Source organism: Salibacterium lacus (assembly GCF_042684865.1).
GTDB lineage: Bacteria > Bacillota > Bacilli > Bacillales > Marinococcaceae > Salibacterium > Salibacterium lacus.
Genome location: NZ_JBHUML010000001.1, coordinates 1 through 50336, shown reverse-complemented (window position 1 = coordinate 50336; position 50336 = coordinate 1). Strand labels below are relative to the sequence as shown.

Annotated in this window: 58 protein-coding genes and 1 pseudogene; 41 read left to right on the top strand and 18 right to left on the bottom strand. The window is 48.0% G+C overall.

What is annotated here, in order from left to right; genetic code table 11:
* Positions 1-718 precede the first annotated feature (718 nt).
* Both mreBH and ACFSUB_RS00290 read right to left on the bottom strand, forming a co-directional pair.
* Positions 719-1726 (bottom strand): rod-share determining protein MreBH, encoded by a 1008-nt coding sequence (mreBH, locus tag ACFSUB_RS00295; protein WP_380711208.1) that lies wholly within the window; start codon positions 1724-1726, stop codon positions 719-721.
* Positions 1727-1885: 159 nt separating this feature from the next.
* The gene (locus ACFSUB_RS00290; RefSeq protein WP_380711207.1) at positions 1886-2881 is read right to left on the bottom strand and encodes a lipoate--protein ligase; all 996 of its coding nucleotides are present in this window, start codon (positions 2879-2881) and stop codon (positions 1886-1888) included.
* A 266-nt stretch (positions 2882-3147) separates the two neighbouring features.
* Here ACFSUB_RS00290 and ACFSUB_RS00285 point away from each other — a divergent pair, with 266 nt between their 5' ends.
* From ACFSUB_RS00285 to ACFSUB_RS00220, 14 genes and pseudogenes are all read left to right on the top strand, one after another.
* A complete protein-coding gene (locus tag ACFSUB_RS00285) occupies positions 3148-3852 on the top strand; it encodes a phosphoadenylyl-sulfate reductase (protein WP_380711206.1) in 705 nt (234 codons plus the stop codon).
* A 41-nt stretch (positions 3853-3893) separates the two neighbouring features.
* Positions 3894-5024, top strand: coding sequence for a sulfate adenylyltransferase (sat, locus tag ACFSUB_RS00280; RefSeq protein ID WP_380711211.1), 1131 nt, complete (start codon positions 3894-3896; stop codon positions 5022-5024).
* A 27-nt stretch (positions 5025-5051) separates the two neighbouring features.
* Positions 5052-5657 (top strand): adenylyl-sulfate kinase, encoded by a 606-nt coding sequence (gene cysC / locus ACFSUB_RS00275; protein WP_380711205.1) that lies wholly within the window; start codon positions 5052-5054, stop codon positions 5655-5657.
* 36 nt (positions 5658-5693) lie between these two features.
* Positions 5694-7142: a uroporphyrinogen-III C-methyltransferase gene (cobA, locus tag ACFSUB_RS00270; RefSeq protein WP_380711204.1), complete on the top strand. Its 1449-nt coding sequence runs from the start codon at positions 5694-5696 to the stop codon at positions 7140-7142.
* Between the two features lie 17 nt (positions 7143-7159).
* The gene (locus ACFSUB_RS00265) at positions 7160-7930 is read left to right on the top strand and encodes a sirohydrochlorin chelatase (RefSeq protein WP_380711203.1); all 771 of its coding nucleotides are present in this window, start codon (positions 7160-7162) and stop codon (positions 7928-7930) included.
* The gene (locus ACFSUB_RS00260) at positions 7923-8384 is read left to right on the top strand and encodes a precorrin-2 dehydrogenase/sirohydrochlorin ferrochelatase family protein (RefSeq protein ID WP_380711202.1); all 462 of its coding nucleotides are present in this window, start codon (positions 7923-7925) and stop codon (positions 8382-8384) included. Before ACFSUB_RS00265 ends, ACFSUB_RS00260 begins: the two co-directional genes overlap by 8 nt.
* 75 nt (positions 8385-8459) lie before the next feature.
* A complete protein-coding gene (locus tag ACFSUB_RS00255; protein WP_380711201.1) occupies positions 8460-9770 on the top strand; it encodes a Na+/H+ antiporter family protein in 1311 nt (436 codons plus the stop codon).
* 218 nt (positions 9771-9988) lie between these two features.
* On the top strand, positions 9989-11287 hold the full coding sequence (locus ACFSUB_RS00250) for a lysine N(6)-hydroxylase/L-ornithine N(5)-oxygenase family protein (RefSeq protein WP_380711200.1): 1299 nt from the start codon (positions 9989-9991) through the stop codon (positions 11285-11287).
* 33 nt (positions 11288-11320) lie between these two features.
* Positions 11321-11926 carry a ribonuclease H gene (gene rnhA / locus ACFSUB_RS00245; RefSeq protein ID WP_380711199.1) on the top strand — a complete coding sequence of 202 codons (606 nt, stop codon included), beginning with the start codon at positions 11321-11323 and terminating at the stop codon, positions 11924-11926.
* An 82-nt stretch (positions 11927-12008) separates the two neighbouring features.
* Positions 12009-12521, top strand: a complete 513-nt coding sequence (locus ACFSUB_RS00240; RefSeq protein WP_380711198.1) for a type 1 glutamine amidotransferase domain-containing protein — start codon at positions 12009-12011, stop codon at positions 12519-12521.
* A 3-nt stretch (positions 12522-12524) separates the two neighbouring features.
* Entirely contained in the window at positions 12525-12875 is a 351-nt protein-coding gene (locus tag ACFSUB_RS00235; protein ID WP_380711197.1) for a hypothetical protein, read from the top strand.
* Positions 12876-12960: 85 nt separating this feature from the next.
* A pseudogene (msrB, locus tag ACFSUB_RS00230) lies at positions 12961-13877 on the top strand (peptide-methionine (R)-S-oxide reductase MsrB).
* A gap of 121 nt (positions 13878-13998) precedes the next feature.
* On the top strand, positions 13999-14433 hold the full coding sequence (locus tag ACFSUB_RS00225; protein ID WP_380711196.1) for a ferritin-like domain-containing protein: 435 nt from the start codon (positions 13999-14001) through the stop codon (positions 14431-14433).
* A 286-nt stretch (positions 14434-14719) separates the two neighbouring features.
* The gene (locus ACFSUB_RS00220; RefSeq protein WP_380711195.1) at positions 14720-15598 is read left to right on the top strand and encodes an alpha/beta hydrolase; all 879 of its coding nucleotides are present in this window, start codon (positions 14720-14722) and stop codon (positions 15596-15598) included.
* A 388-nt stretch (positions 15599-15986) separates the two neighbouring features.
* Here ACFSUB_RS00220 and ACFSUB_RS00215 read toward each other — a convergent pair whose 3' ends face one another.
* Entirely contained in the window at positions 15987-16151 is a 165-nt protein-coding gene (locus tag ACFSUB_RS00215) for an FbpB family small basic protein (protein WP_380711194.1), read from the bottom strand.
* Between the two features lie 271 nt (positions 16152-16422).
* Here ACFSUB_RS00215 and ACFSUB_RS00210 point away from each other — a divergent pair, with 271 nt between their 5' ends.
* The 6 genes from ACFSUB_RS00210 to ACFSUB_RS00185 all read left to right on the top strand — a co-directional run bounded on the left by ACFSUB_RS00210 (position 16423) and on the right by ACFSUB_RS00185 (position 20613).
* Positions 16423-16854 carry a hypothetical protein gene (locus ACFSUB_RS00210; RefSeq protein ID WP_380711193.1) on the top strand — a complete coding sequence of 144 codons (432 nt, stop codon included), beginning with the start codon at positions 16423-16425 and terminating at the stop codon, positions 16852-16854.
* A 182-nt stretch (positions 16855-17036) separates the two neighbouring features.
* Positions 17037-17837, top strand: coding sequence for a VLRF1 family aeRF1-type release factor (locus ACFSUB_RS00205; RefSeq protein ID WP_380711192.1), 801 nt, complete (start codon positions 17037-17039; stop codon positions 17835-17837).
* 170 nt (positions 17838-18007) lie between these two features.
* Positions 18008-18394, top strand: a complete 387-nt coding sequence (locus tag ACFSUB_RS00200) for an OsmC family protein (RefSeq protein WP_380711191.1) — start codon at positions 18008-18010, stop codon at positions 18392-18394.
* Positions 18395-18444: 50 nt separating this feature from the next.
* Entirely contained in the window at positions 18445-19803 is a 1359-nt protein-coding gene (locus ACFSUB_RS00195) for an MATE family efflux transporter (protein ID WP_380711190.1), read from the top strand.
* 4 nt (positions 19804-19807) lie between these two features.
* Positions 19808-20011 carry a hypothetical protein gene (locus tag ACFSUB_RS00190; protein ID WP_380711189.1) on the top strand — a complete coding sequence of 68 codons (204 nt, stop codon included), beginning with the start codon at positions 19808-19810 and terminating at the stop codon, positions 20009-20011.
* A gap of 2 nt (positions 20012-20013) precedes the next feature.
* Positions 20014-20613, top strand: a complete 600-nt coding sequence (locus tag ACFSUB_RS00185) for a histidine phosphatase family protein (protein ID WP_380711188.1) — start codon at positions 20014-20016, stop codon at positions 20611-20613.
* Between the two features lie 49 nt (positions 20614-20662).
* Here ACFSUB_RS00185 and ACFSUB_RS00180 read toward each other — a convergent pair whose 3' ends face one another.
* Entirely contained in the window at positions 20663-22192 is a 1530-nt protein-coding gene (locus ACFSUB_RS00180; protein WP_380711187.1) for an AbgT family transporter, read from the bottom strand.
* Between the two features lie 142 nt (positions 22193-22334).
* Between ACFSUB_RS00180 and pdaA the strand changes: the two genes are divergently transcribed.
* Positions 22335-23120, top strand: a complete 786-nt coding sequence (gene pdaA / locus ACFSUB_RS00175; protein WP_380711186.1) for a delta-lactam-biosynthetic de-N-acetylase — start codon at positions 22335-22337, stop codon at positions 23118-23120.
* Positions 23121-23251: 131 nt separating this feature from the next.
* Here the strand turns inward: pdaA and ACFSUB_RS00170 are convergent, their stop codons facing one another.
* Positions 23252-23602, bottom strand: coding sequence for a GAF domain-containing protein (locus ACFSUB_RS00170; RefSeq protein ID WP_380711185.1), 351 nt, complete (start codon positions 23600-23602; stop codon positions 23252-23254).
* Between the two features lie 127 nt (positions 23603-23729).
* Between ACFSUB_RS00170 and ACFSUB_RS00165 the strand changes: the two genes are divergently transcribed.
* From ACFSUB_RS00165 to ACFSUB_RS00140, 6 genes are all read left to right on the top strand, one after another.
* Positions 23730-24602, top strand: a complete 873-nt coding sequence (locus ACFSUB_RS00165) for a DNA-3-methyladenine glycosylase family protein (RefSeq protein WP_380711184.1) — start codon at positions 23730-23732, stop codon at positions 24600-24602.
* Between the two features lie 60 nt (positions 24603-24662).
* Entirely contained in the window at positions 24663-24869 is a 207-nt protein-coding gene (locus ACFSUB_RS00160) for a zinc ribbon domain-containing protein (RefSeq protein ID WP_380711183.1), read from the top strand.
* A 27-nt stretch (positions 24870-24896) separates the two neighbouring features.
* On the top strand, positions 24897-26120 hold the full coding sequence (locus ACFSUB_RS00155; RefSeq protein ID WP_380711182.1) for a PucR family transcriptional regulator: 1224 nt from the start codon (positions 24897-24899) through the stop codon (positions 26118-26120).
* Positions 26121-26243: 123 nt separating this feature from the next.
* Positions 26244-27362 carry an alanine dehydrogenase gene (gene ald / locus ACFSUB_RS00150; RefSeq protein ID WP_380711181.1) on the top strand — a complete coding sequence of 373 codons (1119 nt, stop codon included), beginning with the start codon at positions 26244-26246 and terminating at the stop codon, positions 27360-27362.
* A 117-nt stretch (positions 27363-27479) separates the two neighbouring features.
* The gene (locus ACFSUB_RS00145) at positions 27480-28244 is read left to right on the top strand and encodes a DeoR/GlpR family DNA-binding transcription regulator (protein ID WP_380711180.1); all 765 of its coding nucleotides are present in this window, start codon (positions 27480-27482) and stop codon (positions 28242-28244) included.
* Positions 28245-28481: 237 nt separating this feature from the next.
* Complete coding sequence (locus ACFSUB_RS00140; RefSeq protein WP_380711179.1) at positions 28482-28721, top strand: hypothetical protein; 240 nt, start codon at positions 28482-28484, stop codon at positions 28719-28721.
* Here the strand turns inward: ACFSUB_RS00140 and ACFSUB_RS00135 are convergent.
* The 4 genes from ACFSUB_RS00135 to ectA all read right to left on the bottom strand — a co-directional run bounded on the left by ACFSUB_RS00135 (position 28718) and on the right by ectA (position 31563).
* Positions 28718-28924: a hypothetical protein gene (locus ACFSUB_RS00135; protein WP_380711178.1), complete on the bottom strand. Its 207-nt coding sequence runs from the start codon at positions 28922-28924 to the stop codon at positions 28718-28720. The genes ACFSUB_RS00140 and ACFSUB_RS00135 overlap by 4 nt on opposite strands.
* A 283-nt stretch (positions 28925-29207) precedes the next feature.
* Positions 29208-29594, bottom strand: coding sequence for an ectoine synthase (locus tag ACFSUB_RS00130; protein WP_380711177.1), 387 nt, complete (start codon positions 29592-29594; stop codon positions 29208-29210).
* Positions 29595-29705: 111 nt separating this feature from the next.
* On the bottom strand, positions 29706-30989 hold the full coding sequence (gene ectB / locus ACFSUB_RS00125) for a diaminobutyrate--2-oxoglutarate transaminase (protein WP_380711176.1): 1284 nt from the start codon (positions 30987-30989) through the stop codon (positions 29706-29708).
* A gap of 55 nt (positions 30990-31044) precedes the next feature.
* The gene (gene ectA, locus ACFSUB_RS00120; protein WP_380711175.1) at positions 31045-31563 is read right to left on the bottom strand and encodes a diaminobutyrate acetyltransferase; all 519 of its coding nucleotides are present in this window, start codon (positions 31561-31563) and stop codon (positions 31045-31047) included.
* Positions 31564-32009: 446 nt separating this feature from the next.
* Between ectA and ACFSUB_RS00115 the strand changes: the two genes are divergently transcribed.
* Complete coding sequence (locus tag ACFSUB_RS00115; protein ID WP_380711174.1) at positions 32010-33416, top strand: Glu/Leu/Phe/Val family dehydrogenase; 1407 nt, start codon at positions 32010-32012, stop codon at positions 33414-33416.
* A 209-nt stretch (positions 33417-33625) separates the two neighbouring features.
* Here ACFSUB_RS00115 and ACFSUB_RS00110 read toward each other — a convergent pair whose 3' ends face one another.
* Positions 33626-34528, bottom strand: a complete 903-nt coding sequence (locus tag ACFSUB_RS00110; RefSeq protein WP_380711173.1) for a TIGR01777 family oxidoreductase — start codon at positions 34526-34528, stop codon at positions 33626-33628.
* A gap of 123 nt (positions 34529-34651) precedes the next feature.
* Between ACFSUB_RS00110 and recX the strand changes: the two genes are divergently transcribed.
* The 3 genes from recX to ACFSUB_RS00095 are packed head-to-tail and all read left to right on the top strand — an operon-like array spanning position 34652 to position 36049.
* Positions 34652-35524, top strand: a complete 873-nt coding sequence (gene recX / locus ACFSUB_RS00105; protein WP_380711172.1) for a recombination regulator RecX — start codon at positions 34652-34654, stop codon at positions 35522-35524.
* Entirely contained in the window at positions 35466-35792 is a 327-nt protein-coding gene (locus ACFSUB_RS00100) for a YfhH family protein (protein WP_380711171.1), read from the top strand. Before recX ends, ACFSUB_RS00100 begins: the two co-directional genes overlap by 59 nt.
* An 11-nt stretch (positions 35793-35803) precedes the next feature.
* Positions 35804-36049, top strand: a complete 246-nt coding sequence (locus tag ACFSUB_RS00095; protein ID WP_380711170.1) for a YfhJ family protein — start codon at positions 35804-35806, stop codon at positions 36047-36049.
* Between the two features lie 21 nt (positions 36050-36070).
* Here ACFSUB_RS00095 and ACFSUB_RS00090 read toward each other — a convergent pair whose 3' ends face one another.
* On the bottom strand, positions 36071-37054 hold the full coding sequence (locus tag ACFSUB_RS00090; RefSeq protein WP_380711169.1) for a metal-dependent hydrolase: 984 nt from the start codon (positions 37052-37054) through the stop codon (positions 36071-36073).
* Between the two features lie 100 nt (positions 37055-37154).
* On the opposite strand from ACFSUB_RS00090, the gene ACFSUB_RS00085 reads away from it, so the two are divergent.
* From ACFSUB_RS00085 to ACFSUB_RS00075, 3 genes are read left to right on the top strand one after another with little or no spacing between them, the layout of a single operon-like run.
* On the top strand, positions 37155-37493 hold the full coding sequence (locus ACFSUB_RS00085) for a hypothetical protein (protein WP_380711168.1): 339 nt from the start codon (positions 37155-37157) through the stop codon (positions 37491-37493).
* 1 nt (position 37494) lies between these two features.
* Entirely contained in the window at positions 37495-38592 is a 1098-nt protein-coding gene (mutY, locus tag ACFSUB_RS00080; protein ID WP_380711167.1) for an A/G-specific adenine glycosylase, read from the top strand.
* On the top strand, positions 38583-39341 hold the full coding sequence (locus ACFSUB_RS00075) for an SDR family NAD(P)-dependent oxidoreductase (RefSeq protein WP_380711166.1): 759 nt from the start codon (positions 38583-38585) through the stop codon (positions 39339-39341). The genes mutY and ACFSUB_RS00075 overlap by 10 nt, the downstream gene beginning before the upstream one ends.
* 7 nt (positions 39342-39348) lie before the next feature.
* Here ACFSUB_RS00075 and ACFSUB_RS00070 read toward each other — a convergent pair whose 3' ends face one another.
* Positions 39349-39711, bottom strand: a complete 363-nt coding sequence (locus ACFSUB_RS00070) for a hypothetical protein (RefSeq protein ID WP_380711165.1) — start codon at positions 39709-39711, stop codon at positions 39349-39351.
* Between the two features lie 62 nt (positions 39712-39773).
* Positions 39774-40088 (bottom strand): hypothetical protein, encoded by a 315-nt coding sequence (locus ACFSUB_RS00065; protein WP_380711164.1) that lies wholly within the window; start codon positions 40086-40088, stop codon positions 39774-39776.
* Positions 40089-40251: 163 nt separating this feature from the next.
* On the opposite strand from ACFSUB_RS00065, the gene fabL reads away from it, so the two are divergent.
* Together fabL and ACFSUB_RS00055 are read left to right on the top strand one after the other, a co-directional pair.
* The gene (fabL, locus tag ACFSUB_RS00060; RefSeq protein ID WP_380711163.1) at positions 40252-41001 is read left to right on the top strand and encodes an enoyl-[acyl-carrier-protein] reductase FabL; all 750 of its coding nucleotides are present in this window, start codon (positions 40252-40254) and stop codon (positions 40999-41001) included.
* Positions 41002-41077: 76 nt separating this feature from the next.
* A complete protein-coding gene (locus ACFSUB_RS00055; RefSeq protein WP_380711210.1) occupies positions 41078-41263 on the top strand; it encodes a gamma-type small acid-soluble spore protein in 186 nt (61 codons plus the stop codon).
* A gap of 84 nt (positions 41264-41347) precedes the next feature.
* On the opposite strand, the gene ACFSUB_RS00050 is transcribed toward ACFSUB_RS00055, so the two are convergent.
* The gene (locus ACFSUB_RS00050; RefSeq protein ID WP_380711161.1) at positions 41348-41515 is read right to left on the bottom strand and encodes a hypothetical protein; all 168 of its coding nucleotides are present in this window, start codon (positions 41513-41515) and stop codon (positions 41348-41350) included.
* Positions 41516-41704: 189 nt separating this feature from the next.
* Between ACFSUB_RS00050 and ntdP the strand changes: the two genes are divergently transcribed.
* Together ntdP and ACFSUB_RS00040 are read left to right on the top strand one after the other, a co-directional pair.
* A complete protein-coding gene (ntdP, locus tag ACFSUB_RS00045; protein ID WP_380711160.1) occupies positions 41705-42232 on the top strand; it encodes a nucleoside tri-diphosphate phosphatase in 528 nt (175 codons plus the stop codon).
* A 13-nt stretch (positions 42233-42245) separates the two neighbouring features.
* Positions 42246-43988 (top strand): ABC transporter ATP-binding protein, encoded by a 1743-nt coding sequence (locus ACFSUB_RS00040; RefSeq protein WP_380711159.1) that lies wholly within the window; start codon positions 42246-42248, stop codon positions 43986-43988.
* Between the two features lie 299 nt (positions 43989-44287).
* Here ACFSUB_RS00040 and ACFSUB_RS00035 read toward each other — a convergent pair whose 3' ends face one another.
* Genes ACFSUB_RS00035 through ACFSUB_RS00025 form a run of 3 tightly spaced genes read right to left on the bottom strand, consistent with a single transcriptional unit; the run spans position 44288 to position 48010 of the window.
* On the bottom strand, positions 44288-45364 hold the full coding sequence (locus ACFSUB_RS00035) for an FUSC family protein (RefSeq protein ID WP_380711158.1): 1077 nt from the start codon (positions 45362-45364) through the stop codon (positions 44288-44290).
* A gap of 41 nt (positions 45365-45405) precedes the next feature.
* A complete protein-coding gene (locus ACFSUB_RS00030; RefSeq protein WP_380711157.1) occupies positions 45406-46650 on the bottom strand; it encodes a GTPase family protein in 1245 nt (414 codons plus the stop codon).
* A gap of 58 nt (positions 46651-46708) precedes the next feature.
* A complete protein-coding gene (locus ACFSUB_RS00025; protein ID WP_380711156.1) occupies positions 46709-48010 on the bottom strand; it encodes a glutamate-1-semialdehyde 2,1-aminomutase in 1302 nt (433 codons plus the stop codon).
* Positions 48011-48103: 93 nt separating this feature from the next.
* Between ACFSUB_RS00025 and bcp the strand changes: the two genes are divergently transcribed.
* The 3 genes from bcp (at position 48104) to perR (ending at position 49519) form a co-directional block, all read left to right on the top strand.
* Positions 48104-48586, top strand: a complete 483-nt coding sequence (bcp, locus tag ACFSUB_RS00020) for a thioredoxin-dependent thiol peroxidase (RefSeq protein ID WP_380711209.1) — start codon at positions 48104-48106, stop codon at positions 48584-48586.
* Between the two features lie 93 nt (positions 48587-48679).
* A complete protein-coding gene (locus ACFSUB_RS00015) occupies positions 48680-48985 on the top strand; it encodes a cyclic-di-AMP receptor (RefSeq protein ID WP_380711155.1) in 306 nt (101 codons plus the stop codon).
* 99 nt (positions 48986-49084) lie between these two features.
* Positions 49085-49519, top strand: coding sequence for a peroxide-responsive transcriptional repressor PerR (gene perR, locus ACFSUB_RS00010; RefSeq protein ID WP_380711154.1), 435 nt, complete (start codon positions 49085-49087; stop codon positions 49517-49519).
* Between the two features lie 57 nt (positions 49520-49576).
* Here perR and ACFSUB_RS00005 read toward each other — a convergent pair whose 3' ends face one another.
* A complete protein-coding gene (locus ACFSUB_RS00005) occupies positions 49577-49939 on the bottom strand; it encodes a YgzB family protein (RefSeq protein WP_380711153.1) in 363 nt (120 codons plus the stop codon).
* Positions 49940-50336 lie beyond the last annotated feature (397 nt).

The following is a 50336-nucleotide window of genomic DNA, read 5'->3' as shown; positions in this document are numbered from 1 at the left end:
TACCGGGGTATCAAACCCTCTAAAGTGCCTTCGGAATCATTTATACTGACGTTTATGGACGCGCCGGATACCATAAAGTGCCTTCGGCGATGTGCCGAACGACGTTTCAGGGGGGCCTTTCCCCCCTGAAGTGCCTTCGGGACTATTTCTCTCCCTTTTCCTGCAATAACACGGGCTCTTTGCTGCGTCGACCCGTTCATTTTTCCGCTGCACGCAGTCTCGATTCGTTCATAATGACGTTTACCGGGGTATCAAACCCTCTAAAGTGCCTTCGGAATCATTTATACTGACGTTTATGGACGCGCCGGATACTATAAAGTGCCTCAGGCGTTATGCCGAACGACGTTTTAGGGGGTCCCTTCCTCCCTAAAGTGCCTTAGAACCCATTTGCAACGAATGTCCGTCCCCCCAACCTGAACACAGCTAACAAACGCCCGCATTTTCTGCGTCCGTACGGCCGGATCCGTTCAGGTGCGGTTTCGATGCCGACCAACGGGTCCTGAAACGGCCGGGTGCAAAGAAGACACGATGAGCCCCTGCGAACCGATGCCGCCCTTGTGCTCTGGAGTAAAAGCGGAGCATGTTGGCGCAGCGGTTTGTCTCAGCAATAAAGAATGCCGAACGATTAAAAAAATCGTTCGGCATTCTTTTTTTATCTGATATAGATTTTGTCCCAGACTCTTTTATTTTGTAAGCCGAGCCGGTGCTTCAGAAAAATTTATACGGAAGCCTCCTGCAGCTTATCGATAATTTTCAGAGATTTTCCGGTTCCTGCGGCGACAGCCTCGAGTGGATTCGGTGCGACGTGGACGGGAACGATGATGCGCTCACTGAGCCACTCCTGCAAGCCGGTTAACAAAGCTCCGCCGCCGGTAAGAATGATGCCTTGATCCACGATGTCCCCGCTAAGCTCAGGGGGACAGGTTTCCAGCGTTTCGCGGATGGTTTCGAGAATATGATCAAGTGATTCAGCGATGGCGTGATGAATCTCTCCGGAATACAGAACAACCGGTTTCGGCAGACCCGAAACAAGGTCACGGCCTCTGATTTCGATGGACTGTTCTTCGTGATCGGGACTTGCATTGCCGATATTTATTTTAATCTCTTCGGCTGTCCGCTCGCCGATCAGCAGATTGTAGGTTTTTCGGACGTACTGAATGATGTCTTCATCCAGGTTGTCTCCGCCGCGCCGTATCGACTGGGAGGAAACAATCCCGCCGTAGGAAATAATACCGACTTCCGAGGTGCCGCCGCCGATATCGACAATAACGTTGGCTACCGGCTCGTCCACCGGCAGATCGGCTCCGATCGCAGCGGCAACGGGTTCTTCAATGAGGTGGACCGACTTGGCGCCGCAGCTCATGATTGCGTCACGGATGGCGCGGCGCTCCACCGAGGTCGACCCGCACGGTGTGCAGACGATGACTTTCGGTTTCCGTACCGTAAATCCGCCTTCTTTACTGATCTGCTTCATAATATGTTTGAGCATGGTCGATGTCACGTCATAATCGGCGATGACCCCGAGTTTCAACGGCCGCATCGCAACAATCTGCCCCGGTGTTTTTCCAACCATGTTCTTGGCATCACTTCCAACAGCAAGCACTTCATTCGTATTGGAGTTCAGCGCCACCACAGATGGTTCGTTCAAAACAATTCCTTTTTCTTTTGTATAGACTAAAATATTGGCGGTGCCCAAATCAATTCCAATTTCTGCATTTGTCAGCATGTCTTTCACCCTTCTTGCACTTATTTGACTCTTTTCCCCATTGTAGAAGTCCTAAAAGCAGTCGGTAAGGGGCGAATAGCTTAGAATCAGCAGCAGAAATCGACAGAATTCAGCACCTGGGTCGGATGAAAGACATACATTTGCCCTAAAGAACCTCCATTAGTACAGGAGGGAGAAGAAATCTTCGTCCTCAATCGGACCGAAATATTCCTGCAGGTTAAACGGGGCAAGTGCTTCTCTTAAGGCAGCCATCTCATACTTTGTTCCCGCGAGTGTACGCTCGATATCAGCCACTTCCGCTGTCCCGAAGAAGTCCCCGTATATTTTGCAGGACTGGATAACTCCTTTTTTTACATTAAACCGGATGTCGATTAAGCCGGCATCGAATTTATGCGAACGATGAATATCAAAGGCCGGGGATTTGCCGTAATTCCAGTCCCAGTTACTGTACCGCTTATTGGAAATCCGGTGGACTTCTTCCCAATCCTCGCTGCTTAGCGTGTAGAATGGTATCTCTGTGCTGTCTTGGAAAATATAGCGGAGAAGCAGGTTTTTAAATTCTTCTACGGACAGCGGTTCTTCAAGGTAGTCATTGATATTGCCGACTCTGCTTTTTATGGATTTGATTCCTTTGGATTTGATTTTTTCGTCTTTTACATTCAACGCGGAGACGATATTTTCGGTTCTTGAGTCGAGCATCAATGTCCCGTGGCTGTACATCCGTCCTTTGGAAGAGAACTGGGCGTTGCCGGAGATTTTTCTGCCGTCGGCCTGCAGGTCATTGCGCCCGGACAGTTCCGCCGGAACCCCCATGCTGTTCAGTGCGTCTACAACGGGCTGGGTGAACTTTTTGAAATTGTGAAAGCTGTCTCCGTCGTCTTTGGTCAGGAAACTGAAGTTAAGGTTGCCAAGGTCATGATAGACGGCCCCGCCTCCGGAAAGCCGGCGGACAACGTGGATACCGTGTTCGTTTACATAATCAACATTAATTTCTTCGATGGTGTTCTGATTTTTCCCAATAATAATGGATGGCTCATTCACATAAAACAGAAGATATGTGTCTTCTTTATCAAGGTCCATGTGATACAGCGCGAATTCTTCCAGAGCAAGATTTATACGGGGGTCGGTAATTCCTTCATTATCTATAACGCGCATCGTCTGCACCCTCCAAGGTTCTAAGTATTTGCTCCTATTATGGCACACCGCCAAAGCATCCGCCAACGATTACGCTCCTCCGGCAGGTAAGTATAACGCTGTCTTTCCAATATAAAGATGGGAAAAGATTCAAGCAGATGCATTGACTTTTTTCAGAATACTATCTAAAATAACGATAAACAACTAAACATATAATCTCGATAGGCATACTATGAATTAAAACAATCCCGATGTGTACTTCGCATCCGCGGATAGGAGGGTATCCAATGATCACCTATGAAACACTCGATCCCGCTGATATAGAAGAAGCAAATGAATTTTTGGAAGGAAAAAGCGCGCGTGATGTGATACGCTGGAGTTATGACAATTACGGAGACGACCTTGTGTATGCCTGCAGCTTCGGCGCGGAAGGTATCGTTCTGATTGACTTGATCAGCAAGGTGAAACCGGATGCGACCATCGCATTTCTGGATACCGATTTTCATTTTAAGGAAACCTACGAATTGATCGACCGTGTTAAAGAGCGCTATCCCTCATTAAATATTAAGATGCTGCGGCCGAAATGGACACCGGAAGAGCAGGCCGAACACGAGGGACCACGCCTTTGGGAAACCAACCCTGACCGGTGCTGTTCCATTCGTAAGCTGGAACCGCTTGAAAACGAGCTCAGTAAATACCACGCCTGGATGTCGGGACTCCGGAGAGAACAGTCTCCATCCAGACAAAACACCCAGTTTGTCAATCAGGATAACCGTTTCTCCTCTGTTAAAGTCTGCCCGCTCATTCACTGGACATGGAATGATGTCTGGATGTATATCCAGGCGTTTGACCTTCCTTATAATGAGCTGCATGACCAGAATTATCCGAGTATCGGCTGCATGCAGTGCACCGCGAAAGTACTTGAAGGAGATGACCTTAGGAGCGGACGCTGGAGCGGCCAGGGTAAGACGGAGTGCGGACTCCATAAATAATCACCAGACAGGAAAGGATTGTTGTAACGATGACGGCTAGTATCCCAAACGGAGGTACACTGATTAACAGAAAGGATTTTCAGAGAGAGACCAGCGGCATTGAGGCTGCTGTAGAACTCGACGACATTGCTGTATCAGACCTTGAATTAATCGCAAACGGAGCATTCAGTCCATTGACAGGGTTTTTGAACAAGCGGGAGTACGGCTCTGTTGTGGAGACGATGCGCCTCAGCGATGGAACGGTATGGAGTATTCCCATCACACTGCCGGTGGACAGTCAGAAAGCGGAGGAACTCCAGTCCGTCAAGGAAGCGCGGCTTGTGTACCAGGGAACGACGTACGGTGTGATTGACGTGGAAGAAATCTTCACTCCGGATAAAGAAAATGAGGCGGAGAAAGTGTACCGCACGACCGATTCCGGCCACGCTGGTGTGAACAATCTCTATTCCCGCCCGGATCATTACGTGGCCGGGGACATTACGCTCGTGAAAGATATCGTGCACGAGCAGTTCGACGCCTATTACATCGAACCGGCCCAGACACGGAAAACCTTCGAAGAAAAAGGCTGGGAAACGGTTGTAGGTTTCCAGACACGCAACCCGGTTCACCGCGCCCATGAATATATTCAGAAAACGGCTCTTGAAACCGTTGATGGTCTTTTTCTGAATCCGCTTGTCGGTGCAACGAAACCCGGAGATATTCCGGCGGATGTGCGTATGGAGAGTTACGAAGTACTGCTGAAAGATTATTATCCCGAGCAGCGTACGTTTCTGGCAGTGTTTCCGGCAGCCATGCGTTATGCGGGGCCGAGGGAAGCCATCTTTCATGCAATGGTCCGCAAAAACTACGGCTGCACCCACTTTATCGTCGGACGGGATCACGCCGGAGTTGGTGATTATTACGGGACGTATGATGCCCAGTATATTTTCCGCGAATTTACGGCGGAGGAACTTGGTATCAAACCACTTTTCTTTGAACACAGCTTTTACTGCACGAAATGCGAAAATATGGCCTCCGGCAAAACATGCCCGCACGGCAAAGAACACCACGTCATTCTTTCCGGCACGAAAGTACGGGAAATGCTGAAAAATGGCGAGATGCCGCCGCGTGAATTCAGCCGTCCGGAAGTCGTGGAAGTACTGATTAAAGGGATGCAGGAAACGGTATCTTGATTGAACGAAAGAGGGAGGAACAGAGAAATGGCATCGACGGACACCAACCATATTGTGTGGCATGACGCTTCTGTCAGCCGCACCGAAAGAAACCGCAAAAACGGACATGAAAGCTTTGTGCTCTGGTTCACAGGGCTTTCAGGATCCGGCAAATCCACCCTTGCCAATGCGGTATCCAGAAAACTGTTTGAAGATAATAAACAAACCTACGTGCTCGATGGGGACAACGTCCGGCACGGCTTGAACCAGGACCTCGGCTTTTCACCGGATGCACGTCAGGAAAACATCCGCCGTATCGGAGAGGTATCAAAACTGTTTGTCGACAGCGGCCAGATTGTAAGCACTGCTTTTATTTCCCCTTACAAAGAAGACAGAGAACAGGTCCGCAGCCTTCTGGCTGATGATGAATTTATCGAAATTCATGTAGACTGCAGCCTCTCCATTTGTGAAGACCGGGATCCAAAAGGTCTGTATGCGAAAGCAAGAAGTGGTGAAATTTCTTCTTTCACAGGCATCAGCGCACCATATGAAGAACCGGATGAACCGGAAGTGGTTGTGAACACAGAGGACCAGTCGATAGAAGAAGCAGTGCATCACATCGTCGGCGTTCTTCAGCAGAAAGGCCTTGTCTAACATTAGAGGGAAAGGCGTTTCGGGGAGGATGAAAATATGACATCAGGGAATGTATTCCTCATTGGCGCAGGACCGGGTGATCCCGGTCTTATTACTGTGAAAGGCAGAGAGAGTCTCGAAAAGGCAGACGTTGTTCTCTATGACCGACTCGTTCATCCGCTTCTTCTGCAATACGCGTGGGAAGGTGCGGAGTACATTTACTGCGGAAAACTTCCGCAGCGCCACCACCTCCGTCAGGAAACCATTCAGGATATTATGGTGGAAAAAGCCCGGGCAGGGTGCACGGTAGTGCGTTTGAAAGGCGGAGATCCGGGCATGTTCGGAAGAGTCGGTGAAGAAGCAGAAGCACTTGCAGAAGCCGGCATCACTTACGAAATGGTACCTGGTATTACCGCTGGGATGGCAGGACCGATGTATGCCGGAATTCCGGTGACACACCGGGATTTATCGGGAAGTTTTGCGGCGGTGACCGGTCATACGAAAGCAGAAGACGGCCAGCCCGGCGTTGACTGGAAATCGCTGGCTGCCGGCATTGATACAACAGCGTTTTACATGGGAAGGAAAAACCTCGCTGCGATTGCACGAAGACTGATAGAAAACGGAAAAGACCCGGCCACGCCGGCGGCTGTCATAGAATGGGCAGCCACTTCCAGGCAGCGGGTGGTGGAGGCACCGCTTGAACGTATTCAGGAAGAAGCTGAAAAGCACCAGATAGAAAATCCTGCCATCACCATTGTCGGAGAAACCGCCGCGCTGCACCGGAAATTAAAATGGATGGAAAAGAAACCCCTGTTCGGACGGTTTGTATGGGTCGTGAAAACGTCCCCCCGCGAAAGTACTATGGCTGCGTCCCTTCGTTCTTTCGGCGCGGAAGTGCTGGAAGCGCCGGGTTATACCGTGGACACACGGGAAACGAAACCGCCTGCACCTCTTCGCTCGTTTCATCATCTTCACATTGCGGCCGAGGAAAGTGTCGATGTTTTGCTGGACGAGCTGAAGCAAAGCAGAATCGACATCCGCACCCTTCCCGGCCGGATTACAACAGAATCCCTGCGTACGCTTAGGAAACTGGAATCCTGCGGCTTGTTTGCTGAGTACACGAATGAAAGTCCAAGTCCGGAGGAGAGTCTCTGGATCGGCCCGGAACATGCCTGCAGGGTAGCCGGCCTTTTTTCACAGAAATGGGTGAGCCACCGCCTTATTCATAAAAAAAACACAGCCGAAGCCACCGCTGTCCTTCTTCAAAATGATTGGATAAACACCATCGTTATCCCTTCTTCTCAGGCGGTTCACATCTTATGGAAGGAATTGGACAGACACGGGATATCTCCTGTAAAATGGCTGACTAATAAGACCGTAACCGCTCATGGCCCTGAAACACAAAAAACACTTCAGGATGCGGGTGCAGCTCCTGATATCACCCTGTCGTCTCCGGATACAAAAACCCTGCTGCATGAACTGCGTACCCATTCTCTCCAGGAATGAAAGGATGTGTCAGTCTGATGCGTGCTGTACTTTACGTTGGACACGGTACCAGAGTACCGGAAGGAAGCAGACAAATGAAAGCTTTTGTGGAAGAAACGAAAAAGTCCGTCCCCTGCTCCGTGCAGGAAACCTGTTTTCTGGAATTGTCCGAACCGGATATCCCGGCAGGGGCTGCCCGTTGTGTGGAACAGGGAGCGGATATCATCACGGTTGTTCCGGTTCTTCTGCTCACCGCCGGGCATATTAAGGAAGATATCCCGGCGGAACTGCAGAAAGTGCAGGAGATTTACCCGCATCTGACCATTCAATACGGAGCCCCTTTCGGTCTGCATCCGAAAATGCTCGATGTGTTGATGCTGCGCCTGAAAGCACAGGGGTGGACGAGAGAGGAAGAAGCCGATATTCTCCTGGTCGGTCGTGGATCGAGTGACAATAACGCGCTCCGGGATTTCTACCGTATTGCCGGGAGTCTCGAGGAGCGGACAGAGGGGCAGAATGTGAAAAGCGCCTTTCTTGCGGCAGCTTCCCCTTCTTTTGATGAAGGGCTCGCAGCTGCGGCCCAAAGCCGCGCCGAACGCGTCTATGTCGTGCCCTACCTTATGTTTACCGGGCTGTTAATGCAGGAAATGCAGGAAAAAATAGAACGGATGAACGAAACGGCGGCACCGGATATGAGACTGTGCGATTATCTTGGTTATGATGAAGAACTGCAGGAAGTATTGAAGCAGCGGACACTGGAAACAATGGAACTGCCGGCTTGGGCGGAACGGAGCGGGGAAAATGTTTAATTTCCCGCTTTTTCTGGATCTGACCGGCAAGCCTGTCGTCGTAATCGGTGGTGGCACGATTGCTTCCCGGAAAATCAGCAAACTGACTGCTGCCGGAGCCAACATCGTCGTTGTTGCCCCGGAAGTTAAGGAAGAGGTCCGGGCCCTCTACGAAAAAGATGAGATTCACTGGGTGAAAGATGTGTGCCGGCCGGATTATTTATCTTCGGCGTTTTTAATTGTTTCCGCTTCAGGAGATCCGGAGGCGTGCCGTATCATTAAAGAAACTGTTCATCCGCACCAGCTTCTGAATGCAGCAGACGATCCGGAAAACGGAAATGCCGCGTTCCCGGCCTCTTTCCAGGAAGGTGAATACCATATTGCGGTATCCACCGAAGGCCATTCTCCTTCCGCTGCCAAGGACCTGAAGCAGAGACTGCGGAACTTGGTTCGTGACATAATCGTAAAAAAATAAGGATTGCATCAAAATTTCCATCCCCTTATACTTTAATTTGGCAGAGAGTTGAAGAAGTAAAGGGGTCTTTTTATTATGATGATTGTTTTGGTTTCTGTGGGGATTATGATAGTACTCAGCCTGTTGCGGGTGAATGTAGTGCTGGCTATTTTGACAGCAGGTATTTCGGCTGGACTGTTGGCGGGACTGAACCCGGGGGATGCACTGGAAATGCTGCTTGGCGGCATGGGCGATCAGGCGGAAACGGCAATGAGTTATATCCTGCTTGGTGTGTTTGCTGCGATGATTGGTTATTCCGGCATAACTGGTGTACTCGTGCGTAATCTCCTCCAACTTCTTAAAGGGAAGCGCGGTTTCCTGGTCATGGCAATCGCCGCAGCCGCATGTCTGTCCCAGAACCTGATTCCGGTTCATATCGCATTTATTCCTATCCTGATACCGCCGATGCTGCACGTATTTGATAACATGAAACTGGACCGGCGCGCGGTAGCCTCCGCCCTTACGTTCGGATTAAAAGCGCCATATATGTTGATACCAGTCGGCTACGGCTATATATTTCACGAAACGATATCAGAAGAAATGGCTTCCGGCGGTTTGGATATTGCAATAGGTGAAATATGGAAAGCCATGCTGCTGCCGGTCCTTGGTATGGTAGTAGGTCTTTTCACAGCGGTCTTTATCACATACCGCAGGCCGAGAGAACCAAAAGCCCAATCGGACCTTTCGAATGCTTCTTCCAAAACGGAAGAAACACCGGACACATCGTTTGGCTTGAAGCAGCTTTATACCATTATCGCTGTTCTGGGAGCTTTTATTGTTCAGCTTTTGATGGACGGCTCCCTCATATACGGAGCGCTCACCGGTATTATTCTCTTATTTGTATTTCAGGTGGTTCCTTTCCGTTACGGGGATGAACTGGCTGGAGAAGGTATTAGATTAATGGGTATGATTGCTTTTGTAATGTTGACCGCTTCCGGCTTCGCGACGGTTCTTAAAGAAACCGGAGCGGTTCAGGAACTGGTGAGCAAGGCGGTCGATGCAGGAGGAGGCGCCGGCATTTTAACAGCAGTTGTTATGCTTCTTGTTGGCCTTGTCGTGACAATGGGAATCGGCACCTCATTCGGCACGATTCCAATCCTGGCGGCACTGTTTGTACCGTTTTGTCTCAGTGTCGGTTACTCGCCGCTTGCCACTACTGCTCTGATTGGATCTGCAGCAGCGATGGGAGACGCAGGCTCACCGGCATCCGACAGTACGCTCGGCCCGACATCCGGGCTGAACGTGGATGGCCGTCACCATCATATATGGGATACGTGCGTACCGACGTTTCTTCATTACAACATTCCTATCTTCCTATTTGGTGTTGCTGCCGCTGTGGTGCTTTAACGAAATGGCTGGAGCGGCTGGATATCTAATCCCTTATTTGTCTTTTTACGCGGTATAAATGGGTGGCCGGACATCCGGTACGCTGTTATCTCCTTTTTAAGGGGGTTTCAAAAAAACCGGGATAGCGGAACCAATGTCCGCTCTTTCCTCGATCTCCCCGGCGTGCTCAGGGTCGAGTAAAACGAAAAGATGGACAACGAAGGAAAGGAAGATGACATATGGCCGGTACGAACACGTATGATGTTATCGGGGTCGGCATCGGCCCCTTCAACCTCGGCATGGCAGCACTTCTTGAGCCTCTCGAAGATGTGCAGGCTCTTTTTTTCGAACAGCACCCATCGTTTGAATGGCATCCGGGGATGCTGCTTGAAGGAACAGTGCTGAACTCGCCGTTTCTCGCGGATCTTGTCACGTTTGCCGACCCGACCAGCCCTTACAGCATTCTCAATTATCTACATAAAAAGAACCGTCTGTATCAGTTTTATTTCTATAAAGGCCTTCACATTCCAAGACGGGAGTACAATGCGTACGGCAAATGGGTGGCCGTTCAGCTTCCTTCCTGCAGGTTCGGTTTCAGAGTGGAGAACGTGCAGGACGGCGGCCGGTGTTATCAGGTTACGGTACGGAATGTGGACACCAATCATACGGCCACTTACTATACCCGTCATGTAGTCGTTGGAACAGGAAGTATCCCGAAGCTGCCTCCGGTTGTTTCCGGCAGAGGGGACGACGACATTTACCACAGCAGTGACTATGCCATGCAGAAAAAAGAACTGAAGGACACGGATACTATGACGGTCGTCGGGTCCGGCCAGAGTGCGGCTGAAATTTTTCATGATCTGCTGCAGGATCAAAAACACTACGGGTACCGGCTGACGTGGCTGACCCGGTCTCCGGAGTTCTTTCAGTCCGAAGCGGCGAAGCTTGCCAGGGAAGTCTTTTCCCCGGATTACGTGTCTTACTTCCGGACGCTTGATTATGAAACGAGAGTTGAAGCACTTCCCCAGCTCGATAAAAACAGGAAAGGGATCGAACAGCAGACCCTGATGAACATTTATGACCTTCTTTATCACCGCGCGATTGAACGCGAAGATCCGCAGGTTGTGCTGCAGCCGATGACGGAAGTGACCGGTCTGGAAGAAAAGGATGGTATGTACGAGCTGACCTGCCGCCAGTGGGAGAAAAATCAGACCTTTGTCCACCGCACGGACAAGGCAGTGTTTGCTACAGGTTATACACCGAATGTGCCGGAGTGGATCTACGCGCTCGGCAGTAAAATAGAATGGGAAGATGACAAGCGGTATAAAGTCAGCGACACCTATCGTCTTGTTTTTCGTGACGAGCGCTCCCATCATATTTACGTGCTCACCAATCTGGATCATTCCCATGGCTCGGCGGCAACGAATCTGGCACTCTCGGTGATGAGAAATCAAACCATCATTAATGACATATGCGGGTACGAAGTATACCCGGTGCAACAGGATACGATTTTTCAACGATTTTACATGGATGAATAATAAAAGCAGTACCTAAAGAAAGGGGAGGGGCATATGGCAGCAAAAAAGAAGTATTATGTCGTATGGAAAGGAAGAAAGCCGGGGATTTATGAAAGCTGGCCGGAGTGCGAGAAGCAGGTGAAAGGTTTCGCCGGCGCTTCATTTAAGTCTTTTCCTTCAAAAAGAGAAGCGGAGCAGGCATTTCAAGACGGACGCTCCGCCGCATCCGAACCATCTGCAGCACCCGGTTCTTCCTACATAGAAGAAAGCATATCTGTTGATGTCGGCTCTCACGGCAACCCCGGGTTTGTGGAATACAAAGGCGTTCATACAAAAACCGGGGAGGTTGTCTTTGCTCATCCCGGGATTGAAAAAGGCACCAACAACCTCGGCGAATTTCTGGCTGTCGTTCATGCTCTACGGTACCTGCAGGAAAAAAACAGTGACATGCCGGTATACTCCGATTCGGATACGGCTATTCTATGGGTGAAACGAAACAAGGCGAACTCAAGCCTGGCACGCACCGGGGAAACCGAAGAAATATGGAAGCTCGTAGATGAAGCAGAAGAATGGCTTCGTCGGAATAAACCCTCGAACCGGATTTTGAAATGGAACACGAAAGCCTGGGGGGAAATCAAAGCAGATTACGGCAGGAAATAAGGTGAAGATGTTTAACGGTGAAAGAAGTCGGGTACAGCATTGTCTGCGAAACGATTTAACGTAAACAGGGAGGTTGTTACGTATGAGTAAACACATCGCTGTATTAATGACAGATATGTTTGAGGACTCCGAATTTACGAGCCCGAAAGAAGCGTTTGAAAACGAAGGTCATACTCTCACTGTTATTGAGAAAGAACAAGGAAAAACCATACAAGGCAAGCAGAAAGAAGCAAGTGTCACCGTGGATGCTTCCATCGATGACGTGAAGCCATCTGATTTTGATGCCCTGCTCATTCCCGGAGGTTTCTCCCCGGATATGCTGCGCGGGGATGAGCGCTTTGTAACCTTTGCCAAGTACTTCATGGATGAAGACAAGCCGGTATTTGCGGTCTGCCACGGTCCGCAGCTGCTGATTACGGCAAAAGCACTCGAAGGACGTAATGCAACCGGCTTTGCTTCCATTCAGGTTGACATGGAATATGCGAAGGCAAACGTCTACGACCAGGAAGTCGTCGTCTGCCATAATCTTGTAACAAGCAGAACACCGGACGATCTCCCGGCCTTTAACCGCGAATCTCTCAAACAGCTGCAATAAACCATGAAAAAGGGGACTGTATCAAAAAGGTACAGCCCTTTTTCTGTATCCTGGATGGGAGCAAAAATCATTCCACTGCAGCACATGCCCGTACGGCCGGTCACCGGGGCATGGACACTACCACCGGGAAATAAGCAGGTAGTGTCCACGCATTATGAGTTGAGGGACACTACGCTGCTGAAATCAGAAGTTAGTGGGTTCCGGCAGACATCCATGGACACTATGCATGTTGCCGGCAGGTGTAGTGTCTACTCGGAACCGTACCTCCCCGGGACAACCACAACCGGATCCAAACGAATGACGGACTTTTTCACCAAGCACTTCAGGAGTATTGCAGAAGTATGCGTGGTATAATGAGAAACAGAGAAATGAAAGGAGGGTCGGCCCTTTGAATACAAAAACGAAGCTTGCGACGTTTGCCGGGGGATGTTTCTGGTGCATGGTCGGTCCATTTGAAGAACTGGACGGCGTGTATTCCATTACAGCCGGTTACACAGGCGGACACACCGAAAACCCGACGTACGAAGAAGTCTGCTCTGATACAACCGGCCACGTGGAAGCCGTGCAGATGGAATATGATCCGGAGAAGACCAGCTATGATACATTACTCCGCACGTTCTGGAGACAAATTGATCCAACCGATACCGGAGGACAGTTTAATGACCGCGGAGAATCGTATCAGACTGCGGTTTTCTACCATGATGAAAAGCAGAAGCAAACAGCAGAACAGTCCAGAAAAGAACTGGATGAAAGTGGTCCTTTTCAGTCACCGGTTATAACACCGATCCTGCCTGCCTCCACTTTTTACAAGGCGGAGGAACATCATCAGGACTACCACCACAAAAATAAAATTCATTACCAGCTCTACAAAAAAGGGTCAGGCCGGGCTGGATTTATACAAACGTACTGGGGGGAAGCATAATGGCAGAAGAAAGTCAGGAAGATCTGAAAAAAAGACTGACACCCATTCAGTTTGAGGTGACGCAGAAAAACGGCACGGAACGCCCGTTTCAAAACGAATACTGGGATTTGATGGACGAAGGTCTGTACGTTGATATCATCAACGGAGAACCGCTTTTCTCCTCCAAAGAAAAATTTGCATCAGACTGCGGCTGGCCGAGTTTCACGAAGCCGCTGGAAGAGGAGAAAGTCATCGAACACCTCGATACGACGATGGGGATGAGACGAACGGAAGTGCGGACCCGGAATTCAGATTCCCATCTCGGGCATGTATTCCCGGACGGACCGCCGCCGGAAGGGCTCCGTTACTGCATGAATTCCGCCGCCCTGCGTTTCATACCGAAAGAAAAACTGCAGGAAGAAGGATACGGCCGGTTTCTGGAACTCTTTGAGTAACATCGTAATCAGCTGTATGAAAAACGGAAGTTTAGGGCTTTTACGGACCGGGAACACTTCAAAATGTAGATAGATATTTGATGGATATCCATTTTCATAACGTACTGAAGGAGGCATAGCAATGGACAATCAAACCAAAGAATTAATTGATGGACTAAATGTAGACCTCGCTCATGAATATGCAGCAATCATCATGTACAACAACTACGCAGCCGTCGTCTCCGGCATGTACCGGCAGGTGTTGAAGCCGTTTTTTGAAGGCGAAGTAACCGACGAGCAGGCACATGCGCTCTATCTTGCAGAAAAAATCAAAACGCTCGGCGGCGAACCAACAACAAAACCGGCTGACATCAAACAGACCGATGACGTGAAGGAAATGCTTCAAGCTGCCAAAAAATCGGAAGAAGATACAATCGAACGTTACAAGCAGCGGGCCAAACAGGCAGAAGCAATCGGTCTGATTGAACTGCAGAACAGACTGGAAGATTTCATCACAGACGAAACCGGTCATATGGAAGAACTGGGACGTCTGCTTTCCGATCCGAGAATGCAGTAATGCCATATGGCGCAGGGGCTGTCCGGCAGACGGGCAGCTCTTTTTTTGCGGATGGATTCTCACCTGATAGAGCGCTGCATACTGTTTTACCATCCCTTTTCTGGATCTTGAAGGCACAAAAAGGCCTCTGGACCGTTTACGAATGAGTTTAATCAGAAACAATGGGAAAAGCGTTGGGAAGAGACAGGAATATCGTTACAATATCCACTGGATGATAATATGATGAGGCTGAGATGGGATTTTTAGATCATCCGGCTGAGGAAATAAAAGAAAGGAAAAAAGCAGAATGGATTACACCCCGGATATATCCACCTACAGACAACGGTATAACCTTTCGTTCCAACACGTGGAGCATAAAGCGCAGTATGTCCCGTTTCAAGGTTACTACCTGTTTTATCAGATGTTTCGTCAACCTCATGATGCACCGCTTGTCCTGTTTTTGCATGGTCTGTTTGATCATACCGGTGTTCATGCTGACGGTATCCGCTTTTTAACAGAACACGGCTATCATGTGGCAGCGTTTGATCTGCCCGGTCATGGGTGTTCGGGTGGGCCCAAACGGAAAACAGAGGTCTTTGCTGAATACCGCGAATCCCTTTCTGCTGTATTATCCAAGCTTCGTCTGGAGGGAACAGAGAAGATACATGGAGTCGGGCACAGCACGGGAGGGGCGGTTCTTGCCGACTACTTATTAAGCGCAGAGGACGCCGCAATGTTTCAAAACGTAGTGCTCGTCTCGCCTCTTATCCGCTCCAATCAATGGCACCTGGTGAAAATGGCAGTACCGCTTGTGTCTCTGATGCAAAACGAACTACCCCGAAAGTTTCGGATGTCTACCGGTGCTGAAGCTTTTATGGAACAGTTGAAAAATGATCCGCTCGAAGGTGATACCATCCCGTTGACCTGGGTACATTCGATGTTTCAGTGGGAACGAAATATCATGAAAAAGCAGCCATCTCAAAAACCGATCGCCATCCTGCAGGGCACAAAGGATCAAACGCTGGAGTGGAAGCATAATTTAAAAGCGTATGCGGAATTGTTCCCGCGCTCGGAACGAATTTTGATCAACGAAGCCCGCCACCATCTTCTAAATGAACAAAAAGCACAAAAGCAGCTGACCTACCGGCTGATTCATGACAAGCTGAAAAAAGAGGAAAAGACATGATATGTATTGTAAAAGAGGCTGTATCAAAAGCAGCCGCTTTGCTGTATTTCCGGAGCTGAACCTATTGGTACAACTCCTTATTTACAGATAAGCATGGTCCGGCACCTGAGTCAGGCCTGAGACTATTCCGTATCGGAAGCTCCATGGACACTAACCTGCCGGACAACGTACATAGTGTCCACGGCCGGCTGAAAGACAGGCAGAGGCGCTTATTAATACGCCGGGATGTGCTGAAGCCGGATGCTTTCCCATCCGGATACAAGGACGGTATGAAAGGATTCCGCCTCTTCCATAAAAAAGGAGCTGTACTTTTTGATACACCCCCTTTTATCCGACCTATATCTTTTTAATCCCTCTCTTCATCTGCTGGAGAGGTTCGGGGCTGTTTTTACTGCACCCGCTTCGTTTCGTCTTGAGTCTCCACGTACACTTCTTTTGCTTTTTTCTCATCCAGCTTTTTTTCTATCTCATTTATAGCGGACGGATCTCTTAAAAGCTCCTGTTTGTTTTCAGCAATCAAATCTTCCATTGAAGAACGCATTGGTTTTCTCATACTCCACCATCCTTTTATTTTTTTCTCTCTCCTACCATTTCCATTATAACGAATAAAAAAACATAATAAATGAATAAAATGTTACTTTTTTTTGAATACTTTTAATTTACGTAAATTGGGATGCTGACAGGTTGAAAAGATGCGAACATTCTTTATAATGAAACTAGGTTCGTACTTCGACATGAAATTTGAAGAATATTTTTAATCAATTCGTGGTAAGTACATACTAATACGTAAATAACCAGGGTTCATTGGAAAGGTGGATAAACCTATGCAGCAGACAAAAAACAACATATCCAGCAGGGGATGGACGATCGGGTTGATTGCAGGAGGAGTAACAGCTGCCGCCGCTGTGCTGACTTTTAACAAACGAACGAGAACATCGATTGTACGCGGCACGAAACAGACAGCTTCCACAGTGAATCACGTAAGTTCATTTCTTTCAGAAAACCGGGAGGAACTTATCACCAAAGTGAAAGGGGCCTCCAATGAACTGTCCCACCTTCTGCAGTCGGCATCTGATGACGTGCAGGATATCGCCGACCGCGCAGGACATCTAAAGGAAACAGCGTTATCGGCAAAAAGTCAGGCCGAACAGACAGCCCGTGAAATAAGAGAACTGAATCAGGAAGATTCGGAACAAAAGCAGATTGAGCAGGCGGAAAATGTGGAGAAACTGCCAACAACAGACGATCAGTCATAACTCAGAACGGTCCGGGGATCCGGGCCGTTTTTAATGTACAGGGTAAGGATCATGCAGGATGCGGCTTGATAGAGAAATCCCGCTGCCCCTTTGAATTTGTAGTTTATATCTGGATTGTAAAGGTTATATTAACCGTAGCAAAAATAACAGGATGATATTCTGCATGAGGAGGAAATGTGTATATGACTTTAGCTGACGAATTGAAGACGTACAAACAACAGGAAAATCAAACGGGTATACTTACCATTTATTTAAATACAGATTTCGCTGATGGCTCCCAGCACGGAGGAGAATGGAAAATCCGTCTGAAAAACGGACTGAAACATTTGAAGGAATATATCGAAACAAGCGGTACTAAAGAGGAAGAGAAAGCCTATAAAAAACTGGCCGAACAAGCCAACAAGGAAATCTACGACCAGCAGATGAACCTGCAGAAAGGATTTGTATTCATGGCGTCGGCTGATGGTGAATTTCATGTCGAAAAAATCCTCCAGGTTCCGGTCGAGACGGCATTCCACTGGGAAAGCTATCCGGTGGTCGACCAGCTTGAAGAACTGCAGGCGGAATTTCCAGCTGTTGGTATTCTTCTTGTTCAGAAAAGCGACGTCGTGTTAATTGATGCCGCGCTTGGTGAAATCCGGGACGAAAAACATTTCAGCTGGGAAGTAGAATCCGAAGACTGGAAACAGTACAAAGGGAATGCCTCATCGGACCGCACTTCTTCGGGGTCCACGCAGGTGGATGAAGTACAGCAGAGGTTTGAGGAAAACAGACACCGTTGGTATAAACAACTGGCCTCCGTGCTCGATAAGGAAATCAAGGACCGCAGCCTGCGGGGAGTATACCTCATAGGAAGTAAAGAATCCATCGAAGACGTAGAAGAACATCTCAACGCAACCGTTATTAACAAGGTGACGAAAAACCTCATTTCAAAGCCTGCTCATGAAATACTGAATATAGTATACGACGAAGAAGTACGGTAACAAAAAGCCGGGCAGCGAGCCCGGCTTTTTTATTCCCGGAGGGCAGGGTGTAAAGCAGATGGAGTGGCAATCTGCACCGCATTTGGTACGATGGAAAAGACACAGCGATATGCGTCATGATACACTCAGGGAGTCTAAGATTTATTGTGGAGAAGGAGGAGTGTTACATCATGGAATTTGAAATGCAGGAACAAGGTTTTTCGACAGAGATGGAATACGGTACACTTCAGGTGTGCTCCGATGAGACATACGGGTACCGTCCCTATCAGCTGCTCGTCTCATCAGTGGCTGTCTGCAGCGGAGGCGTTCTTCGTAAAATCATGGAAAAACGGCGTCAGACCGTCCACGATATTCAGATTCAGACAGAAGTGACCAGAAGCGGTGAAGGAGCCGATGAAATTCAAAGTATTCATCTTCATTTTATCGTGAAGGCCGATAATATAAATGAAACCAAGATGGAAAAGAACATTGAGTGGACCCGCAAACATTGCTCCATGGTGCAATCTGTCAAAGACAGCATCGATATTTCGGAGACGTTTGAAATACAGACCGGCTGACAGGAAAAAGAATCAAACAGTCTTTAAACCGGTACAGGAGAGCGAGAAGCATGGCAGGAAACAGGCAGTATGATTTTACAGAAGGCAGTATTATGCGCAAAATGATTCTTTTTGCGTTTCCTATTTTTATCGGGAATCTGCTTCAGAGCTCTTATCAGATTATAGACAGTTTATGGGTCGGTAATTTACTGGGGTCCACAGCACTAGGGGCTGTATCGATTTCATCGACGGTCGTATTCACGATCCTTTCTTTTGTGATTGGTATCAACAGCGCAACGCTGACGGTGTTGTCCCAAAGGAAAGGAGCAGAAGACGAAGACGGTCTGAAAAGATCGTTGAACGCGTTTGTCTTTGTTCTCGGTACGTTATCAATACTGCTCGGGGTCATCGGTTTTGTCATGGCACCGCACATATTGACATGGATGGGCACGCCGGAGTCGATGATGACCGATGCAGTCAATTATCTCCGCATTAACTTCACGGGGATATTGTTTTTATTCGGCTATAACTTTATCGGCACCGTTCTTCGTGCAATCGGAGATAGTAAAACCCCGCTTCGTTTTATTACTTTAGCCGTCCTTTTGAATATGATTCTTGACCCATTGTTTATTGCCGGATTTGGCTGGGGGATGGAAGGTGCCGCCTGGGCCACGGTGCTCGCTCAGGGCAGTGCGTTTTTGTTTGGAATTATTTATTCCATCTTCAAAAAAGGCCTTCCGTTTACAATTCCGAACCTCCCTCCGCGAGCGGAATTTCAACGGATTTTTAAACTCGGTCTCCCTTCAGGAGTTTCGATGATGGCCATCTCCGGGGGAGTGCTCGCTATCATGACGGTCGTGACTTCCTTCGGGGAAACAGTCGTGTCCGGGTACGGGGCTGCCCAGCGGCTTGACAGCTTGATTATGATGCCTGCTACAACACTCGGCTCCGCCATTACGAGCATGTCCGGACAGAACATTGGCGCCTCGCGCTGGGACAGAGTCGGGGATATTGCCAGAAGCGGACTGATCCTTATTTTCAGTGTGTCGCTAACGATCAGCGCCCTTGTCTTTCTCGGCGCTGAACTGTTAATGGGTATGTTTGTTGATGATCAGGAAACAATTTCTTTTGGCGCAGAGTATCTGCGCATTGTGGCTTTCTTTTATCCGTTTCTCGGGATTAATTTTGTCCTCAACGGAATAGTGCGGTCCTCCGGGGCCGTACTGCAGGTGCTCGTTCTTAACATTATTTCGTTCTGGGCGCTGCGCTTTCCGCTGGCATGGCTGTTTTCTTCGATTTACGGCGAGACCGGTATCGGCATCGGAGTCGGATGCAGCTTTATCTTAAGTTCAGCAGCGGCTGCTGTGTACTTCAAGTTCGGGAAATGGCGGAACATTGATATTTTCCGGGATGAGAAACAGAAAGGATAGTGTGATGGGAACCCCTGTACATGAAAAAAAGCGCCAGATCCATTATCTGAAGCAGAAAATGACGCTGATGCAGGAAATGCTTGGGGAGATGGAAAACGAGGATGACCTGCAGAAAAGCGAAATCGAACGAATAGAGAAGATACTGCAGGACACTGCAGTGAAACTGCGCCAGTTCAAACAGGACTGGAAGGAAAACGAGGAGAGATAAGCATGGCTGTGTACTTAATCAGACACGGGGAATCCGAAGGGAACCGTAAGGCGAGAGTGCAGGGTGCCGCGGATTTTGAACTGTCGGCCAAGGGCAGGGAACAGGCCCGCCTGCTCGGGGAATCGATGGCTGATCTGCCCTTGGACCATTTCTACGCCAGCGATCTAACCCGCGCCAGAGAAACGGCGGCAGGTATAGAGAAATATCAAAAACAAAAGGCAGTCCCGTCGAAGGATTTCCGGGAGATTTATCTGGGGCCTCTTGAAGGGAAGACGAGAGAAAAGATTTATGAGATGTACCCCAAAGTCCGGCAGACGACGATTCTGCGTTCGGGCCTTGAAGGAACGGAAACCGATGAAGAAATCACGGTCCGCTGCGAAAAGCTGTATCATCTTGTGAAAAGCATCAATGAAGAAGAAACGGCTGCGATTGTGTCTCACGGCGGATTTTTGACTATCTTTTTGATGTATCTGCTTGCCGGTGAGGACTGGGATAAGCTGCACCGTCCATTTAGAATTGACAATACGGGCGTCAGCAAAATCAGCTGGAAAGACGGCAGACTCACTATTCACTACATTAATCAGTATCACCATTTAAAATAATAAAAAAAGACCGCGCGCCACAAAATATGGTGGAGCGCGGTCTTTATTTTTATCCGTTGTAATGAATCGGGGATCCGGGCCCGAGATCGATGCCAAGAAGCATCCAGACGATCAACAGAATGGACCAGATAACCAAAAACCCGATGGAATAGGGGAGCATCACCGAGATTAAAGAGCCAATGCCCATATTTTTGTCATATCTCTGGGCAAACGCGATGATAACAGCAAAATACGTCATTAACGGCGTTATAATGTTGGTTGCAGAGTCTGCCACCCTGTACGCCATCTGCGTAAGTTCCGGCGAATATCCCTGCTGCATCATAATCGGCACAAATACCGGTGCTAACATAGCCCATTTGGCCGAGGAACTGCCGATAAACAGATTGATGAACCCTGCCATCAAAATAAAGCCCAGGATTAATAGAATGCCGTCTGGTTCCCAGCGGTCGAGCAGGTCTGCTCCGACAACGCTTAGAATGGTGCCAAGATTCGTTTCACTGAAATACGCGACAAACTGTCCGGCCGTAAAAGCAAGTACGATAAACATGCCCATTGACGCCATCGTGTCCGACAACTGATTGGCAACATCTTTGTCACTTTTGATCGATTTTGTGACGATGCCGTAGACCAGCCCCGGGATGAAGAAAAGAATCAGGATGGTGACTACCAGTTCACTCATAAATGGAGAATTAACAATAGCTCCGTCTTCTCCGCGGAGCGGGGCCCCGGCAGGAACAATCAGCAGCGAAAGCAGGGCGGCTGATACGACAAAGGAAATGACAGCCCACAGCATTCCTTTCTTTTCCGGGGATGTGAGCTCTGGGGATTCCTGCTGTACTTCCCCTTGATAGGAGCCAAGACGGGGCTCTACAATTTTTTCACTGATGAATGTTCCGACGATGGTCAGTACTATGGTGGAGACCATCATGAAATAATAGTTCATCGCATTGTTCATGCCTTCTGCATACGTTGGATCAATGGTAGCAGCGGCCTGGGAAGTTAGTTCCCCAAGCATCGGATCCAGTGCTGATAACAGCAGGTTGGCGCTGAATCCGGCAGATACCCCGGCAAATGCCGCGGCCAGGCCGGCTAGTGGATGGCGCCCAAGCGCGGCAAACAGCATCGCCCCAAGCGGAGGTAACACCACGTAGCCGGCGTCTGTTGCTACATTGGACATAATACCTGCAAAAATAAGCCCGGCGGTAAGTAATTTGGATGGAATCGACATGACAAACCCGCGCAGGGCCGCGCTGATCAGGCCTGTCCGCTCTGCCAGACCAATCCCGATCATCGTCGCAAGAACGACACCGAGTGGCGCAAAGTTAATAAAGTTGTCCACCATGCTCGTGAATATATACTCAATGCCGCTTCCCGACAGCAGGTTTGTGACGGTCAGCATTTCTCCTTCAGCAGCAGGATCTTCCACCTGTATATTGAAGGGAGCGAGAATGGCGGAGACTATCATAACAAGGAGCGCCAGGATCGCAAACAGTGTTATCGGGTGCGGAAGTTTGTTCCCGATGCGTTCCACACCGTCAAGCATGCGCTGCAGCACACTCTTTTTCTTTAAATCGTTCATGTATAAAATCCTTTCTAATGATTACGTCAGCTGTCTATTATATAGACTACAATAAAAATTGAAAATATTTTTGCACAAAAATGTAACAATAAAGTATAAAAAATTCGTGATAACAAAACCTAGATAAAAAAGGAGAATCGGTATGCGGACTCTCAGTGCTGTTTTCGTTCTGTCTTTCTGGTTTTTCTTTCAGTGGGGCATGGCCGATGCCGGAGAAATCTACAGATGGAATTTCAAGCCCGCTGAAAATAATGAGCCGGCGGATACCGAACCGGAATACAAAGAACTTCTTCAGACATACAACGGCTATTTCATCGGGAAACCGGAGAATAAAACACTGTATCTCACCTTTGACAATGGGTACGAGGAAGGCTATACCGGTGATATTCTCGATGTGCTGAAAGAAAAAGAGGTACCTGCTGCTTTTTTCGTGACAGGTCATTATTTGAAGTCAGCCCCGGAACTGGTGGAGAGGATGGAAGAGGAAGGCCACATCATCGGGAATCATTCCTGGAGTCATCCGAGCCTTCCGGAATTGAACCGGGACGAATTGAAAAAGGAACTGGCAAAGGTGAACGACGAGTACCAGAAGAAGACAGGCGGCCGGGACATGCAGTACCTGCGTCCGCCAAAAGGCACTTTCAATGAGCGGACCCTTGCTGAGACCGAAAAACTGGGGTACACGAATGTATTCTGGTCGTTTGCGTACGTGGACTGGGAGACCGGAAGCCAGCACGGAGCAGATCACGCCTACCGCAGCATTATGAAAAGAGTTCATCCCGGGGCGGTTATGCTTTTGCACTCGGTTTCTGAAGACAATGCCGATGCGCTCGCGCGGGTGATTGATGAATGCCGCGAAGAGGGCTACACCTTTCAGAATCTTGACCACCTCGTTCTTACCTCTGAAGAAAATGTTCCCTTCTTGTAACATTATCATCTTGGATATAAATAAGTTCCAGAGGACATGCACACGGAAAACAATCCGGTACTGTCCTCTGGAATCAGTTTTAAGACCACCTGCTGCCGGAGAGCGGCACTAGTGTCTTTGGTTATCCATGGTTACCCATTCTGTTGTCCAATTTCTGAAGCAATGGTTTCAAGTGTTGGCACGTCATTGACGTCAAACACAATCCACTGTCTGCTTTTTACGACAAGCACACCGGTTTCGGTGCCGTCCGGCAGGTGGATCGGAAAGCCGAGCCGGCTCTGCAGGGCCGCGTCTTCTGCATCGGTTGATGCGCAGGCCGCCAGTTTTGTTTGACCTTCTTCATAAAAATAAATGCCGGCCCAGTCGATGTAATCTACTTCACGGCATAACGTTTCCACGGTCTCCGAAAGTGGAGAATCTGTGAGGGATTGATGAAGGGATCCCAGAATACGGATTGTTGCAAGATCTGTAGCGATAGTCATTCGTATGTACCCCCCTTTTTTCTGACAGGAATACTTTTATTCTATCAAACAGCTTCCATACCCCGGACTAGTAAGTTTAGGAAATAAGCGTAAGCATGGTACAATGAAAAGAAAAAAGGAGGGCCGGATGATGTGGAACGAAGAAATCAGCCTGCCCCGGAACTACAATGTGCCTGTCATGCTTCGGCGTCTCGGCGCAGATCCGCTGCACAACCTCGACGAGAAAGAGGAGAGGCTGAAAATCCCCGTCGCACATAATGGAAAAGCCGAAGGCATCACACTCCGCTTTTACCGGACCGAAGAAGGGTACAACGTGAATCTGACGGGAGACACGGTACCTCCCGATGCCGCCGCCGCAAAGGCTGAATCTATTTTTTTATGGAACCGGCCGCTTGAAACAATCAACGAACACTTTCATTCAACGGATCTTGCGCCGTTGTTTGAACGGTTTGCCGGAACGCCGCTCGTCTGTGAATTCGAAACGTACGGGTGCCTTATGAAAACGATTATACATCAGCAGCTGAACATGTCGTTTGCTTATACGTTGTCGTCCCGTTTTGTAGAGACATACGGGGAGATGATCGATGATGTCTGGTTTTATCCGGAGCCGGAACACATTGCAGGGCTTGAGCCGGCTGAACTGAAAGAGCTTCAGTTCAGCCGCAGCAAAGCAGAATACGTCATTGATACGTCCAAAATGATAGTGGAAGGAAAGCTGGATCTTGAGACACTTAAAGAAAAGCCGGATGAGGAAATCATGAAGACACTAACCGCCATCCGCGGGGTCGGCCCGTGGACGGCTCAGTGCTTTTTGCTCTTCGGACTGGGTCGTCCGGATCTGCTTCCGGCAAAGGACATCGGTATACAAAATGGTCTGAAACATCTCTGGAGCAGGGAAGAAAAACCATCGGTGCAAGAAATTCAGGAGAAGAGCAAAGAGTGGTCCCCCTACGCCAGTTACGCCGCGTTGTATATATGGTTAAGTACTGAATTCAACTGAAACAGCGGAGGAGAACCAGCCGTAATACATGATAAGTACTTAGAGAAGGAGATATGATATATGGAACAACAGGGATGCATGAAATGCGGCCATGAGGAAGCCGGCACAAAAGAAATTGCCGTATCAGGAACCGGATTCAGCCGTTTTTTTGATGTGCAGAATAATCGTTTTATCGTCGTTTACTGTAAAAACTGCGGCTACTCGGAAATGTATAATGCCCAGGTGAGCGGTACATCGAAAGTGCTTGACTTTTTTCTTGGAAGGTAAAAACTGTAAAAAGGGGGGAGGCGCTTGTTGGATAAACACAACGCTTTGGATCGTACGTTTTCATCGATGGAAGAATTGGCGGACTGCATCAGTGAAATGATGCAGGGACCGGTCACCGTGGAAGACAGCAGTCACCGCCTTCTGGCTTACAGTACCCATGACGATCATACCGATGCGGCCAGAGTATCCACCATCATTGGAAGACGCGTTCCGGAGCATGTCATTAACAAACTGTGGAAAGAGGGCATTCTACCGGCACTTCACCAGAACGAAGAGCCGGTGCGTATTCCTGAAATCCACGATATAGGTCTTGGGAGAAGAATGGCAGCGCCGGTCAGAAACAACAAAGACATCCTCGGTTACATATGGGTGCTTGAAGGCAGTCGTTCGTTGGAAGAGCAGGATGCCGCGTTTTTAAAAAAAGCCGCCGCCAAAGCGATTGTACAGCTGCAGCAGGTGCAGACCAGCCATACCGCAATGCAGCAGCACCGTCGTGACTATTTCTGGCGGCTGTTGACCGGTGATGCAGCACAAGAAGAGGAGATTGCCGGACAGCTTTCGAACTGGTTCAACGCTCTTCCGTCCCGCAGCGCCGTTATTGTACTGGAGTCCGGAATAACACTTGATGATTCCCTTTATGACAAAATAATTTATGTGATGAATACGTCCAGAAAAGTGAAAAGTTATTTTCATACGAGAGATCAAAACAGAATCGTATTTCTGGCCGAACCGGTCTATCCTTATTCAGAAGAGGGCATCCGCCTGTTTCTGCACGATTTTCCAGTCATGATGAAGGAGCGGTTTCAGATTGAGGAGATGCAGCCCGGGGCAGGAAGTGTGTACCGGAGTCTTTCCCGCATCAAACAAAGTTACGAAGAAGCGCTTCACGTTCTGGAAGTGAACCGGCAGCTGTCCGGAGACCGTTCGCCGTTTCTGCGGTATGAAGAACTTGGTTTTTACCGGTACGCCGATGTTATAAAGAAGAAGAAAAACAGGGACCCCGAGGGCGATCCATCTTTGACAGCACTTCATGAATATGATAAAGCAAATCAAACCGAGTTGTTTGATAGTCTCCGTACGTTTTTGCATGTAGATGGCAATATGAAAAAAGCGTCGGAAATGATGCATGTGCATGTGAATACGATGTCCTACCGCATCAGGCGGGTGGAAGACATCATTCAAAAAGACTTAAAAAATGCCTATCACAAGTTGTCGCTGCTGCTGGAAATGACCATGGAAGAGATGAAATAGTAAGAACCATCGATTGTGAAATTTCACAAATTGGATCGTTTTATTTCTGGAAGCTTCATGATGCGTACCCTCTGTTTTTTCGGCTATACTAAAAGCAGAAGTTATCAGCGGAGGTGAATGCCAGTGATTATCGGAATCCCAAAAGAAATCAAAAATAACGAAAACCGGGTGGCTATGACACCCGCAGGTGTGCATTCCTTTGCAGAAGCCGGTCATCACGTGCTGGTGGAAACATCGGCAGGGGAAGGAAGCGGATTTTCAGACGCGGAATATGAAGAGGCTGGAGCCGAAATTAAAGCAGAAGCCGCAGATGTATGGAACAGTGCCGATCTTGTCCTGAAAGTAAAAGAGCCGCTTACATCGGAATTTTCTTATTTCCGGAAAGATCTGCTGCTGTTTACGTATCTTCACCTTGCGGCCGAACCCGACCTTGTTCATGCGCTGGTGGAGTCCGGCATGACGTCGGTTGCTTATGAAACAGTGGAAGTGAACGGCACGCTGCCGCTTTTGACACCGATGAGTGAAGTGGCAGGGCGGATGTCCTCCCAGATCGGGGCCCAGTTTCTCGAAAAACCAAAAGGTGGAAAAGGGATTCTGTTGTCCGGTGTTCCGGGCGTCAAAAGGGGAAAAGTAACCATCATCGGCGGAGGAATCGTCGGAACCAATGCCGCGGTCATCGCGCAGGGTCTTGGGGCTGATGTCACGATTGTCGATGTGAATCCGGAACGTCTCCGCGAGATTGACAACCTGTATCACGGTGCCATCCGCACCATGATGTCCAATCCGATGAATATCGCAGAAGAAGTGAAACATTCCGATCTTGTCATCGGAGCGGTCCTTATCCCCGGGGCTAAAGCACCGAAACTGGTGACCGACGATATGATCAAATCGATGACGCCGGGATCGGTCGTTGTCGATGTCGCGATTGATCAGGGCGGTATTATCGAAACGGCTGATACGATTACCACCCACGACCAGCCTACTTATACAAAGCATGGCGTTCTTCATTACGCGGTAGCCAACATGCCGGGTGCTGTTCCCCGCACTTCGACCATCGCATTGACGAATGTGACACTTCCTTATGCGCTGGCGATTGCAGGATCCGGCATTCACAAAGCAGCAGCGGACAACCCTGCTCTGGAAAAAGGAATTAATACCGCCGGCGGGGCCGTCACGTACAAGGCGGTCGCTGAAGCCCTCGGTTATCCCTATACCGAGGTATCTGAAGCGGTGAAACAATAAGAAATATGACGACCTGCTGATTCTGTCAGCAGGTTTCATTCATTATAAGGATTTTCATTGAAAAATTTAAGTATTTCGCTTACAATGAAAGAGAAATGAAGAAAAGGAGTCCGCGGTATGTATCAGGAAGAACGGATGGAAGCCATTCTTCAGTATCTTAAACAGCATCAGCGCATGAGCATTCAGGAAATGTGCCGTCAATTCAGTATTTCGCGGGATACAGCGCGGCGGGATACAGTGAAGCTGGCAGAACAGGGAATGGTCGTACGGACCCACGGCGGTGTTATGCTTTCAGCTGTCAAAGAAACACTAAAAGGGTACGGCGAACGCCTGGAACGTGCGTCCTTAGAGAAGCAAAATATTGCACTGGAAGCCGTTTCACGTATTAAACAGGGGGAAACGGTCATGCTGGATGCTTCCACGACAGTTCAGTTTACCGCTGAGCAGATTACCACTGTCCCGCTTACCGTTATTACAAACTCATTGGAAAATGCGGAACGGCTTCCTCATCAAATGGAAACAGATATCTATCTGCTTGGCGGGCGGCTACACCCTGAACATCGTTTCTTATATGGTCCCGGCACATTGGAAAAACTGGCCGGGTATTACGCGGACCGGGCCTTTATAGGTGTCATAGGGGTCAGTGAGGACGGGTTTTATCACGCGCATGAGGAAGATGCTGCCGTGAAACGGAAAATGGCGGACCGCGCCGGTAAGGTTTACGTACTCGCGGATCACACGAAGTTTTATAAGAAGCATTTTTACCGGGGGATGGGGCTGGCAGAAGCAGATGCTGTCATTACAGATGTCCCGCCTCCGCCGGAGATGCAGAAAGTGCTGCAGGAACACGGCGTTGAACTAATCATCGCCGGGCAGCATTAAAACACAGTATCGGCGTCACCTTCCAAAAGGGCGTTACGATATACAAGAGGCTTCTTCCGTACGGGAGAAGCCTCTTTTTGGCATGATTCTTTTTGGGGCTATGACATTCGACAGCTGATAGAAAGAAGCTTGTCATGATAAAATGGAATAGGCTTCATGCCCTGCCATCTTTAATCGATGCAAATAAGATGACAGTAATACTAAAACGATACCCCCATGAAGGAGTTGGCAGGAACGATGTCTTATCATGTGTATAAGGGTGAGGTTACGCACCCGGAACATCATTTACCGCTCTTGATTTATTATAATGCAGAGGAAGAAACGTTCTGCTTTGCAACGGTTGATTTTCAGGAAAACCGACCGTCCATCTGCGATTTTCAATATCCCGCAAAATCAATAAAGGAAGTACGGACATTTTTGAAAAAAATCGGCATGGACGCGGAAAATGTCGAATTCAAAACGCAATACCTTCATTAACGATTGCGGATAAACAAGTAAATGATCAAGCCGACCAGCGGAAAAAACAGCGTGCCGAGAAGGATCAGCAGGGCGAATTCCTTGCTGTTCCCTTTCGCAACCGCGTCACGGTATGACCAGATACTTGTAATAATGTTGAGTAGAAACAGTATAACGAGAAAGAACAGAAAAACGGCAGCAATGCCCAATCCCAGAAACTCCATCTTTTTCTCCTCCATTTCTTATGATTAAGTACATATCATACTGTACGGGAGGGTTCCGTTCCTGGTTTCAAACAATATACTCCCAGCCCGGCTTTTTGAGGTAGAACTATGCTTTTCATACTGGGAAGAAGTATAACAAAATGTTTACCAGCGAATAAATCGCTTCAGGCGGACCCCTGTCCAAGCTTTTCCCTTTTTATAAAAGAAAAAGCAGCCTCCATAAAGGAGTGCTGTCCTCCCTCTGGAAACTGCCCATTCTTCCTATAGCTGTTCCATATGTTTCTTACTCGTCATCTACAGGATAAACCCCGTTTTCATCGTGAACTTCACGACCGCTGAGCGGCGGATTGAACACACAGATCATTCTCATGTCTTTGGTGGCACGAAGCATATGGTCGTCATGCTTATCCAGCGCATACACCGTATCGGCCGAGATAGGGTGGATTTTATTGTCGCTCAGGGTCTCCACTTCCCCTTCCCCTTCAATGCAGTAGACAGTCTCGAGATGGTTCTTGTACCATATATGAGTTTCCGTACCTGCGCGGATAATTGTATCGTGAACGGAATACCCCATGTTGTCCTGCTTGAGAATAAGACGCCGGCTGACCCAGTTGCCGTCATCCACTTCCTGATCGGTGCCGATGATATCTTCGAGTTTTACTACCTTCATGAAAAAGCCTCCTCGTGTAGTGCATGGATTGTAGTTGGAACATTACATAAATGGGGAAGGCCTGATCGGACTGTCCTTCTATCAAGGCCTTCCCGGATTAACTTCACTTTTCTACGTCGTTACAGGATTTTTTTCTTCGACTGCTTTTTCGATTGCTTTTTCGAGAATAGCCAGGCCTTTATCAAGATTCTCGTCATCAATTGTAATAGGCGGGAATAGTTTGAAGACTTCATCGTCGGAACCGGCTGTTTCCATAATCAGACCGTGTTCAAAGCATTTTGCCGCTACGGCATCTGCCATGTCTTCCACGCCGCATGCAATACCCTGCATAAAGCCGCGGCCCCTGTGGGTTCCCTGGAGCTGCGGATACTTGTCTATCATGTTACCCAGGAACGTGTAAATTCGTTCGGATTTTTCCTGAATGCTTTTGCTCAGGCTGTCGTCTTTCCAGTAGTTCAGAGCTTCCATTCCTGTGACAAACGCCATGTTGTTGCCGCGGAATGTACCGTTATGTTCTCCCGGCTCAAACTTGTCATAATCCGGATGAATCAAGGTGAGCGCGAGGGGCAGACCGTAGCCGCCGATCGATTTGGAAAGGCAGACAATGTCAGGTGTGATGCCTGCCGGTTCGAAACTAAAGAATGTTCCGGTGCGGCCGACACCTGCCTGAACATCATCGACAATTAAAAGAATGTCCCGGTCCCGGCAGATTTTTTCTATTTTTTGAAGCCATTCCATGCGCGCAGCATTCAGGCCGCCTTCACCCTGTACCGTTTCGAGAATAAAGGCTGCCGGCATCTCCACGCCGCTGCCGCTGTCATCCAGAATGCGTTCGATGAAATCTGTTTCCTGTTCCATGTCATTCAGGTAATTGTCAAACGGCATGGTATAGGAGTGGCTGAGGGGAATACCCGCGCCGTTCCGTTTAAAGGCGTTTCCGGTTACAGAAAGTGCGCCGATTGTCATGCCGTGGAAACCGTGTGTGAAGCTGACGACATTTGTGCGTCCGGTCACTTTGCGGGCGAGCTTCAGAGCACTCTCCACGCTGTTTGTGCCTGTTGGTCCGGGGAACATGACTTTGTAGTTCAGGTTACGTGGCTCGAGGATGACGTCATGGAACTTTTGAAGAAATTCCCCTTTCGTTTTTGACGCCATATCCAGAGAGTGGGTGATGCCGTCCTCCTGGATATAATCGAGAAGCTTCTGTTTCATATTTTCATCATTGTGGCCGTAATTCAGGGCGCCGGCTCCGGAAAAGAAATCAATATATTCGTTTCCGTCCATATCCCATATCTTACATCCCTTTGCTTCATGAAAGACAGTAGGAAAGCCGCGGACATAACTGCGTACTTCCGATTCGTACTTCTCAAATATACCAAGGTCGTTTTCATTCATTGTAATGATGGATCCTCCTTCGTAATCTTCCTTTATTGACCGGGGCGCTTGCCTTTTATTGGTGGATGGGTCCGATGCGGAACGTTAATTCAGCTTCGTGTTCGTCTCCTGGAAACAGTTCTTCTGCGAAACATTCGGAAACCTCACAGTTTGTACCATAGGTTCTGGCTGTCTTGTTAAAAAGCGCCTGGGACGCTTCATTGGACGGTGTGACAGTAGCTTCCAGATATTTCACATCTTTGTCGGCGACACGTTCCAGCAGTTCATTAATCAAACGGGATGCCAGACCTTTTCCGCGCTGGGAAGGGTCCACTCCTACCTGCCATACAAAAACAGTGTCCTGTTTTTCAGGAGGGATGAAAGCTGTGACAAACCCTGCCAGTTCTCCTTTGTCTTTTGCGACGACACACGTTTCAGCGAAAAATTCGCACATCATGATGTATTTGTAGGACGAATTCAGATCAAGTGTGGAATTCTTTACGAGCTCCCACATGTCCCTGCCATCTTCGACCTGCGGTTTTTCAAAAGTTAATGCATCCATTGTAACGGTAGTGCCATTTTGTTTTGTTCCCATCTTTTGATCACCTTCGTTTTGATTAATAAGAACTTTAATAACTTATTCCTCCCGAGTGTGAATCTCAAACTTTTTGTTTCCCGCGCCTCATCCTGTTCCGGAAGGATCCGGGCCGGCAGGAAATGTTTGTTATCCTTTGTTTCTTGTTTAATCATAGGATGCACAGAAAAAAAATTCAAATGCAGTTGAATTGGATTAATTGCGCTTACTAAGCGTTATTAAGCGTTGCACTTAATAAAGACAGTCACGCTTACATAATGCTTGGGTATAATAGGTTATACAGCCGATTTGAAACATACGGTTCTGGTTTTTCCTTTTATACCGCTGGATTTAAGACCTTCGACCTCATCAAAATCTTTTTTCGAAAAAATCCGCCGATTTAAGGTTTGGAATGTCATGGAATAGGTAATGGAAGCGGTAGACTACATACTAAAGGAGGCTGTTTTATGGACCGCTCTCAGACGAGAGTATTGATTGAAGAGGTGATTAAAGACCTGAAAGAAAAAGAAGATTTTCTGGAGATGGACGATTCTTCCGAGCGCGAAATGACATTGGAGTCCGCCGGTGAAATACTTAAAACGACGGACAAAATCATTAAAAGCTACATCCGCGTCTCCCGTGAAGACGGAGGGATTATCCGGATTCCGGCGTACCGGGTGCAGCACAATAACATAAGCGGATTCTATAAAGGCGGTATTCGTTTCAGTGACAATATCGAAGAAAGCGAGGTGGAAAACCTGGCGATTCTGATGACGCTCAAAAATGCGCTTCACGGTCTTCCGTTCGGCGGGGCGAAAGGCGGAGTGGACATCAATCCGCGTGATTTTACCGAGCGTGAACTGAATCTTGTCAGTAAAAAATACGTACAGCGTTTTGCCTTGAATATCGGACCGACTCAAGATATTCCCGCGCCGGATCTTGGAACGAATGAACGCATTATTGACTGGATGGTGGGAGAATACAAAACGATCCATCCGGGTCAGGCTTACAGCGGATCGTTCACAGGAAAAAGCGTGGAAAATAATGGGGCCAGAGGACGCCGGGAATCTACAGGCATCGGTACGTACCTCAGTTACTTCTATTTATTGAATGAATGGTTTGCAGAGAAACGTGAAAAGGAAGAAGCGCGCCATGAAGCGAGAACCAATCAGTGGCAGACCCTTGAAAACCTGTATGAAAAATTCATCCAGAAAGATCCGGTGGATATGGCGGTGCAGGGTTTTGGAAATGTCGGCAGTGTCGCTGCACTGGAAGCTTATAACTGTTCTGATGTGAAGCACAGAGTGACGGCAGTATCCGATCAGTTTGTTACATTGATGAATCCGGAAGGACTGAACATCAAGAAGCTGGAGGAATACAATAGCAGATATAAACGGCTTCCGAACACGAAAGAACAGCTTGACGAATATAATATTACAGCTGAAACGGCCGCTCCTGATGCCGTGCTGACTCTGGACGTAGACGTTCTCATTTTTGCGGCGGTGGAAGATCAGGTAACAAAAGAAAACATGAAAGATATAAAAGCTGATATCCTCGTGGAAGGGGCAAATGCTCCGGTATCGGTCGAGGCGGATCTGCATCTGCAGGAAAAAGGCAAAGTGATTATCCCTGACATTCTGGCCAACGCCGGCGGGGTGCACGTATCCTACCTCGAATGGAAGCAGAGCCGCGTGACGGAAATGTATTCCAAAGATGAAATCGTAAAAGAAATGGGAGCGCAGATGAAATCAACGCTGCAGAAGGTATTTGAAGAATACTTTCACGACAGCGAACACACTATGCGCTTTACCTGCTACTCCATAGCTCTGCGAAGACTCACATCCCTGCTCTACAAACACGGGAAATTATTCTAAACTAGTTTTGATGAAGCTATTCGTACAAGACAAAGTGCCGAGCGATTCTTAATATAAATCGCTCGGCACTTTGTTTTGTATCGCACTCTTTCTTTGCTCCAGGGAACCGGAGACGTTTTTTCTATTACAATGGTGTATACTGACAATCAAGGGTTTTTGAGGGCGGTCTGCTACCTTTTGCACCGGGCTTTCTTTTTGGAATGCCTGTTTTATGAAGTAATATGATGGAGCGCTTTGTCGAGCGTTGGATAGGTGAAGGTGTAGCCTTGTGCCAGTGCTTTCTGCGGTATTACTTTCTGCCCTTCGAGAATCAGAAGGCTCATTTCGCCAAGCAGGTTCCGGATGAAAAACGAAGGAACCGGTGCCCAGTGCGGACGGTTCAGTTTGTTCCCTAGTGTTTTCCCGAAATCTTTCATCCGTTCAGGGTTCGGTGCGGTGATATTGAGCGGGCCTTCCACGTTCTTATGGGTAAGTACCAAATGCAGCATCTGGATGACATCCTGAAGGTGTACCCACGAATACCACTGCCTGCCGGTTCCGACAGGTCCGCCGGCAAATAATTTATAAGGAAGCATCATAAGGGGGAGCGCCCCTTCTGAATCATCGAGTATCAGCCCGAATCGTGCAAAGACGGTACGCACCCCTTCCTCCTCGGCGCGGCCCGCTTCCTTTTCCCACTGCTGACAAACGTACTGAAGGAAATCTCTGCTCACCGGTGTGCTGTTTTCGGTGAATTCGGCCGTTGTTGATGTTCCGTACCAGCCGACTGCTGACGCATTGAGCAAAACGTCAGGTTTATGATCGAGCGCCCGGATGACTCGAAGGATCTCTCCTGTTGCTTCGAGCCGGCTCTGCAGGATGGCTTTTTTATTCTCCGCTGTCCAGCGTTTATTGATGGAAGTGCCGGCAAGGTTCACGATGGCATTCAGAACGGGAAGGTGATCCTCCGGCCGGGAGTCAGGATGGAGCCATTCGACGAATGTAATGAGATCTTTATTCTGTTTGCTGGTGCTGTTTCTTGTTAAAATATAAACATGATGTCCAAGTCCGGTCAGGTAACCGGTTAAAGCCGAACCAATAAAACCGGTTCCCCCGGTAATCGCAATATTCATATGACATGCCCCTTTCGATAGGTGCGGGTTGAAGTATCCTGTTCCTGGTCATTTATACCCTGATCAGACAGCAGATAATCACATCACCGTTTCAAATTCCAGTCTGGAAGCGAGGAAACGTTTATGAAAATCGCCAAACTGACAACACAACAAAAACGATCGGACCGTTTTAATGTCTTTTTGAAAGATGGAGAAAAAGAGGAATACGCGTTCAGCGTAGACGAACAAATTCTTGTAGAGTGGCAGCTTCAAAAAGGAATGACACTGTCCGAGAATGACATCGAAGCGATAAAGGCGGCTGATCAAAAGCGGAAATGCTGGAATGATGCGCTTCACTATTTAGCCAGCTCGATGCGTACGGAATATCAGGTAAGACAGTATCTGCACCAAAAAGAATATGAACCGGAAGCTGTGGAAAAAGCAATCAGCCGTCTGAAAGAATACCGCTTTCTGCAGGATGAAGAGTTTGCGATGGCTTTTGTCCGCACGAAAATGAATACATCGGATAAAGGCCCGGTGGTTATTAAAGAACAGCTTTATCAAAAAGGGGTGTCGGAGCACCTTGCCGATGAGGCGCTCCTGCAGTTCACGCCGGACATGCAGCTGGAAGCGGCGGATACCTTTCTTGAAAAAAAAGGGAAACCTAAAAAGAATGAGTCCGCCTCTGCAATGAAAATCAGGCTCATGAACGCGTTGATGAGAAAAGGTTTTTTCAGGGAGATCGCCCAGGAGGCCTGGAATAGAGCGGATCTGGAGCAGCCTGAGGAAGAACAGCGGGAAGCAGTATTCCAGCAGGGGGAGAAGGCACTCCGCAAATGGAAGGACAAATATGACGGCTATACGCTGGAAATGAAACTGAAGGAACACTTATACCGGAAAGGTTTTCCGCTTTCTGTCATTCAGGAATTTCTGGAGGACGTCAGAGAAAGGAGGCAGCATGATGAAGAAGAAGTACAGTCAGATGACCGAACAGGAATTATGGGACGAAATCCGTGAACTTCATGAGAAATCAAATAAAGCACAGCAGCTTGGGAATGCGAGTGATTTCGCCGTTCAGGAACAAAGACGTATTATGGCTGAAGCGTATTTGCTCAATCCCGATGATTTCATGGCCGGGCAGCGCTATGCCCTCAAACAGGAGGCGAATACTTTTTTTGTGAAATATTATAACGGAGTGTTCGCCTGGGGATTCAGAGAACGGTCGGACAAGCTCGAAGCGGTGCCGATTTCACTGTTGGATAAGGTGAAGCCAACATCGCTGTAGAAAGGATGATAATGATGGAACCTGTTTTTGAGAGATTGACCGACCAGCTGAGGTTGCTGAATCCGGAATTAAGTGCGGAGCAGGCAAGAAGCTGGGTCGAACATTTATGGGAAGACTTTGAAGCCACCCGCGCAAGGTCCGGCCGGGAGTACAAAGGACCGGAGGTTACCGAAACGATTGTAAAAAAGTGGCTGGAGCAGTACGGACCGCACCTGCATCGGTACGAACCAACCAACAGCAGGTTCAACCATTTATAGAGAATAAAAAAGGAGAAAAACTTATTGTTTTTCTCCCTGCTTTAATTTTTTTTCCAATGTTTCGTCGCTGTAGATCCAGCCGGTGTAGGACGTGTGAACGGATAAATCCTGATGCAGCCGGACGACGGCAACAAAAGGATACCAGCCTTTGCTTCGGTAACGAAGGTCGATGAATTTTACTTCCCAGCCGCTGCCGGACTCGTAGACAATCCAGCGGTATGTCGGTGAAAACGAGAGAAAGGCAGCCAGATTTTTGTCCTCGCGGGCTTTATTGATAACCATGTCATCAGGAATCGGCTCAAACGGATAGCTCTCCAGGTAGCGGAGCCTGGCGTTACGGACTTCTGTGACGTGAAGCCTGTCGGCCGTGCGGATAACCAGATGCCATTTGTACCAGTTAAATGTTGGTGAAATAAAAAAATGCGTCGCTCCGGGATGAAACTGCTGGGCCAGCTGCAACACCTTGTTTCTGGCGAGCATCCGCCAGATATAATAAAAAATCAGACCGGTGTAGAGCAGAATCATCGTCAGCCCGGGAGGAGCCCCGTACCGCCACAATATAAAGGCAAAGATATGGGCAAAAAAGATGAGTGGATCAAAAATATTGATGACGCCGAGCGCCATCCACCTTCTGTTAAAAGGAGAAAGCGCCTGTGTTCCGTACGCATTAAAAATGTCGACAAAAACGTGCAGAAATACCGCCAGAAACGTCCAAAGCCAAAGGTGCAGAAACGATACTTCCGGCGAAAAAGCGAATACGGTGCCTGCTACGGCAAGCGGCCAGAGCAGAACAGCCGGAATCGAATGGGTCGGACCTCTGTGATATCGTATGTAGACAGCGTTGTTTTTCAGCTTCAGTACGGTATCGAAATCCGGAGCCTGGGAGCCGATGATAACAGCTGCCATGACGGTCTGCATGGAAGCGGGAGTCTCGGAAACGACCGGATCGAGCGCAGCAAGTGCACCAATTCCGACCCCCATCACAACATGTGTAGCTGTATCCATTCGCGGTGTCCTCCTTCAATCACGTTGACTCCCTCCGCATCTTCCCGGCTGTATTAGTTATACCCGATTATAGAACGCATAAAAAGGGGAATAAAACCGTATGCAGAAAAAAATACATATATTTATAGAGTATAAAATCGCCGCCGGCAAAGAACAGCGGTACAGGCAGCTCATGGAGGAGACCGTCGAAGCATTGGCTGACTTCGGCGCGTCTGCTTTCCAGTGGTTTGAAGCCGTAGATCAGAACGGCTTGTATGTCGAAATGTTCGAACTCGAAAGCCTGTCTGTATATCATACCGTAAAAGAGGCTCGTCGTTCAAAGAATCATCCGGTATTTAAAAAATTGGACGAATGCCTGGAAGGCGGTCTGGATAACCTCCACTGCTGGGGGTTTGTCTCCAAAAACGATGAACTGGAAGAAAAGACAGGAGGAACGTGATATGCACACATACCCCGATGAAGACACCATTCATGAATTTCAGGACGCGCTGCTTTTGTGGTACAACCATCATAAACGGGAACTGCCCTGGCGGCAGGACCAGGATCCTTACAAAGTATGGGTCTCCGAAATTATGCTGCAGCAGACGAAAGTGGACACCGTTATCCCGTATTTTTATCATTTCATGAATGAATTTCCCACCCCGGAAGCTCTCGCGTATGCCGAAGAAGAAAAGGTGATGAAAGCATGGGAAGGTCTTGGTTATTATTCCAGAGTGCGTAACCTGCAGACCGCGGTGAAAGAAGTGGTGGAAGAATACGGAGGCAGGGTACCGGAAGACCGGGATGCTTTTTCGTCGCTGAAGGGGGTAGGGCCGTACACATCAGGGGCGGTGCTGAGCATCGCTTACGAAAAACCCGAACCTGCGGTGGATGGAAACGTGATGCGTGTGTTCTCAAGGATTTTCAATATTTCTGATGATATAGGGAAAGCAAAAACGAGGAAACGGTTTGAATCCCTTGTGGCTCCATTTCTGGAAGAGGTGAAGCCGTCTGAATTTAATCAGGCTGTCATGGAACTCGGGGCGCTCGTCTGTACGCCGAAATCTCCGGGGTGTCTCCTCTGTCCGGTGCAGAGTTTCTGTGAAGCGCGCCGGGCGGGTACGGCCGAAGACCTTCCGGTAAAAGCCAAAAAGAAGGCTCCGAAAGCAAAAGATATGGCTGCTGCGGTGGTGAAAAATGAACACGGACAGATTCTTATTCATCAACGCGGGGAGACGGGGCTCCTGGCCAGACTCTGGGAGTTTCCAAATACGGAAGTGCCCCGGGACGGAGAACGGATAGAAGCGTTGCACCAGTATCTTTCCGGCGAATACGGAGTTACGGCTCAAATCAAAGAACCGGTTCAGAAAGTGGAACATGTTTTTTCTCATTTAATATGGTACATCACCGTTTTTGAAGCCTGGACCACAGAAAGTAACGTGCAGGATCCGGACTGCCGGTGGGTAACCTGGGAGGAAATCCAGAACTATGCCTTTCCTGTTTCCCATCAAAAAATACTCGATGAACAAAAAGAAAAGGAGGCATCTTCATGGATTTAGGACTAAAAGGAAAACGTGTACTCATTACCGGCGGCTCAAAAGGAATAGGGAAAGGAATTGCTGCCCGGTTTCTGGCCGAGGAAGCAGAAGTTGCGATTGCAGCAAGATCAAAAGAAGGGCTGCAGCAGGCACAGGAAGAACTGGGAGGCATGCACCTGATTCAGGCGGACTTGAAAGAAGAAGCAGAGCGGGATCGGACGTACAATGAAGCGGTCGAAGCGCTTGGTTCCATAGACATTCTTATCAACAATGTCGGCGGGAGCAGCGGCGGCAGTATTGAAGAAACACCGCTCTCTTCCTTCGAAGAGGCCATCCAGCTGAATTATTTATCGGCGGTTCAGTTCAGTAAGGCTGTTCTTCCTGCCATGAAAGAGAAGGAGAGCGGCAGTATTATTAATATCTCTTCGATTTTCGGAAGGGAATCCGGCGGGAAGGCCACTTATAACAACGCAAAAGCCGCCATGATCAGCTTTACGAAAGCGCTCGCTGATGAAACGGCGCCTTTTGGAGTCCGGGTGAACTCGGTCGCTCCAGGAGCCATTCTTCATCCGAGCGGCAACTGGCAGAAACGTCTCGAAGAAAATCCGGAAAAAATCAATCAGTTTGTGAAGGAGCAGATTCCGGCCGGGCGCTTTGGAACCGTTGAGGAAATTGCCGATGTGACTGTCTTTATGGCCTCAGAACGCGCGTCATGGGTCACCGGCGCAAGCCTTAATGTCGACGGTGGACAGTCAAACATGAACATGTAGAAAAAATTTAATGGGGAGGCTTTCTCATATTCCGTTTGGGGTCGTCATTCAGAATATGGGCCTCCTCTATTTTTTGTTTCGTTTCCGGAGTGCCGAGTTCATAAATCTTCTCCAGCACATGATCCATGCCCCGCTGAAATTCGTGACGGTCGGTTTCTTCAATCGATTCGTCAAAATGGCGGAACGTAAACAGGTTGCGTGATTCCAGGTCGTGAGCCTGTGTTTCATTCAAAAGCACATCGAGGGACTTGAGTTCCTCCGGATCGGCCTCAATTTCATACTGAATCATATTGCTGTCCGGTATTTTCACGCGGCTGACATCATCCATACTGATTGGATTCAGGTTCACATAATACGTCTGTTTATCCAACGTTTTCTGCCTCCTGTTTCATAAGTGCCATTACTATCCCGCGGATGGACAGGTTTTATACATTACGCCAGTCCCTGACTCCGGAAAAATTCTTTTGTTTCCGGTGCGCCCAGCTCGTAAATTTTCTGATACAGCTCCTGCATTTCTGTTTTCATTTCGCGCTTGGCCTGATCGGCTTTCGTTTCATCATGTACACGTCCCATGATATCTGCACCGTTCAGCGCTTCATGCTGTACGTTGTTTATCATTTTTTCCAGTTCATGTTTTTCATCAGGTGTGGCGTGTATTTCATACTGAATCGTATTTTCGCTTGTTTTCATGTCGGTAATGCCCATCATAGGCTGTTCCAGTTCGACATAATACGTGAGACGTTCCATGGAAATTCTCCTTTCCTGTCCTGTTTAGAATATCTATACCCGGTGTGGTAAAAAATCACACTAGGGGAATTCCTCCATAGGATACCGGTATTTTTACATTATTTTTGTGGGATGGATGGAGTGTATACGTTATAATGATGTGGTGCCTGGAAAGGAGGAGACGATGGAACAAAAAACAGCTCTCGTCACCGGAAGTACCCGCGGCATCGGCAGAGAAACTGCTTTGAAGCTGGCCGCCAAAGGATATAATATTGTTATTAATTATGCACGAAGTAAGAGTGCGGCTCTTGAAACCGCAGAAGAAATTGAAACATACGGTGTGAAAGCACTAACGGTGAAAGCAAATGTAGGAAAACCGGAAAAGGTAAAGGAATTGTTCGCCGCCATTGACGAGCACTTCGGACGCTTGGATGTATTTGTAAATAATGCAGCCTCCGGTGTTCTGCGTCCGGCAATGGAACTGGAGGAAAGTCACTGGGACTGGACGATGGATATCAACAGCAAGGCGCTGCTATTCTGCGCTCAGGAAGCAGCGGTGTTGATGGAAAAGAATAACGGAGGAAAAATAGTCAGTCTCAGCTCTCTCGGCGCCCGGCGTTATTTAGAAAACTACACGGCGGTGGGTGTCTCCAAAGCGGCCGTGGAGGCGCTTACGAGGTATCTGGCAGTGGAACTTGCAGAAAAGGGAATTGTCGTGAATGCGGTTTCCGGCGGCGCGGTCGACACGGATGCTCTTACCCATTTTCCGAACAGGGAGGAGCTGATCCGGGAAGCAGAACAACGGACGCCGGCCGGAAGAATGGTGACAACCACGGATCTTGCCGACGGGGTGATGTTTCTCTTGTCGGATGAAGCGTCCATGATCCGGGGACAGACGATTGTCATTGATGGGGGCATTTCGCTTTTAACCTGATATTACCACCACCGGGATGGATAATTTGCCGGACGAGCGGGCAGATTAATCGATGTGGGGGTGATGAAGAATGGCTATGAACAACCAGCAGCAAAACAACGCTTCACAAACCGACGCAAAGAAAGTACGCCGTCAAAACGCGGCTTCTGCACAGAATCAAAGTCAGCAGACCGAATTTGCAAGTGAAACAGACGCACAGGAAGTCCGCAGACAGAACCAGCAGTCTGAGCAGAAGAAAAACCAGAATCAACAACAGCAGTAACGAACACAGTAAAAAAGACCTCTCTGGATTTTTTGATCCAGAGAGGTCTTTTTACATCGCATACGCATGTATCATTATTTTCGTTTACTGCGGAAGCATGGGGAATACATACTGTACGAGAAACCATAAAAATCCGAAAAATATAATGACGTAAGCGGCGTATTTAATAAAGGTCGCAGCAACACTTGAGTTGTCTTCCTTTTTTTCAATATGACGCTCTTCATACTCTTGATCAGGTGTTTTTCTTGGCATAGTGTCTCCCTCCTTATCCTTTCTTCTTTAAAAAGAAATTTCCCTTCCTGCATAGCACATAAACGTCAAATCGTATGAAGTAAAGGCAGTTGGAAAAGCTTCATCGGTTTTCTTCATAACCGGCTGGATGTATAATAAGTTGGCAGGAATATTTACGTATTTATGTTTTGCAGCAGGAAGGAGAAAGGCATGGATTTCCCGGAAACAGGCAGCGTAATTGAAATACAAAGTTATAAACATGACGGCACTCTTCACCGGATCTGGGAAGAAACCTTTATTCTTCAAGGGACATCCAAAGAAATCATCGGTGGAAATGACCGTATCCGCGTTCATGAAGCAAATGGGCGGGTGTGGCGGACGAGAGAGCCTGCCATCTGCTATTTTCACAGCGATAAATGGTTTAATACGATTGGAATGATCCGTTCCGACGGCATTCATTTTTACTGTAACGTCGGCACGCCGTTTGTGTGGGACGAAGAAGCATTAAAATATATTGACTATGATCTGGATATAAAGATATTCCCTGATATGACCTATCATGTTCTCGATGAAGATGAGTACGAGCTGCACAAAAGAAAAATGAACTACCCTCCGGAACTGGAGCGAAAGGTATCGGAAGGACTTGAAGAACTGCAAAGCTGGATTTACCAGCGTAAAGGACCATTTGAACCAGGTTTTGTGGAAAAATGGTACGAGCGGTTTCTCTTTTTTCGGTAGATTGAGGTGAACCATGGGCAGTATCCGCAGATATTTACAATTTGTAAAGCCTTATAACAAAATTATTGTGTTAACCGTTATTATTGGGGTGTTGAAGTTTGGAATTCCGCTTCTCACCCCTCTTATTCTTGCACATGTGATAGATGAAATCATACTGGCAGATAATATGGCTTCAGGAGAAAAACTATCGACTCTTTTCTGGATAACAGGCGGGGCCATCGTACTTTTTTTGGTCACCCGGCCGCCGGTGGAGTACTACCGCCAGTATTTTGCCCAGTGGACGGGAAATAAAGTTCTTTATGATATCAGGGATCAACTGTTCACTCATATTCAGAAATTAAGCCTGCGCTTTTATTCCAATCGAAAAGCAGGTGAAATTATTTCCCGGGTTATTAACGATGTGGAACAGACGAAGAATTTTGTCATTACAGGAATGATGAATATCTGGCTTGATATGGCCACCATTCTTATTGTTCTTTTTATTATGCTTACGATGAACGGCTGGCTGACGCTTGTTGCTGTGTCGATGTTCCCGCTTTATATTATCTCTATTAATTATTTCTATACGAGACTCCGTGACTTAACCGCCCGCCGTTCGCAGGCTCTTGCTGATGTGCAGGGACACCTTCATGAGCGGGTGCAGGGGATGAATGTTATCCGGAGTTTTGCGCTCGAAGATTATGAACAGGAACAGTTTGATCAACGCAACAGCAATTTTTTGGAGAAGGCGGTTGATCATACGAAGTGGAACGCCAAAACGTTTGCTGTCGTGAATACGATTACGGATATTGCACCCCTTTTGGTCATTATGGCAGCCGGTTATTTCGTGATTACATCAGGTCTTTCGGTTGGGGAAATGACAGCATTTGTTACCTATATGGAGCGGATGTATGCTCCGCTGCGGCGGCTGATTAATTCATCCACCACGCTTATTCAGTCCATTGCTTCGATGGACCGTGTGTTTGAATTTATAGATGAGAAATACGACATCGAAGACAGGAAGGATGCTGTCCCGCTCACACATGCCGGAGGAGACGTAGTATTTGAGAATGTATCCTTTCAGTATGAAGATGAAAGCGAGGAGGTCCTTCATTCGGTCGACATGAACGTGAAAGCGGGTGAAACCATAGCCCTTGTCGGGATGAGCGGCGGCGGAAAAAGTACGCTTGTCAGCTTAATTCCGCGTTTTTACGATGTCACAGCAGGACAAATCAAACTGGACGGAAGAGATATCCGGGACTATCAGGTTCAATCGCTCCGGGATAAAATCGGCATGGTACTTCAGGATAATATTTTATTCAGCGGCTCGGTGAAGATGAATATCCGCATGGGGAATCCGGATGCAACCGATGAAGAAGTGACAGCAGCAGCCAGAGCTGCCAATGCTCATGACTTTATCCAGAATCTTACGGAAGGCTATGACACGCCGGTAGGTGAAAGAGGAGTCAAACTTTCCGGGGGTCAAAAGCAGCGCATCGCGATTGCAAGGGTGTTTGTGAAAAACCCGCCGATGCTGATATTTGATGAAGCAACGTCTGCGCTCGACCTTGAAAGCGAGCATTTGATCCAGGAAGCGATGGAGGCGCTCGCCCGGGACCGGACGACATTTATCGTAGCGCACCGATTATCCACAATCACCCACGCCGACCGCATCATTGTGATGGAAAACGGGGAAGTGGTAGAAGACGGTCCGCATGAAGAGCTGATGAAACAAAACGGTTCCTACAGGAGACTGTATGATGTGCAGGATGTATAGAAAGAGTCTGCGAGAAAACCTTTAAAAGAAACGAAAAATGCCGGACGATTCTTTTGAATCGTCCGGCATTTTTCATTGAACCAATCTACGCTGCGTTCACCGGGAAAAGGAAAAAAGGAACGGGCCGACACAGCCAAGAGCCCGCCCCGCTGCCTGAAAAGAGAAAGGAATCGTTCATAAGCCGGTGCGCCCTCCAACGTCATGATCCGGTGGAAATACGTCACGGGCCTCCCGCTTCCTGCGGGATACCCGTGACTCGTGCTTTCCTGTGCTTATTTTATTTTTGTCCCAGACTCTTTTTAGTCCTGTTCGATATAGACCGTGTTGTCATCCTGATGGTAGCTGAAGAAACTTTCCACGAGCCGGTCCAGATGTTCAAGGTGGTCCTGGTATTCCATAATATGAGCAACAACCGGAAGAACATGGAACCACTCTTCCTTCAGGTGTATTTCTTCATCATAAATTCTCATAAATTGTTCGGCCAGCTGCGTTTTTCCGGTCATCACTTCTTCTTCCATGTCTCCGGGGAGCTGGGTGTTTACTTTTCCGACGTAACGAAGAAGAATCCGGTCGTGATAGTCCATCAGATGATCGAGCTGGGATTTGATTTGTTTCTGCATATCCTCAGGAAGGTGGTACAGTTCATTTTCGTGCCGGTGGATTGATTTAAGAATGGTGAAGATATGCTGCAGTGCGGTGATCATCTGTTTGAACAGGACAACTTTCCGCGCCTTTACGAGCTTATGGTTTCTTAAATAACTTCTCTCTTCTTTGAAGAAAAGATACAAGTTACTTATTTCTACAATAGATTCATTAATTCTGGGTATATCGTGTTTCAAACTCTGCTGATTCGTTTCATGACGAAGTATAAGGCGGGTCCAGCGGATGACCTCATCTGTCAGGTCCGTCATTTTATAGTAAAGCTTGGTTTCGTATTTTGGTGGAAAAAACAAAATATTAACGAGAAAGGCTGCCAGCACCCCGAGCATAACGAGGGAAAACCGTTCCAGCGCAAATATAAGAAAACTGTCGCCGGGACGGCCCATAATAATAATGATTGTAACAAGTGCAAGCGAAATGGCGGAGCTTTCCAGCTTCAGTTTCAGAATAATACTGATGGCAAGCATCACCGCCGCTCCGATTACAAAAGGTTCATGGCCGAATGCCAGTGTGAATACAATGGCGATGGCGGCGCCGAGAACATTGGCCTGTACCTGTTCCAGAATGCTTTGATAAGACCGGTAGATGGAAGGCTGAATAGCGAACGTTGCTGATATGGCTGCAAAGAAAGCCGGTTCCAGTCCGATCCAGGAAGCAGCGTAGATGGCAGCGATGATGGCAAGCCCGGTTTTGAAAATTCGTGCCCCTAATCTCATGAGACGTTCCAAGTCCTTTCTTTCCACATGGTGGCCGGCATTTAGTTCTGCGGTGGTTCTTCTTCCCGGCGTGTCTTCTCAAAAATCTTTTTTGCCTGCTCGGCAGACTGACGGTCAATGAAATAGGCAATGGCCGCTTTGCACAGGGACCATGTTGCAGCTGAAGCGATGGTTCCGGAAATGACATGACCGGCTCCAGGAAAAACGACTTTACTAAGCGACCGAGCCGCCTGACGAAAGGCATAAGCCGCCCCTATGTTAATACCGAGGGCGCCGAGAAATTCGAGAATGCTTTTGCGGTTGAGGTCGCGTCCTGAAATGTAGGCGATGCTTGTAATCATCGAGATCTGCACTCCGGTGATGACGGGCATGTCTGCAATAGGCACAGGCTGTGCTCCAAAACCTCCGTTGATAAGAGAAGCGCTTTTACCAATCGAACGGGCGATACTGCGCTGGATTTCGGCAGCCTGGGTAATTTTTGCCCATTGCAGCCAGGTGCTGCCCGGCAGGTGATCCAAAAGGTAATGGAGAGTTTCTTCCATATTCCAGCGCCGGTCGTATACGATCTCTCCATCTTTAAAGGCCAGGTACGCACAAACCGGAAACACCTGAATAACGCCTTCTATCTGATCTTTGAGTTTGTCCTCAAGATGAGAGGCTGCGTGATCGATGTTGTTTCTTTTTTCTACTTCATAAGGGGGTTCTGTATCATGCACAGGATCGAGTTCATCCACCTGCGTGACAATACCGATAACAGGAGGGACATACTGGTGAACATCTTCAACATACGCACGAAGTTCCTGAAGCTGGTCGATGTCCTCCTGAATCCGGGCATCGACTTCTTTGGCTTTTACAAGAAACAAAAATACATCGGGACTTTTTTCGCGCAGGGAGCGCTTGGTTTCTTCCAGAGAATCAGCTTCATCAGCTTCTTCTTCTGGATGAGAGCCTTCCCCGATGCCTCTGGTGTCGAGAATATCCATGGCACCTGACGCTGCATTGTCTTTATGAAAAGAATGCCACACCCCGCGTCCTGTCTGCGCCTTAACGGAACCGGTTTTGGCAGCTGGTTCCTGAAAAACAGCATTAATAAATGTGGATTTGCCCGCCCCGCGGCGGCCGACGATGGCAAAACGAGGGGAGCGGTAATCGAGAAATATGTCTTCGAGTCTTTCGATTTCCCCTTCAATCTGCTTTTTGACGGGCCCGGGCACTTTGGGAAGAAGTTTGTTCCGCATCAAACGAACCGGTTCCTGAAGCCATTGTTTGGTTTCTTCGTTCTGCATGTCATGTCCCTCCTTTGTTATCCATCCTGTATTCCCATTCACCGGGTAATGTAATCACTTACTGTCTGTTTTTCCCGATTTGGTCGAAAGCATGGCGCGCAGCTTCGATTGTTTGATCAATGTCTGCTTCGGTATGGGCTGTCGTCAAAAACCATGCTTCGTATTTGGACGGAGCCAGATGGATTCCCTGATCCAGCATAAGGTGGAAAAAGTCCTGAAATAATGCGCCGTCGCTTTCATCGGCACCATCATAATCCGTCACTTTCCGGTCGGTGAAATAAAGGGTCAATGCACCGCAGCGCCGGTTGATAACTGCCGGAATGGAGTGGTCATGGATGACTTGATGCAGTCCGTCTTCCAGCCGTTTTCCGAGGTGATCCAGATTCTCATACACACCCTCCTGCCCAAGTACTTCAAGGCACGCAATGCCGGCACTTATGGAAACAGGGTTTCCAGACATCGTACCGGCCTGATAGGCAGGACCGAGGGGAGCAACGTTTTCCATAATATCCACCCTTCCGCCGTAAGCGCCGATTGGAAGTCCGCCTCCAATCACTTTACCCATAGCAGTCATGTCCGGCTTTACACCATAAAGATCCTGGGCTCCGCCATATGTAAAACGAAAAGCGGTGATGACTTCATCATAAATAACAAGAGAACCGGCCTGATGAGCAGCTTCGTTCACCTGCTCCAGAAACCCTTCCGCGGGTTCAACGATACCAAAATTACCGACAATTGGTTCTACAAGTACAGCCGCGATATCATCCCCCCATTTGTCGAGAACGTCCTGCAGCGCCTGGGTGTTATTAAATGGAACGGTAATCACTTCTTCAGCAGTGCTTTCTGTCACGCCCGCAGAGTCTGGTGAGCCGAGAGTGGCAGGTCCGGACCCTGCTGCGACGAGCACAAGGTCGGAGTGGCCGTGGTAACACCCGGAGAACTTTACTATCTTTGTACGACCGGTATAAGCCCGCGCCACCCGGATCGTTGTCATGACCGCTTCCGTACCTGAGTTCACGAAACGAACTTTTTCTAAAGAAGGGATGGCTTCTTTCAGCATACGCGCAAACCTGTTTTCCAGGACGGTCGGTGTGCCGTACAGAACACCGTTTTCCGCCGCACGCGTCACCGCCTGTGTAATATGAGGATGGGCATGTCCGGTGATAATAGGTCCGTAAGCGCCAAGGTAATCGATATAGGTGCCGCCGTCTACGTCATACAGGTACGCTCCGTTCCCTTTTTCCATGAAAACCGGCGCACCGCCGCCGACGCCTTTGAAGGAGCGGGAGGGACTGTTCACCCCGCCGACAATATGTTCACATGCTTCATTATACAAGTGCTGGGATTGTTTTCTGTCCATTATTGTTCCTCCTTATATGAAAACTTTCAACACATATTGTATCATGAAGAAGAGAGGACCAATAACAGCCCTCTGGAATTACACGAAAGGATGATGAACGTGTCAGATATGATAGGAAAGAAAGCGCCTGAATTCGTACTGCCCGTAAGCAGCGGGGGAAGCATCAGTCTGGCTGATTATGAAGGAAAAAACGTCGTCCTTTATTTTTACCCGAAAGACATGACCCCGGGGTGCACAACTCAGGCTTGTGATTTCAGGGACTGGTCAGCGGATTTTGAGGAAGAAAATACGAAGATACTCGGTGTCAGCCCGGATTCGCTGGATTCACATCAGAAATTTATAGATAAAAATAAACTCCCATTTCCACTACTGGCCGATGAAAACAAGGAATTGGCTGATGCTTTTGGAGTTCACCAGCTCAAAGAGAATATCGGAAGGGAATACATGGGGATTGTCCGTTCCACATTCATCATTGATGAAACAGGAACCATTGTTCAGGAATGGAAGAACGTGAAAGTGAAAAATCACGTGCAGGACACGCTGCAATATATAAAAGACAATCTAAAAATCTCCTGAAGGGAAGCGTCATTCTTTCTTGCTTCTGTGTGTTACAGAAAAAACGGACGTGATATAATAAAGTATTAGAAATCATGGCCGGGGGGATTGAATATGAAGCTGATGATCTGTATCGTGAACAATTATTATACATCCCATATTGAAAAACAAATGAACCAAAAAGGGTACCGGATGACAGAGCTTTCAAGCAGCGGAGGTTTTATCAAAAAAGGAAGTACGACCTTTCTTTTTGGTGTGGAAGAAGAAAATCTCGAAGACTTGAAATTGCACCTGGAAGAAGCCTGCACCTCTCTTGAATCGAAAAAAGGCAGACAGTCGGAAGCCCCCCGCCGGTTTACGTATTTTGTTCTTTCTGCAGAGAACGCAGCCTTTTTCGGTAATCCAGGGAAAAACTCCTGAGAGATACCTTCATTGACAATATTTCCGTGTTTACTATAGAATTATTTATAAGAATTATAATGTAATAATTGGTGAATGGAGAAAGAGAGGTGCATGACGATGGCGAACGAACATCTTCAGGAAGCGGTTAATACGCTTAAAAATACGAAGGTTCGCATGACTCCGCAGCGTCATGCCATTTTGGAATATTTGTATGAAACAATGAATCATCCAACTGCTGATGACATTTATAAAGCACTTGAAAGCAAATTCCCAAACATGAGCGTTGCTACGGTATACAACAACCTCCGCGTATTCAAAAACGTCGGTATTGTAAAAGAACTGACGTATGGAGACTCATCGAGCCGATTTGACTGTGTAACAACCGACCATTACCACATCATCTGCTCCGACTGCGGAAAAATAGTGGATTTTCATTATCCCGGGCTGGATGAAGTGGAAACCCTGGCTGAGCAGGTTACCGGATTTCAGGTGCATGATCACCGGATGGAGATATACGGAAGCTGCCGGGACTGCAATGCTGTTGCTCATTAAAAGGAAAAAAGGCTCTTTAGGAGGATGACCTCGTAAAGAGCCTTTTTTTCTCCGGAGTCAGGATTTATGCCGGGAAGATCCGCGGTTGTAGGATGAATCAAGTTCTTTTCCTTCCAACTCGGGATCGAGTGTTAAAGGTTCATCACAATACATACACGCATCGACTCTTCCCAGTACCTTGGTTACTTTTCCGCACCCGGGGCATTCCACCTTCACGGTGTTCGTGGAAATCATACCGATCCAGAAATAAATCCCGCTGCTTGATATGACAAAAACAAAACCAATAATCATGCTTATTGTCATAATCAAGGGGGAGGAATCAAAAAAGATTCCGATATACATAACCAGGATCCCTATAAAGACAAGGGAAAGGGCAAATGTCCTGATTCGATTAATCTTGTTCATTCCTTTTGATGCCATACAATACCTCCTGTGGTGAAAGTATATCATAAAGTGCGGCTTTCATCAGCGGTCGTTCCTTTCGATTTACAAGAGGGGAACGTCACAAAGAATTGCAGGGAAAGAAAATGGTTAATTGCTGCACAGCAGGGATGAAATCAATAAGGTGAACCATTTTATAAAAAATTTCAATGAAGTGTTGACTCACTACGGGTACGGTGATAAAGTAGTTACTGTCGCTGTTGAGGGAACAACAGACGGCGGCTGAAATTCTTCAAAAAAGTTATTGACTAACCACTTGGAGAAATGATAAATTATAAAAGTCGCTGATTAAGCGGCGCTGATATCTGCCCTTTGAAAATTGAATGAAAGTCAAGCGTCTGTCAATTCAAATGATCTTTTGGATCATTACAGATAA

Excerpts from the sequence above, each read along its gene's own strand:
- mreBH (WP_380711208.1), bottom strand. The coding sequence starts at position 1,726 with ATGCTGACAAATGCAGAAATTGGAATTGATTTGGGCACCGCCAATATT.
- ACFSUB_RS00290 (WP_380711207.1), bottom strand. The coding sequence starts at position 2,881 with ATGCGCGTTATAGATAATGAAGGAATTACCGACCCCCGTATAAATCTT.
- ACFSUB_RS00285 (WP_380711206.1), top strand. The coding sequence starts at position 3,148 with ATGATCACCTATGAAACACTCGATCCCGCTGATATAGAAGAAGCAAAT.
- cysC (WP_380711205.1), top strand. The coding sequence starts at position 5,052 with ATGGCATCGACGGACACCAACCATATTGTGTGGCATGACGCTTCTGTC.
- cobA (WP_380711204.1), top strand. The coding sequence starts at position 5,694 with ATGACATCAGGGAATGTATTCCTCATTGGCGCAGGACCGGGTGATCCC.
- ACFSUB_RS00265 (WP_380711203.1), top strand. The coding sequence starts at position 7,160 with ATGCGTGCTGTACTTTACGTTGGACACGGTACCAGAGTACCGGAAGGA.
- ACFSUB_RS00260 (WP_380711202.1), top strand. The coding sequence starts at position 7,923 with ATGTTTAATTTCCCGCTTTTTCTGGATCTGACCGGCAAGCCTGTCGTC.
- ACFSUB_RS00255 (WP_380711201.1), top strand. The coding sequence starts at position 8,460 with ATGATGATTGTTTTGGTTTCTGTGGGGATTATGATAGTACTCAGCCTG.
- ACFSUB_RS00250 (WP_380711200.1), top strand. The coding sequence starts at position 9,989 with ATGGCCGGTACGAACACGTATGATGTTATCGGGGTCGGCATCGGCCCC.
- rnhA (WP_380711199.1), top strand. The coding sequence starts at position 11,321 with ATGGCAGCAAAAAAGAAGTATTATGTCGTATGGAAAGGAAGAAAGCCG.
- ACFSUB_RS00240 (WP_380711198.1), top strand. The coding sequence starts at position 12,009 with ATGAGTAAACACATCGCTGTATTAATGACAGATATGTTTGAGGACTCC.
- ACFSUB_RS00235 (WP_380711197.1), top strand. The coding sequence starts at position 12,525 with ATGAAAAAGGGGACTGTATCAAAAAGGTACAGCCCTTTTTCTGTATCC.
- ACFSUB_RS00225 (WP_380711196.1), top strand. The coding sequence starts at position 13,999 with ATGGACAATCAAACCAAAGAATTAATTGATGGACTAAATGTAGACCTC.
- ACFSUB_RS00220 (WP_380711195.1), top strand. The coding sequence starts at position 14,720 with ATGGATTACACCCCGGATATATCCACCTACAGACAACGGTATAACCTT.
- ACFSUB_RS00215 (WP_380711194.1), bottom strand. The coding sequence starts at position 16,151 with ATGAGAAAACCAATGCGTTCTTCAATGGAAGATTTGATTGCTGAAAAC.
- ACFSUB_RS00210 (WP_380711193.1), top strand. The coding sequence starts at position 16,423 with ATGCAGCAGACAAAAAACAACATATCCAGCAGGGGATGGACGATCGGG.
- ACFSUB_RS00205 (WP_380711192.1), top strand. The coding sequence starts at position 17,037 with ATGACTTTAGCTGACGAATTGAAGACGTACAAACAACAGGAAAATCAA.
- ACFSUB_RS00200 (WP_380711191.1), top strand. The coding sequence starts at position 18,008 with ATGGAATTTGAAATGCAGGAACAAGGTTTTTCGACAGAGATGGAATAC.
- ACFSUB_RS00195 (WP_380711190.1), top strand. The coding sequence starts at position 18,445 with ATGGCAGGAAACAGGCAGTATGATTTTACAGAAGGCAGTATTATGCGC.
- ACFSUB_RS00190 (WP_380711189.1), top strand. The coding sequence starts at position 19,808 with ATGGGAACCCCTGTACATGAAAAAAAGCGCCAGATCCATTATCTGAAG.
- ACFSUB_RS00185 (WP_380711188.1), top strand. The coding sequence starts at position 20,014 with ATGGCTGTGTACTTAATCAGACACGGGGAATCCGAAGGGAACCGTAAG.
- ACFSUB_RS00180 (WP_380711187.1), bottom strand. The coding sequence starts at position 22,192 with ATGAACGATTTAAAGAAAAAGAGTGTGCTGCAGCGCATGCTTGACGGT.
- pdaA (WP_380711186.1), top strand. The coding sequence starts at position 22,335 with ATGCGGACTCTCAGTGCTGTTTTCGTTCTGTCTTTCTGGTTTTTCTTT.
- ACFSUB_RS00170 (WP_380711185.1), bottom strand. The coding sequence starts at position 23,602 with ATGACTATCGCTACAGATCTTGCAACAATCCGTATTCTGGGATCCCTT.
- ACFSUB_RS00165 (WP_380711184.1), top strand. The coding sequence starts at position 23,730 with ATGATGTGGAACGAAGAAATCAGCCTGCCCCGGAACTACAATGTGCCT.
- ACFSUB_RS00160 (WP_380711183.1), top strand. The coding sequence starts at position 24,663 with ATGGAACAACAGGGATGCATGAAATGCGGCCATGAGGAAGCCGGCACA.
- ACFSUB_RS00145 (WP_380711180.1), top strand. The coding sequence starts at position 27,480 with ATGTATCAGGAAGAACGGATGGAAGCCATTCTTCAGTATCTTAAACAG.
- ACFSUB_RS00140 (WP_380711179.1), top strand. The coding sequence starts at position 28,482 with ATGTCTTATCATGTGTATAAGGGTGAGGTTACGCACCCGGAACATCAT.
- ACFSUB_RS00135 (WP_380711178.1), bottom strand. The coding sequence starts at position 28,924 with ATGGAGTTTCTGGGATTGGGCATTGCTGCCGTTTTTCTGTTCTTTCTC.
- ACFSUB_RS00130 (WP_380711177.1), bottom strand. The coding sequence starts at position 29,594 with ATGAAGGTAGTAAAACTCGAAGATATCATCGGCACCGATCAGGAAGTG.
- ectB (WP_380711176.1), bottom strand. The coding sequence starts at position 30,989 with ATGAATGAAAACGACCTTGGTATATTTGAGAAGTACGAATCGGAAGTA.
- ectA (WP_380711175.1), bottom strand. The coding sequence starts at position 31,563 with ATGGGAACAAAACAAAATGGCACTACCGTTACAATGGATGCATTAACT.
- ACFSUB_RS00115 (WP_380711174.1), top strand. The coding sequence starts at position 32,010 with ATGGACCGCTCTCAGACGAGAGTATTGATTGAAGAGGTGATTAAAGAC.
- ACFSUB_RS00110 (WP_380711173.1), bottom strand. The coding sequence starts at position 34,528 with ATGAATATTGCGATTACCGGGGGAACCGGTTTTATTGGTTCGGCTTTA.
- recX (WP_380711172.1), top strand. The coding sequence starts at position 34,652 with ATGAAAATCGCCAAACTGACAACACAACAAAAACGATCGGACCGTTTT.
- ACFSUB_RS00100 (WP_380711171.1), top strand. The coding sequence starts at position 35,466 with ATGATGAAGAAGAAGTACAGTCAGATGACCGAACAGGAATTATGGGAC.
- ACFSUB_RS00095 (WP_380711170.1), top strand. The coding sequence starts at position 35,804 with ATGATGGAACCTGTTTTTGAGAGATTGACCGACCAGCTGAGGTTGCTG.
- ACFSUB_RS00090 (WP_380711169.1), bottom strand. The coding sequence starts at position 37,054 with ATGGATACAGCTACACATGTTGTGATGGGGGTCGGAATTGGTGCACTT.
- ACFSUB_RS00085 (WP_380711168.1), top strand. The coding sequence starts at position 37,155 with ATGCAGAAAAAAATACATATATTTATAGAGTATAAAATCGCCGCCGGC.
- mutY (WP_380711167.1), top strand. The coding sequence starts at position 37,495 with ATGCACACATACCCCGATGAAGACACCATTCATGAATTTCAGGACGCG.
- ACFSUB_RS00075 (WP_380711166.1), top strand. The coding sequence starts at position 38,583 with ATGGATTTAGGACTAAAAGGAAAACGTGTACTCATTACCGGCGGCTCA.
- ACFSUB_RS00065 (WP_380711164.1), bottom strand. The coding sequence starts at position 40,088 with ATGGAACGTCTCACGTATTATGTCGAACTGGAACAGCCTATGATGGGC.
- fabL (WP_380711163.1), top strand. The coding sequence starts at position 40,252 with ATGGAACAAAAAACAGCTCTCGTCACCGGAAGTACCCGCGGCATCGGC.
- ACFSUB_RS00055 (WP_380711210.1), top strand. The coding sequence starts at position 41,078 with ATGAACAACCAGCAGCAAAACAACGCTTCACAAACCGACGCAAAGAAA.
- ACFSUB_RS00050 (WP_380711161.1), bottom strand. The coding sequence starts at position 41,515 with ATGCCAAGAAAAACACCTGATCAAGAGTATGAAGAGCGTCATATTGAA.
- ntdP (WP_380711160.1), top strand. The coding sequence starts at position 41,705 with ATGGATTTCCCGGAAACAGGCAGCGTAATTGAAATACAAAGTTATAAA.
- ACFSUB_RS00040 (WP_380711159.1), top strand. The coding sequence starts at position 42,246 with ATGGGCAGTATCCGCAGATATTTACAATTTGTAAAGCCTTATAACAAA.
- ACFSUB_RS00035 (WP_380711158.1), bottom strand. The coding sequence starts at position 45,364 with ATGAGATTAGGGGCACGAATTTTCAAAACCGGGCTTGCCATCATCGCT.
- ACFSUB_RS00030 (WP_380711157.1), bottom strand. The coding sequence starts at position 46,650 with ATGCAGAACGAAGAAACCAAACAATGGCTTCAGGAACCGGTTCGTTTG.
- ACFSUB_RS00025 (WP_380711156.1), bottom strand. The coding sequence starts at position 48,010 with ATGGACAGAAAACAATCCCAGCACTTGTATAATGAAGCATGTGAACAT.
- bcp (WP_380711209.1), top strand. The coding sequence starts at position 48,104 with ATGAACGTGTCAGATATGATAGGAAAGAAAGCGCCTGAATTCGTACTG.
- ACFSUB_RS00015 (WP_380711155.1), top strand. The coding sequence starts at position 48,680 with ATGAAGCTGATGATCTGTATCGTGAACAATTATTATACATCCCATATT.
- perR (WP_380711154.1), top strand. The coding sequence starts at position 49,085 with ATGGCGAACGAACATCTTCAGGAAGCGGTTAATACGCTTAAAAATACG.
- ACFSUB_RS00005 (WP_380711153.1), bottom strand. The coding sequence starts at position 49,939 with ATGGCATCAAAAGGAATGAACAAGATTAATCGAATCAGGACATTTGCC.